The following is a 44,502-nucleotide window of genomic DNA, read 5'->3' as shown; positions in this document are numbered from 1 at the left end:
CAGGAAAAGCTGAAGGTATTCGGAATGGGTGTGAATGCCTTGAGAGGAAAGAAAGGAGAAGCTGAAGGTATTCGGAATGGTTGTGAATGCCATGAGGAGAAGGCCAGGAGAAGCTCAAGGCATTCGGAATGGTTGTGAATGCCAGGAGAGAAAGGCCAGGAGAAGCTGAAGGTATTCGGAATGGGTGTGAATGCCTTGAGAGGAAAGAAAGGAGACGCTGAAGGTATTCGGAATGGGTGTGAATGCCATGAGGAGAAGGCCAGGAGAAGCTCAAGGCATTCGGAATGGTTGTGAATGCCATGAGAGAAAGGCCAGGAGAAGCTGAAGGTATTCGGAACGGGTGTGAATGCCTTGAGAGAAAGGCAAAGAGAAGCTCAAGGCATTCGGAACGGGTTTAGTCACCTTGAGAAGCAGAAAAAGAGAACGCCTAATCATTTACCCTTCTCTTAATAAGCAATCCCCACACGAAAGTGAACAAAATTTTTCTCGAACAGCTCTGCGTATGCAAATGCTGCAGTATCTCCTGTCTTAATCTCCTTGCCATCAAGCGGGAGTAAATTTTTTTCTGTTAGGTATTGGCCTTTTTCATGACCCTCAGGTAAATAAGTAGGGCACACGATTGTCCATTCAAGGTCTGATTCTTTCAAATGCTGATAGGCAGCCAAGTGATCTTCTGCAGCGGTTGTGGACCGGCGTTTGGATTCATTTGTCTGGAAACGATACTTATCCGGCTGGCTCCGGCTATCCAAAATTCCTGCAGTTCCGATTGTAACAATCCGGGAAATCTCATGCTGTTTCATTGCATCAATAATTAGCGGCATGCTTTTGGTAAGTGTATTATTTTTGTCTGTGTTTAAAGCGCTGATCACAACATCAGCATCAGCCATCGAACTAGCAATATCTCCTTCATTCAAAACATTTCCGTCTATAATATTCAAATAATCAGACTGTATCGTCAGTTTTTCAGGTGAGCGGACGAGTGCGGTGACATGATGCTGATCTGCTATCGCCTTTGCTAAAATCTTATTGCCGACTCTTCCTGTCGCACCTAATAACAAAATATTCATCAAAATCTCTCCATTCTTTATTCCGTTTCTCTTACTTCAATGTCTGTTACATCCTTTGCAGGTGCTGTCCCCATATGTTTGCAGGATAAACAAAACAGGTACCACTCTTCTTTTTCCCTTTTATAAAACTTTATCATCCTGTAAATCTGAATAACACTCAAGATACAAAAAAGTGTGAGGACAGTAAGGAGCAGCCAGGCAAAACTGTGATTTCTACTGTAGAGAAAAGCAAAAGGAATCACTAGCCATATCATCAAAACAAACTGATTAAAGCACGCGCGATGCCGTATCAGTCGAATCACCTCCGGATCATCACAACTATTACAAGCAATTTTATCTAAAGGATACTTTGACGGTATACCGAACATTTTTCTTCCTCCTCGCAAAATGAGAGCTTGTCCCGGGATATTTAAAATAATGGGATTGGCTTCATTTTGCCTTTCTCGAAATTGAATTCCATCTTGTGGACGCGAAGCCGCGGGAAGTCTTCTTCTTTAGTCTCAGGCACTGCTTCATACATCCGCTGCATTCCTGCATAGGAAATTAACCAAGTGGAGCCTGACTTCCGGACTTCTCCTTTCTCAAAATTGCCGCGATCAATTGCTTTGCGAATAATATTGCCATCTGACAGTTTCCAGATTTCAGCCGCTTCTTTAATTGATAAAACATGATCCAGTGTCATTTGATTAATTGGTGTGAAAGGGACTGGGCCGACAATCGAGCCAATCATCCCTTTTTTATAAAACATTACATCATCTATAGTAAAGTCCCCCAGAGAGCTGTATTCACATACGCCGATTTCCTCATTAGCAATTAATGTTTGTTTGATTTCTTCTAAGCTATGTAACTGTGTAAGTTCACCTGTTTGTTCCTGCTGGTAAATGGCTGCCGGCCATAATCTGCTTCCTCTTATTGTATAAATCTGAAATAGTTCCACTTCACTTCCTCCTTTAAACTTCTAAAAAAAATGATTGTATTTTTTTATCTTTCGTTATATGATAATTCAACAACGATAAATTTACATTAGTTATCGAATTTTAGCCATAATTAAAATTTAGCATAAAATAATTGCTGAATCAAGAGGAGGAGAAAAAATTTGGAAACAATCGTCATTATTATCATGCTTATTCTGGGTTTATTAGTATTTTTTACGAAAGATCACGATTTAGAAGGTTTGAAGGAGCAATTACATTCCGTAAAAGAACAACTTCAAGACAAACAAGAAAAGTTAAATGATCTGACAGTGGTACAGGAAACCATTGCCAAAAAAGGAGAAGAGCTGCAGGGTGTGCTGAAACAGTCACAAACAGAGCAAGAAAGCTGGCTTCAGTTTAAAGAACAGTTTATCCAAAAGCGAAACACCATATTACAATCCAGTCTTACAGAAGGACAGGCACTCAGTATCCTGAATACATACAATCAGACTGACCTGGATGAAATGAGCAATCTGGAATTATTCAGTACGTATGAAGAAAATATTCACAGTTATAAAGAGGTTCTTGAAGAGCGAGATAGCTTTTTTGAAAACCAGTTATCGATCGAAGATGAAATGGAGGAGGATGACCAGTTGCTGGAAGAGCAGGAACTGATCGCGGAGCAGGAATGGGAAGAAGAGCAGGAGCTGATAGAAGAACAGCAACGACAGGATGATGAGTTTCAGACACAAATGGATGAGGAACAGCGACAGTTGGATGAACAGCTGCAAATGGAAGAACAGCAGCGATTGATGGAAGAGCAGCAAAGGCAGATGGAAGAAGAGATGAACAATACCAATGGCGATATGATTCGCGCTGAAATGGAAGATGGCGAGGCAAACGGGATGGGCTTTCATTCTGATGATTACAGTAACAATGACCCTTTTGATGATTTCGACTCACAGCAAGATGATTATGATTCAATGGATGACTATAACAGTTATGATGATTTTGGCCATCATGACCCAAATGATTATTAGAGAGGATGTTGATTAATGGAGATTATTAATTTTGTCTGTTACTGGATGGGGCTTCCCTTCCTGATTGGTTGTATATTATTTTCGATTTATTCTCATTTGCTTCATGAAATGCTTGGTATAGAAGATGACAGTAAGAAAATTGATTACGATTTCGTAGATGGCATCCTTTCTGCCATCTTCATACCAGAGTCAATGATCTGGCGCTTGAGTTCAGAAAAAGACAGTAAAGAAAAAATGGACATCCTTACTTTCCTGTCTTTTCTTGCCATTGGTTTTCTTATCGTTTCCAACATTTCTGCTGGTTGGAATTGGACTCAGGCGTTGAAGGAAACGGTTATCGTTCTTCTTGCTTTTGGAATGGTAAAAAGGATGTTAGCTGTATACCAGGTCTGCCGTCTCTTAAAGGTGAAGAAAGCGGTGAGAGTAATGGAAACAGAAAGGGAGGATGTCGAAGGACAGTTTACTGACTTAACTAAGATAGTCAAAAAGGAAAAGAAGGCAGCAGCCCAATTAAAAAAAGAGATCCATTCTGTTCGTGCACGAAACAAACAAATTTATCTTTATATGGAACAATTGCATGCAGAGCTGGAGAAACACCTGGTGTCTTATAATGACATGTTAAAAATTATGAATACAAATATCAGCAGCTTGAGATATTGGGATAATAAAAATGTGAGAATTGCCATCGACACAAACATCCTGATGGAATGTGATGACTATATCATGGAAGAGCTTAAACGTCATAAACTGTTGATCAGCAAAACAGTGCAGGGGGAATGGGATTATAATATAAAAAAGGGAGACGCTGAGAAGAAATCCAAAGGCAAGCGAGCTCGTGACAGGTTGGATGAACTTGTTGAAAATGGCAAACGCACAAACAAACCGTGTGATTTTATCGTCAAAAAGTGGAATGCTCAGTTTATGCGAGCTAACAATCTGCGAATAGACGAAAATGATGAAAAAATTATTGCAGATTATCTGTATGAATACCAGAGCGAGGAAGACATTGTGATCCTGTCTGCAGACAAAATGTTCACAATAAGTGCGAGCATTCATATGCCCGTTATCCGTATGGAAAAGGTGAACCTATTTGCTGGAGAAGTGGAATTCGTATAAAAATGGGGAGAGGGTTGAGACATAAAAACATTCGAAAATTGCATAATAAATACACAAGTGTCTCATTACAAATGTACTAATTTAGTTTGTGCTAGCTCACCGCTGGGGAAAATACTCGCTTTCACCACGGGCATAAGGGCGACATCTACTCAAGCAAAATGCGCTTGAGCAGTGTCTTCTTTACCGTGGGCACGGCTTCAACTAACTTGGTAAAGAAAGTCACTTTACCAAGTGGATTTTCAGCTCGCGCTGAACAACTGGAGTCTCGCATTTTCCCCAGCTTTTTGTGATCTTCTAGACTAATAAGTGGAACGAATACCATCATGAAAAGAGGGGCACTTGAGGGAAGATCAGGCACGTTCATTTATTCCAATGAAAGTCTCGCTCCAAAAGAAGGACCAGTTATTGAGTATAGGATGATAGATTCTGTTTTCAAAAAGCAAATAATCCAGACGATTCAATTAATTTGTCCGGATTGCATAGGGACTACTTTCATACATACATTTTTACTGAGTCTGGATATCCTTTTTTTCTTCCCGCAACAATTGTGACAACAATACTGCAAATACTAATAATAATACCTGCAACAGCGACGATAATCACCCCGAAGTCAGGTGCAAGAAAGCCTACTGGAATAAGGATTAAAAAACTAAGAACGAAAAATCCTTGATAAATGGCAGAAACGATTCTTGCAACTAGATGTTGAAAAAAAGCTAAAATAAGAGGTGGCAAAAATAATACTACTACCATCCCGGCAGACAGCAAAAGCCCAATTGGTTCATCAAAAGAAACGGTATTAGGTCCTGTCGGATTTTTTGCAGCTAATAACAGGATAATAATAGCGAATGTCAGGGTTAAAAAAATCATAGCAACTCTCTTCCACATATCGAATGCTCCTTTATCGAGATTATTATTACAGACGTTAAGCTCTTGATAAGTTTCGCTAAAACGGAGGAAAAATATCCCGCTTATCAAAGTCACTCTTTATTATACTAGGTTAAACCTATGAGGGAAATAAGGCTCGAGGCGTAGCAAATGGAAGGTTGGTGAACGTGTAATCCTGTGTCCACCGTCAAGATAATTGTGATACACTTAAACTATCTTATACCACTGCTTCCATATGCAGGAATACAGGAGGTGCAGATATTGTTGCAAGTTGTTGGAATTATTTTATTTGCTATTCTTCTCTTAACTGTTATAGGTTTTTTCTTTTTTTATGCTGTTGGTTTTATTAGACCTGCCGCGGTACAAATACAACTTTTTGGTATTCATCTCACTCTTTTTGGGGGAATCTTGCTAATGATAGGGTCGACTGGCACTGGCTTTTTCATTATGTTATTAGGTTTAGCTCTTGGTGTTTTTGGCAGTTTTAAGAGTGAAGATTCTACTAATCCAGAAGCAGAAAGTAAAAAGGCAGATTAATTTTTGAAGAGGGAAGCAGGTCGAAACGGTTATAAATTGTTCTCTCTTTGCTTATTGGAGGAAGCGGAAGGTTTCGGAACTTACGCACATAATGACAGTAATTGCAGCTATTCAATATACTAAGGGTAATATAATGCAACCCTAGGATTCCTTTCAACTTGATGGGAATCATTTTTTTTACTTTCTCAAGAGTCGAATCTTGTAATTAATACAAAAAAGATGTATCAAAACGTAATAATACTTTTCGCCAATCAAATGTAAATGATCTAAAAAAGTGGAAAAATCAATTAAATCAAGCTAATAGAAATAATATCCCTGACTTAGATAACTATAATATTTAATTTGTTACCCGTTATGATATAAATGTCGAAAGAAAGATATAAATAAATTAACCAAAAAGGTGCAATAAGTGTTGACATCTATAAAATGTAAGCGTATTCTATACCTAAGTTACAGAAAAAGTGTAATTAAACATTTTATTTGTAACTAATATAATATTCAAAGATAAAGGGAGGAGCCAGCATGAAAAAGGGGTTTAGTACACTTATTGTTGTCGTTTTCGCTGCGTTGTTATTGACCGCATGTTCCAATTCTGGGACAACAGGAAATGATGTGGAAATTCCGGAAGGGGCTACGGAAGTAGTGATGTGGAATTTGTTTAGTGGTGGAGATGCGGGGTACATGGATGAAATTGTGACGGCATTTAATGAAAGTCAAGACAAGTATTTCGTAAATAATGTGCAGCAGGAATATGAAGAATATTATACAAAGTTACTTACAAGTGTAGGATCAGGAAAGGGACCTGATCTGGCAATAGCTCACAGTCATGTTTTGCCTGAACTAGTCAGCCAGGGACTCGTAACGAATATTAATGATTATGCGGCGGATGTTGGGCTTGTTTGGGATGAGTTTAATCAAAATGTTTTAGATGTCACTATTTATGATGGCAATAACTATGCTGTGCCAATCGATACTCACCCGGAAATTATGTATATTAATAATGATCTTGTCCAAGAAGCTGGACTGCTGAACGATGATGGCACACCAAAATTTGAAGAAACTCCTGAAGGCTTTGTTTCATTTTTAACTTCTCTTAAGGAAGCGCTGCCAGAAGATAAAATAGCTTTCGCTTTCCCTAGTGCTGGGGAGGACCCGTACCGAATCTGGTGGGCGCTATATAACCAGTTGGGAGGAGAGAATATCGTTTCCGGTGATCTGGAGAATCCAACTTATGCCTTGGACCACGAGAAAGCAATTACAGCAGCAAACTATATTTATGACTTTTACCATACACATGAAGTTACGCCTATAAATTTAGCTGATTTCTACAGCGACTTTCAATCAGGGAATGCAGCAGTAATGTCAACAGGTGTTTGGGCGACTGGAACGTGGGAAACGACAGAAGGTCTTAATTTTACCCCAATGCCTTTCCCGAATATGTTCGGCCAAGAAGCTGCATGGGCAAGCTCCCACACTTTTGTACTGCCATATTATAACGAGCCCGATCAAGATGTACAAAAAGGTGCCGTTGAATTTATGAAATTTGCTACAGATAATGGCACAATGTGGGCGAAAGCTGGCCATATTCCGGCTAAAGATACTGTTGTTGAATCGGAAGAATTTAAAGAAATGCCATATCGCAGTGAGTACGCGGAAGTCGCTGATTATGTAAAATATGCAGACCGTACTGTTCATGCGCGTGGTATCCAGGATATTGTTGTACGTAATCTGGATTTATTATGGGCAGGAGATGCTGCGGCAGAAGAAGTGTTTTCGACAATTGAGAAGGAAGTAACCGAATTGATAGCGGAATAAGTGATTAGATAAGATCTGGTCCTGACATTCCTGTCAATATATCTGTCACCATACGGTTGGAATACCTGGACCAGACCTGATTTCATTCATCCTTACAAAAGGAGGTTAATTGATGATAAAGAAACAGTGGAATCAAGATTTAAAAGCAATCCCGTTTTTATTGCCATTCTTTATTGCTTATGTGATCTTTACGATTTTTCCCATTTTCAAAGGGTTGGAGATGAGTCTCTATGAATGGACTCTGGTTCGTAAAATAGAATTTGTCGGACTCGAAAATTATGTGAAAATGTTTTCGGATGTACACTTTTGGCGAACGTTATGGAATACGACTTTCTTTGTAATATTGACAACACCTGCGATGGTTTTGCTGGCATTAGGGTTGGCATTATTGGCGAACTTAAATACGAAATTAAGGACATTTTTCCGTGGTTCCTTTTTCATTCCGAGTATCCTGTCGGTTTCCGTTATTTCTTTTCTGATGATTTTTATGCTTCAGCCATATAACGGATTCGTCAACAATATCATTCAGATGTTCGGGATTAACTGGGAGCCGATGTGGATGGCAGATAGAGGATTAGCATGGGTGACCATTGTTGTCGTTACTTTATGGTGGACGGTAGGTTTCAATATGATCTTATTCTTAGCGGCTTTACAGGATATTCCTGCTTCCTTGTATGAAGCGAGTGAAATTGACGGGGCTTCCCGCTGGGATATGTTCAGGTATATCACCTTGCCGCAGCTTATTCCTATCGGACGAGTGGTGCTTTTGTTACAGATACTTGCATCCTATAAAGTATTTGCCCAGATTCTGTTAATTACTGGTGGTGGACCAGGCGGGGCAACAAGGCCGTTAATTCAATACATTTACGAGGTTGGCTTTAAACAAAACAATTTAGGATATGCTGCGACAATGTCGTACGCTCTATTCTTTATCTTGTTAATTCTCTCTATTGTCCAATTAAAGAATCAAAGATCGGGGGAGAACTAAATGAGTGATCCGCAAACAGGACATGAAACACTTGGCCGAACGAAAAGAAGCAAAAGTACGGTCTTACAGCGAAACAGAGATCCGAAACTAGGTTTGAAGGTGACGCTGGGGTTTATTATAGCGGTGATTTTTATCCTGCCGATCATCTGGATGTTATTTGTTTCCATTAAGCCAAATGGATTTTCTACAACGGAGCCTTTGGAATGGTTCTTACCGCCATATACCTTTCAGAATTATACGGACATAATGTTTGGCAGTTTAATCTTTCGCTGGTTGTTGAATAGTGTAGTGGTAGCACTTATTACAACCGTTTTAACTTTACTGATAACATCACTCGCGGCATTTGCTATTTCGCAGATGAAATTTCGCTACAAAAATTTTATTTTTATCTTCTTTTTGCTGGGATTAATGATTCCTGGTGAAGCAACCATAATCCCTCTTTATGAGGTAGCAAAAAGCTTAGGGCTGATCGATACGTATGCAGGCTTAATTTTGCCGATGATTGCCTCACCAATGGGAGTGATTATATTAAAAAGCTTTTTTGATAATGTCCCGAAAGAAGTGGTTGAAAGCGCGATTATCGATGGGTGTTCCTATTTTAAACTGTTTTACAAGATTGTTCTGCCATTAGCAAAACCAGCGTTATCAGCTATCGGTATCTTTACATTTATCGGTTCATGGAACAACTTCCTATGGCCATATTTATCGATAATGTCTGAGACGCTTTACACGTTACCAGTTGGGCTGCCGGTGTTTAATGCCACCTACTCACAGGCATATGTGCAGCCGATGACAGCGAATGCGATTGCCTCCATCCCTGTCATCATCGCATTTTTAATTTTTGAAAAACAAATTGTAAAAGGAATCAGCTTTACAGGAATAAAAGGATAATAAAGGAGAATTCACATGACAGAAAAAACAATGACCTATCAAAGAACAGAATACCCAAGACCGCAATTTCAACGGAAAAATTGGATCAATCTTAATGGAACATGGAAGTTTGCGTTTGATGATGAAAATATGGGAGAAAGCAGTCAATGGCACCAGGACTTGACAGATTCAAGAGATATCCAGGTTCCGTTTACGTATGAAACAAAAGCAAGCGGCATCGGTGAGGAGAAATTTCATCCTTATGTATGGTATCAGAGATCATTTGACATACCAGTTGAGCAGATTGGCAAGAAGGTGATGCTGCGTTTCCAGGCATCTGATTATATAACAAAAGTATGGGTGAATGGTGTATATATTGGCAGTCATGTTGGTGGTAATGCTGCTTTTAGTTTCGATATTTCCCAGGCAATTACAACGAGTGAGAAAAATAATCTGATTGTGAAGGTGGAAGACAGTGACAGCTGTTATCAGCCAAGAGGAAAACAAAGGTGGAAAAAGGATAACTTCGGTTGCTGGTATGTGCAGACAACAGGGATTTGGCAAACCGTTTGGCTGGAATTTCTTGAAAACAGAAATATTGAGCATGTAAAAATGACACCAAATATTGATACAAACACTGTAGCTTTTGACTATTCCTTGGCAGGAAACATCGATGAGCAACTGAGAGTAGATACATTGATCAACTTTAATGGAGAAAAAGTAAAACAATTTTCTTTCTCTCCAAACCGTTCCACAATAAGGTTTGAAGTAGATCTGTTCGCTGAATTTAATGAATGGAAAGTCATGTACTGGTCACCAGAACATCCTCATTTATATGATGTGACATTCTCTTTATACGAAGCAGACCGCCTGCTTGATGAAGTACATTCTTATTTTGGTATGCGTAAAATATCTATCAAAGATGGACAGGTGCTTTTAAATAACCGTCCTGTTTATCAGAAACTTTTACTAGACCAGGGTTACTGGCAGGATTCAATGCTGACACCGCCATCAGATGAGGCGATGATAGAAGATATCGAAAAAACCCTGGCAATGGGCTTTAATGGGGTGCGTAAACACCAAAAGCTGGAGGATGAACGTTTTTTATACTGGTGTGATAAGAAAGGACTGCTGGTTTGGTCTGAGATGGCGGCAACATATGAATATTCCGATCAGGCAGTGGATAATTTCACCAAAGAGTGGTTGGAAATTATTCATCAGCATTATAATCATCCCTCCATCATCACATGGGTGCCATTCAATGAATCATGGGGAGTACCGAATATTGCGACAAATAAGAGAGAACAAGCTTTCACAGAGTCCATCTACCATTTAACAAAATCACTAGACCCGGAAAGACCGGTTATCGTGAATGATGGCTGGGAACATACTATCTCAGACATTATTACTCTTCATGATTATGAAGAGTTTGGCGAAAAGTTTTTTGATCGATACAAGGATAAAGAGGCGATTGTAAATAATGAGTTATCCCATAACAATCACAAGTATCCATTTGCGAATGGATATGAGTACAAAGGACAGCCAATCATAATTTCCGAATATGGCGGGATCGCATTTAATGAAGGAAGCGGCTGGGGTTATGGCAATCAAGTGGAATCAGAAGAGCAATTCTTAAGACGCTACCGTAGCATCACCAATGCGATTAAAGAGATTCCATATATAACTGGTTATTGTTATACCCAAATCACTGATGTTCAGCAGGAAATTAACGGGTTATTGAAAGAAGATCGAACACCAAAAATAGCGCTGGAAAAAATAAAAGAAATTAATGATTAACACATCTCATGGGATTGTTCGCAATATAAGAACAATCCCTGTTTTACTCTTTGGAGCTGACTTTTATTCTGAAAAAGGAGTGCATTCTATGAAAAAATTAATGGTGTTTTTGTTTGTTGCTGGTTTAGCTTTGTCATTTGTTCTATTAAATAATCATTCCAGTATACGAGCTGCTTCCAGTCCGATCCAGCTTGATAAGAATGATCCGTTCCCAGCTGAATTAAAGGAATTAAAACAATATAAGGTAGAACTAGATGGTCACACACCAGAAAGCGGATTTTACCATAACGAAAATATTCAAATCAACTTTCATGACAGCAAAACATTTGACTGGAAATCAACTGTTGGCATGAAATATGTTTTTGTGAAGGGTGGTAATTCTGGTAATCTCTATACTTATGATCAGGAGGAAACGATGGGGGAAGAGTTAAAAGCACCAAAAAATAACGGTGGACAACAACCGGATATAGGCTATATTACATTTTATTATGAGGAAGATGCGGTAGCGCTGTTTGAAAATCCTGTGATAGGAAATGGGGCAGACCCTTGGATTGTCAGACATACAGATGGCTATTATTATTATACCAATACAACTGGTAACAATATTACAATATGGAAATCTAAAACTATTTCAGGCTTGCAGGAAGCGGAAAGTAAAGTTGTCTGGACACCAGAGCCGGGAGCGCCGAACAGTGCCCATATCTGGGCGCCGGAAATCCATTTTATTAATGGCAAATGGTATATTTATTTTGCTGCATCTGGTGGTGACATGGAAAAACAACGCATGCATATCCTGGAATCGGAAACATCTGATCCATTCAGTGACTATTCTTATCCGGAAGGAACCACTTATGGAAAGATAACAACACCTTCTGACAAATGGGCAATTGATGGGACGATTTTAGAATTAGAAGGACAATATTATTTTGCCTGGTCTGGTTGGGAAGGTGATGTGAATGTGCGTCAGGATATCTACATTGCACCAATGTCCAATCCGTGGACGATAAGCGGGGAAAGGATAGAATTAACAAGACCAGAATATGACTGGGAAAAGATAGGCGAACCACATGTGAATGAAGGGCCGCAATTTTTGCGGAATAAGGATGGTCAGCTGTTTCTGATTTATTCTGCCAGTGGAAGCTGGACAGACGATTATAAATTAGGAATGTTGACATTTACTGGTGCAGATCCGCTTGATCCAAACGCATGGGAAAAGAGCCCGGAACCTGTATTTGAAAAGGATCCAGAAGTTGGTGTGTACGGACCTGGACATAATGGTTTCTTTAAGTCCCCAGATGGAACAGAGGATTGGATTATTTACCATGCAGCCAAGTTTCAGGGATCAGGCTGGGACCGGAATATTCGTATGCAGCAAATTACCTGGAAGGAAGATGGTACACCAAACTTTGGCAAACCCGCAGCAACTGGTGCTCTGTTAAAAGTGCCTTCAGGGGAACAGAGTGGAACACTTACGCCGAAACTTCCTCTCGGTCATAAATTTGAGGCAGAGGAGGCAAGGATAAATCGTGCCCAAATTGTAGCCAATACATCTGCTTCCAATCAGGCAAAGGTCGGTTACATTGATTTTGAGGACAGCTTTATCGAATTTGATGTCGAGCTGCCGCCAGGAGATTATACATTGAAAGTGAGATATGCGAATGGAATGGGTGAACCATCCTCCCACTATGTATCTGTTAACGGGGATTCAGCCGGGGAAGTTACCTATCAAAATCATGGCTGGGACAGCTGGTATTTTGCTGAAAAGGAGATCAGCTTAGATAGCGAAGAAAATAAAATCAGACTGACAAAAGGACAGTCATTTGCCGAAATCGATTTTATTGAAATAGTACCAAATACACCAGAATATAAATATGAAGCAGAACACGCAAACGTGAGAAACACAACTGTCCTTCATACGCTTGCCGCATCCAATAAGCAAAAAGTGAACTTTACTAGTGAGGATAGCGAGCTGGAGTACCGGGTAAAAGTAGAGGAAAATGGTACCTATCAATTAAACTTCGTGTACAGTAATAACACGAATGATACTGGTTCACAGAAGGTGATTATCAACAATCAGGAAATTGCTGAATTAGCGTTTCCGTCAACAGCCGGGATGCTGGAGAGTGCTTCTGTCCTGGTAGAGTTAGCGGCAGGAGTACAAACTATTAATTTATCACACAATGCTGGTGAATTTGCTTTAGATTATATGCAAGTAACCTGTCAGAAGGATTCATCGGATCAATAGTGAAACAAGAAGGGCTTATTCGGATAATGGATAAGTCCCTTTTCCTTCTTTTAGACTACCTTTTATCCAAAAAAATTGGAATATTATAGGGTTTTCATTTATAATATAAGAATGAAAGTTAGGAGGTAGCTTATTTTGCTAGAGTTATCACTGGAAGATCAGAAAAAACTAAGAAAAGTTGCGCGTGCGCTATCTTCAGAAGTCAGGTTGCAAATTATCAGTCTTCTAAGCAGTAACAATATGAACATAAATCAACTGGCTGAGAGTATTGATATTCCGATGTCAACTGCTGCCTCTCATATTAAAGTATTAGAAGAAGCAGGCCTGATTTTGACAGAGCTCCGCCCGGCTAGCAGGGGAGCAATGAAAGTTTGCACAAGAAACTTTGACGATATACATATTAAATTAAATACTTCGAAGATTTACACAGGTGAGTATGAGACCTATGAAATAGAAATGCCGATTGGCCAATATACAGACTTCAGTGTTTCGCCAACATGCGGTATGGCCGACCACGAAGGTTTTATCATTCAGGAAGATGATCCAGTTAATTTCTATAATCCTGCGAGGTCAAAGGCACAACTTATTTGGACGCGAAAAGGTTATTTAGAATATAAATTTCCGCTTGCTATTCCGCCGAATGCAAAAGTTAAAGAAGTACTGGTATCATTCGAAGTGTGTTCAGAAGCGCCAAACCATGACCACCAGTGGCCGTCTGACATTACAGTCTGGCTAAATGGAATAGGTATTGGAACATGGACCAGTCCAGGTGATTTCGGTGACAGGCCTGGCAAGTTAAATCCTAAATATTGGGCGGAAAGTACAAGTACACAATATGGTACATTGAAAACGTGGAAAGTGACAGAAGACAATGCCATGATTGATGATATTCCATTTAGTGATTTGACAATTGATGCTTTGAATTTACATGCGAACAACTTTTTGACATTCCGGGTGGGGATTAAAGAAAATGCGCTTCACAAAGGTGGATTCAACATATTTGGAAAAGAGTTCGGGGACTATCCGCAAGACATTAAGTTGAAAGTTGTTTATCAGTAGTACGTTGGAAATAACAAAAATAGTTAATCTAAAATCCAAACAAAAATTACCCAAGTGTATTACTCATTAATGTACTAATATAGATAGTGCTAGTTCACCGCTGGGGAAAATACTCGCTTTCCATGGGCACGGCTTCAACTAACTTGGTAAAGAAACCCGCTTTACCAAGTGGATTTTCAGCTCGCGCTGTTCCCATTGGAGTCTCGCATTTTCCCCAGCTTTGAAGGGTTTCCTAAACTAATAAGTAGAATGAATATCAACATGTAAGACAGCTTCACTTAAAGTAAGTTTAGGCACGGTCATCTACTCTACCTGAAAGTCTCTCTTTCAAGGAGGAAGCTGAGATTAAGTAGAGAATGAAAGATCCTGTTTTCAGAGAAACAAGTAATCCGAACAATTCACATGATGTTCGGATTACAGTATGGACAAACTACTTTTGGTTCATCCTCTTTATCATTATTTTAAGTTAATCTTTGTCAACAAATTATGAATTGCCGTAACTGCCTGAGCTCTTGTTGTCTGTTCTTCTGCAGCAAAGCTGTTATTCGGAAAACCTTGCATAATATCATGCTGAATAACGGTCTGGATATCTGCAATTGCCCACTGCGGAATTTGTGCTGCATCAGTAAATTGATCCACTGTTTTCTTATTTTCTACTGCATTTACTTCCGCATAATCCACTGCACGGCCTAATATTGCAGCTAATTCAGCACGTGTAACCTTAGACGTTGGACGGAAGGTTCCGTCAGTAAATCCGGCAATTATATCTGTTTCTGCTAAAGCATACAAGCTGTTGGCAAACCATTCTTCACCTGTTATATCAGTAAAACTGGTTGCAGTTGCCTCTGTTTCTAATCCTAATGAGTTTGCCACTATTTGGGTAATTTCAGCTCTGGTGATGGAAGTAACTGGACGAAATGTTCCATCAGGATAACCGTGTATGAACTGTTTATTTGCTATTTGTTGAATAAAATCTTCTGCCCAATGCCCGGAGATGTCTGAAAATTGGACAATAGGTGCAGTTTTCACAGTTTCCCCGGATTTTTCTATCACATATTCTACCTTTTTCCCGCTCCAGAAGTAAAAAGTCAACAATACTCTTCCATCGTTTGTTTCATTAAAAAAGTTTTGCTTTAATTCGATATATCCATCTTCATAATTGGGTGAAAAAGTATAGCCATATTCCTTAAATGGTGTCCAATTCTGTGGACCGGCAATAGTACCATCTTCATAATAGGCCTCCATTGTTGCCAATTGATCACCATGAAAGTCAGTTGGTATCTTGAAGCTGGTGGTTGTACCTTCCGCATCTGCTAGAACTGGCTTGGCATATTGACGTACATCTATTTCCCAATCCACACCACCAGAGAATGTGACAGTGATCGTTGCAAGAGATCCAGTCTTTTCAGATGTAATCAGGGACTGAAGCATAGCTTTTGAGAAAATAACAGTATCTCCGTTAATGGTATAATCAGTACCTTCCTGAAGTAATTGATCCTCAAGGTAAATGTGTTCAAACTGATGCCCATGCATTTTGAAAATTATCTCTTTTTCTGTTACCTGCTCGCCTTTTTCAAGATAAATAAAGTTATCATTTGGTACAGCAGATCGTGTATCCCAGCTTGTTTTCAGCATATTGAAAAATTCCGGATCCGACCATGTGAGCGTATTTCGATTTAGGTGCTGGCCATTATCCCAAAGCATATGCACTAAATTTTTCTCCTCGGCGTAATGGATCATAAACTCAAAAAACTTTAATTTCTCTCCTTGCTGAATTGCTCCGATATCTGTGTCAAAACCTAGTAAACCATATTCCCCGATCACTACCGGAATATTTTTGGCAGTAAAAGTATCATGCACTCGATCAAAAATTTGGATAATATCGTTCTTCACATCATCATTAAATCTAGTATATCCATCAATGTTCACACTAAATGGCCAGAAACCATAAAAATGAACTGTCGCAATAATATGAGGATCATCCAGTTCGACAATATAATCATATAAATTTTCTACATATTGAGGTTCTGACCCTGTATGCAATGTTGGCAAAACTAACGGGCGGACGTCATTGTTCCCACCGGACTCTCTGACAATCTGATGAAAATGTGTATTGAGTACCTCCAGATATTGCAGACTCTCTTCCTCTGTGCCACTGAATCTAGGCTCATTAATGCTTTCAAACATTAATTTGGTTGAGTGATCTTTGAAATGATCGGCTAATTGTGTCCAGATCGCGTCAAAACGAGCGACTGTCTGATCATAATTTTCCTGCATGCCTTTTTCTATCCATATCATTAATCATGATGAACATTGATCATAACATATAAATCTTCCTCTAAGGCCCATTGAACAGTCTGGTCAATTCGCTCTAAATAATCTTGATCAATTTGATAATCACCGCTTGATTCCATACGCTGATCAAATGTAATAGGGATGCGGATACTTTTAAAGCCATCTGCAGCTATCTTCTCAATCAGCTCTTTTGTGACATAAGGGTTTCCCCATGCTGTTTCATCTTCACCAACTGCGTCATACGTATTACCAAGATTCCAGCCGGGCTGCATACTTTCTGCATATTTTTCCATGTCGATTTCTTCTGTTGTATTCTCCTCAGCAAATATTGTTAACGAATGAATGCTGAGGAATAGAATAGCTAAACTAAAGACTTTTACAAAAAAATACTGTTTCAATAGCTAAACCTCCTTATTGTAGTAAGCGCTTACTTTAATAAGATATCATATATATTTTTTGATAAATACCTAAAAATGTAGTGTTGTTTTCATGTTATTTTGAGAGGTACACTACATATTCCTCTTTTTATACCTTATTAAGTCACCACGATGATATTTATATGTTAACCGTAATAATTCTATAGGAAAAGGCTTTCAATAAATTGTATTTATATGTAAAATAGTGTTGAGAATTGACTTAAACACTATACAGCATTTCACAAGGATATTTCCTTTGAAGTGAACAAGGGTGAGATTATGGCAATCCTTAGTCCGAATGGAGGCACAAGGAGAAAAAGTAAAACTTAAGGGGATTTTTTAACTTAAGTAATAGACCAGATTCCCAGTTGGTGTTTTAAGCAATATATCGTTAAGCTTCAAGCTTAAAAGGAAATCCAAAGAGAGCAAGGAATATATTTCCTGTTAATAGTAAAGTAAAGCGGAAAACGAAGGGGAGTAGAGGCAAGTTTTCCTGTTAAAAGTAAAATAAAGCGGAAAACGAAGGGGAGTAGAGGCAAGTTTTCCTGTTAAAAGTAAAATAAAGCGGAAAACGAAGAGGAGTAGAGGCAAGTTTTCCTGTTAAAAGTAAAATAAAGTGGAAAGCGAAGAGCTGAAGAGTGAATATTTCCTGTTAAAAGTGAATTAAAGCAGTTTTTAATAATAGGTATTGGTATAAAGTCTATATCCCCTCGCTCATGCTTATTAAGAATTCAAATACAGGCAAAATGGAGGCTTTTATGAACTCTTCTCAAAAGATAAAAAGAAAATTCAGACCAGAAATTGAAGGATTACGCTCAGTAGCTGCCATACTGGTTGCTGTTTACCATATCTGGTTTGGGAATATTTCTGGTGGAGTCGATGTATTCTTTGTTGTTTCCGGATTTTTAATCACCACATCTCTTTTAAACATGTATGAAAGAAAGGGGAACGTCGATGGCATAGAATTTCTTCTCAGGTTAGGGAAGAGATTGTTTCCCCTAGCTTTTTCAGTATTGATCTTTGTTGTCATCTCTGGTTTTTATTTTTTACCCCAAACACAGTGGGATGTGATTATAGAGGAAGTATGGGCTTCCATGCTATATCTTGAGAATTGGCAACTAGCCAGTAATTCTGTCGATTATTTAGCACAGAATAATGTCGCCAGTCCTGTACAGCACTTTTGGGCAATGGGAACACAATTCCAGTTCTATATTATTTGGACCATTGTATTAATAGCTTTATCAGTACTTGCTAAAAAATCAGGAATTGCAATAAGAAAATTATTGTTTCCTACAATAATTGCTATGTTTCTATTATCTTTAATCTATTCCATTTATATAACATCTATCAATCAGCCTTGGGCTTACTTTGATACATTTGCAAGGGTTTGGGAGTTTGCAACTGGAAGTATTCTTTCTCTAATCATAGTGAAAATTTCTTTTAATAAAGTTACGAATTGGGTTATTGGCTGGCTGGGTTTGTTTGGATTAATCAGTTGTGGTCTGATCCTGCAGGTTGGAGCCATGTTTCCTGGGTATGCTGCTCTGTGGCCTGTTATGGCAGCTGTTATGATATTGGTAGCCGGTGAGAGTGGCGGGAGATTCGGAGTGCATCGGTTACTGAGTGCAAAGCCTCTAGTGAAATTTGGTAGTATATCTTACGGCTTTTATTTATGGCATTGGCCTCTCTTAGTTATCTATTACAATATCTTTGAGAGTGAGAGTGTCCCGGTTTTTCATGGATTATTAATTATGGTATTGGCAGCAATCAGTTCATTTTTAACTACGATTTTATTTGAAAAACCAATTAGAAAGAAGAAAATTAAACCCAAAACAAAACTGGCATTAATATTATTTGGGAGTGCATTTCCCGTCATCATACTTACAGGATCTTGGACATGGCACTTGAAAGATATTCAATCTGAAGCTGTAAAAGTGGAGATAAATAACACCGATCATCCGGGAGCATTTGTGATGGCAACAGATGTAGAGTTTCATTCAGATGAACCTTTTATACCAATAACTGCGAATGCAAAGTATGATTTTCCGGAGAGTTATAAAGACGGATGCCATCAGGAAATGGAAAAGTCAGAAGTCATCATGTGCGAATATGGTGAAGTGGATAACCCTGATTATACAGTTGCCTTAGTTGGCGGTTCTCATAGTGCTCATTGGTTAGCTCCCCTTGAAAATTATGCTCATGAGAATAATATAAAGATACTAAACTATACGAGAAGCGCGTGCAGGTTCTCGAGTGAATCTTATTTATTGACAACTAAACTCGATCAACAGACATGCGCAGAGTGGAATGATGGAGTAATGAAAGAATTAATCGCGAAAGAGCCGGACATGGTTTTTACCACTGCGGATGCTACGGAGTGGAAGGGAATACCAAAAGGTTATGTCGATCAATGGGAAACGTTAGATGACAATGATATCAATATTTTTGCTGTTAAAGATAATCCTAGAGCGGATTTTAACGTTCCGACATGTGTCGAAAAAAATGGTGTGGCTGCGAATGAGTGTGAATTAAAAAATGACCTGGAGGATTTAACTAGGGACATCAAAGAACTTGAAATAAATAATGTTTATTATGCTGATTTAACGGATAAATTTTGCGGGAAAGAAGTCTGCAAACCAGTTATAGGCAATGTACTTGTATACCAGGACGATTCTCATTTAACAAAAACGTATGCTGAAACTTTAACACCATTTTTAGGAGAAGAACTTACAAGAGCACTGAACCATTTTTACAGGTAATCTTTTCAGCTTCTGTCCCAGTAAAAAGAGAGGAGTTTTCCAGTAAAATGGGGGACATGGAGACAGGAGCTTAGTTCTCTTCTTCTTCCACGGAACAAAAAGCCTGTCCCCTGTGTACAAATTAATGTGGAACAGACTCAATCTCAATCGTCTCGGTATATTCTTTTTCTTTGATCTTTTCTCCGTTAACTATTTCCAATAATCTTCGAACTAGAAGGTCTCCCCATTTGTTTTGATTTTGAGAGATGGTGCTGGTAATTTGTCCATTTTCGATTCCTTCCATAACAATTGGTAAATTATCAAACGTAACGGCAGTTTTATCTAGGCCATGTGCTTTCCATACCGTAACAGCTGCAGGGCCGGCCAGTGAATCAATGCCGACAAAACCTTTGAAATCAGGGTAATTATCCACCAATTGCTCAATATTTTTTAATGTATCAGGGTCTGTTCCATTACTATACGCTATTTCTGCTAGCCTTAAATCAGGATATTGTGCTATAGCAGCTTTTAAACCTTCAATTCGCAGCCGTAAGTTTTCCATTGTTGGTAAACCGCTGCTAACAATGATCTTTCCCTTATAATTCATATGCTTTGCCACAGCCTCACCTAAATGCAGGCCAGCCAAATAATTATCTGTACCTATATAGGCATGGCGCATACTGTTAGGGGCATCCGTATCAAAACAAACAACAGGGATATCTTGATCAATTGCTTCATTAATGATAGGAGTGATCATTTCCGGGTCGGTAGCTCCAATTGCAATTCCGTCTACTTGCTGTTTTATATAGGATTCCAGAATCATGGCCTGATCTGCTGCGGAAGCAATTTTCGGTGCATCGATAATGATGTTAATTCCCAGTTCTGCTGCTTGTTCACGAGCGGTTTTCGTTACCTTTTCGAAAAAAGGATGGGCAACAGGATAAATAATAACAAATGTATAATCTGAAGATAACGGTTTTTCCTCCACTTGCCTGTCTTCTTGCAGTAATGGTTGATTGAATTGTGAAAAAATGATAAAAATACTTATACAAATACAAAATCCGAGTAGTAGAAAAATCCATTTTTTTTGCATTTCGATCCCTCATTTTCAGGTGAAGCTAGTCTCCGAAAGCGTTTCAGCTACATGATTTTTATATTCCTTTGTTGTCATTCCTGTCATTTTTTTAAATGTATGACAAAAATAATGAGAATCATTGAAGCCTACTTTATAGGCAATTTCATATGTTTTGTCATTGGTTGTTTGTAATAACACTTTTGCTTGTTCCATTCTTGTATTAGTTAAATATTCTGAAATAGTCTGGCCCATTTCCTTGCTGTAAATATTGCTAAGATAAGATGCACTAATATTTACCTCGTTAGCTATTTCCTTAAGGGACAAACTCGAATCATGATATCTGGCGGCAATTACTTGTTTTACTTGTTGGATCAATTTACCGTACTTGCTGAATTGCTGCTCATGGTGAATTAATAAAGGCTGAAGCATTTTTTTCATAAAATCGATCATTTCACTTTTTGTCCGCACTTGGTGGAGCGAATTTTCTAATGGTTCAATTATGTCCTTGCATTTTTTGTCATAATCGGATTCCTCTAAATAATGACGAAGTGTGATCGTGAAATCTAGTAAGAAATAATAGAGAAATATATTGGAAAGGTCTCTTTTTTGATAAATAAAACTAGCATATGATCGAATAAATGTATCCAATTGACTTTGCTGTCCAAATTTCAGAAAATGAATCAGTTTTCTTCGATCAAAGGATTGCATTAATTCACGATGCACGTCCTGGTGGTCTTGCAAAAAGGGATAAGACTGGATTGCCCGACTGTAACTGTAAGCTTCTAATGCATTTTCATATGATATCGTAATATGTTCATTTCTTGTTTCGATTGAGCCTAACCCAAATAAAAGTGGTGGGTGGTGTGATGTTAATAATTGTTTCATTGCAGCTATTTCCTCGAGTAATTTCTGCTCAATGTCATGTTTTAAAATAAGTACCCATTTCGTTTCTTTTGAAAAGCGTAACGGCTGGTAGCTTGCTATCTTTTGTTCCAGCAGTTCGAGATTTTTTTCGACGACAAGAACAGAGTAATAACTTGCCATTAAATCTACATGAAGGTTTTTGGCCTGGTGGATGATTTCTTCTGTTGACAGGGAACCTTTGCAAAGCTGCTCATAAAGTTCTTCTTTTGTTTCAATTTTTTTAAAAACATTTCTTGTTGTTTCCATTTCCATTCTCACTTTTCTCAAAATAGATACTAAGTCCTTACTGCTGACAGGTTTTAAACAATACTCTTCTACTTGTATTCGAATAGCCTGTCTTGCATATTCAAATTCATCATGTCCACTTAAAATGATTATTTTGACATGTGGCAGTGTTTCTTTTAAAATTCTTGCTAATGTTAGCCCATCCATGAATGGCATTTTAATATCGGTGATCACAATATCTGGTTGATGTCTTTCAATTAATGGTAAGGCCATTTCTCCATCAGATGCATCTCCACAATAGATAAATCCTTCTTTTTCCCAATCAATTTTTTGTGCGATTCCCCGTCGGATCACCGCTTCATCGTCAACTAGAAATACTTTTTTCAATTTCTCCGCCCCTTTTAGGAATGGTTATTACGACTCTCGTGCCAGACCCATTCCAGCTATTTATCTTTAATCCATATTCCTTCCCGTAATATAACTGAATTCGCTGTTGCACATTTATCAGTCCAAAACCGTTTTTTGAGTTCGGCACTACTTCGCCTGAGATTAAATGTTCATTTAATTTGCGCAGTCGTGCTTCATTCATTCCGATACCATTATCAATCACTTCCAACCGAATCTGATCATCGGCTGCTAATGTACCATTTATTCGCAAATATCCTTTGCCGCGTTTATTTTTAATCCCGTGGTAAATGGCATTTTCTACAACAGGTTGTAATAACAGCTTTAAAATGTGGTATTGGTAAAGATTACGGTCTACATCAACTTGTACATCTAAAATGTCTTCGTATCTAGTTTGTTGGATATATAAATAACTATCAATATGAGACATTTCATCTGCAATCGTTATCCAGTCTTTTCCCTTATTAAGTGATATTCTGCTATATTGTGATAAAGCTTTGGTCAGTTCAATAACCGATTCATGCTGTTTTGCTTCTGCTAACCAGACGATAGTATCAAGTGTGTTATATAGAAAATGCGGGTTAATTTGGGCCTGCATTGTACGAAATTCAGCTGCCTTCAATTTCTTCTCCTCTTCAATACTCTGATTTAAAAGCGATTTAATTTTCGAGATCATCTGATTAAAGCTATAACCTAATGTTGCAATCTCATCCTCTCCAACTGGATAGACCTTTGCATTGAGATTCCCTTCGGCTGCCTGAGTCATTTTGTTTTTTAATATACGGATCGGTAAAATCAATTTATTAGAAATAAACATATAAAGTCCAATAACGAAAATAATACTGCTAATAACGGTTAAAAAAATTAATGTTCGGATTTCATTGCTATCTTTCATAATTTCATGAACAGGAGCCAGCCCGATTACTTTCCATTCGGTCATTTCTGCTGTTTCATAAACGTAAAACATAGCATTATCTGTATAGTAGCCATGTTCATTTGCTGAGATATTATCCCAGTCCAAGTTGGTGATAGATGTTCCATTATCCTGTTTTTGCTGAAAGAAAATATCTCGATTATTTGATGTGATAAAAAAGGAGCTGCTTTCCGTTAACTGGACATCATCCAGAACAGAGGTTATTGCAGAAGCATCAATAGTAATTTTCAGAAAACCGATGACTGTATCAGTTATATCCCATACAATCGATTTCTTTATCTCAAGTTTTGGGAAACCATCTCGATAAATAATTTTCATCTTCGACTGGCGGGGATCTTCACTAAACCATTGCTCTGTCTCTATATCATTACGTTGATAGACACCTTTATTATTACTAATTGTTTTCCCTTCTAAGTTCATTATCTGTATGTCATAAATCTCTTCACCTGATAAATAGCTTTTTTGGTAAAAATCAAATAATCTTAAAATCTCTTTGGCCTCTTCATAAGTTTCTTCTTGATGCAGCAGGAATTGAACCGTGCTCTGCTGTTTTCCAATTTCATTAAAGCGATTAATGTCCTGAAAGAGAACATCCAGTTCTCGTGTAATTTGACTTGTTTTGATTTGAGCCAAACTGTAAGCTCGTTCTGAAACAATATTAGAAGATTTCATATAAGATATGAGTCCGATTAAAATTAAAGGAAAAACTGTTAAAAGTACGAACATAACAAGCATTTTTATCCGTAAGCTTTTGTCTAACCATGTGAACCAGTTTCTGTTCATGATACATCATCCCTTAGGTTACATTTAGATAGTAAATTGCCTTAATTGCTTCTGAAGTTGGTCTAAATAGGCAAGTTGCTTATCAGAGTTTTCGGCAATCTCCTCGATTGTAGTTAATTGTTCTTCTCCAAGTGCTCCGATCACTTCCATATTAGTGAAACAGTGAGAGATTTGAGTTTTGAATTCCTCGATATTTTTCTGTAATTGAATGATCATGTTGATGGTATTGGAAGTGTGTTCATTGACGAAAGTATTTTTCACTGGAAGTTGATTTAACTTTTGTTGAAAGCTTAGTTGCTTTTGCAATAAGTTTGCATTTTCACGTTGCAGTTGTTCTAGTTGTATATGCTGCGATTGTAAGTCGCGGGTGATGAGTTGACTGGCAGAGGCCATTTGTTCGCCAGCCGCAAGATTCTCTTCTGTGCTTTGATTGATTTGTCTGGAGGTGTGGATGATCTCCTTGCTTGTATGTTGTACTCTACTAATAATTTGTTTTAAATAATTGGTCATGGCTAGAAAACCGTTATAAAGGTCATCAATTTCATTCGTTGCTTTTACAGGGTTTATCGTGACATTTAAATTTCCTTTGGTGATTTCCCTGGCAAGGTGCTGCAAAGAGTAGATTGGTTTTAACATGTGTTTGGATGTGATCCATATAATGAAAAAAGTCACCACAACTAATAATATGTAGACTGTAATACTTATAACAATGTCTCGGTTGATTTTATCTTTCATTGTCTCCTTTTGAATTTCACTTTCCTGCAAGGTTTTTTGCAGCAATTTCTGAACATGCTCATTTATTAAACCTGAGACAATTCCAATATACTCTTGTGTAATATATTTTTCTTCAGCAGGTGCATTAGATTTTATTTGCATGCCTAGCTTATCGACATATTCCGTTGTTGTATCCAGAATTGTCCTTACCTCCACCAATTCCTTTGTAAAAGGTTGTGCCATTTCCTTTCTTGCAACAGTGTTAAGATGTTCCTTCATTTGAGATAAAATCAGATACTGTCTGCCCTCTTCAAAATATACTTTTCCATAAACAATATCTCTAATTTCTTCCTCTAATTGTTCTCTTAATTCACCATGAATGGAATTAGTTAAATGAACAGTTTCTGTTATATCGTCGTATTGCTTGATATAGTTAATAAATAAGAAGAACTGTATAAGCTGTATAAGACCAAACCAGACGAAAAGTAAAATAAATAAAATAAGAAACTTTGAGCGAATGGATAATTTGCGGAGGTTTGTAAACGCATTCATTAAAATCGCTCCTAACTAATGGTTTTATTGAAAAACTACATTTCTCCAAACATTAACTCTCCTATAGTTTAACTTATTGGAAAGACTTTCAATAGTCTATTTTACCTTTTTTATAAAATAATACACTTCTAGCAAAAAATATTGAACATTATAAAGTAAATTTGATAAATAATTAATTTTTTTCAAAAGAATTTCTATTACAAATTATATGTAAGCGTTTTACAATAATGTGGAACCATTAATTACTGGAGAAGAAAAGGGGAGGTTATCCGAATGAAAAGATTTTTAAAAGTTAAAGGATTAATTGTGTTGTTATTCTTTCTAGTATTATTGTTAGCAGCTTGTGGCTCTACTGATGAAAGCAGTGGAAACGGTGAAAATACAGATAATGGTACAGAACAGACAGCGGAAGATACTAAGCCGGAAGAAACAAATAGTGATACAGAGGAAAAAGAAAGTGATGATCAATCTGCTGAAAAATTAGTAATAGGTTTTTCTCAAGTAGGTGCTGAGAGTGAATGGCGTACAGCTAATACAAAATCGATTCAAAATGCAATTAAAGATGCTGGTCATGAGTTGAAATTCTCAGATGCGCAGCAAAAACAAGAAAATCAGATTAAAGCTATACGTTCCTTTATTACCCAGAAGGTAGATGCAATTGTCTTTTCGCCAGTAGTAGAAACTGGATTTGAAACAGTATTAAGAGAGGCGAAGGATGCTGGTATACCAGTGTTTCTTGTCGATCGTGCCGTAGATGTTGATGACGATTCTTTATGGGTTACGTTCCTGGGTTCTGATTTCGTAGAAGAAGGCCGTAAAGCAGGAAATTGGTTAGTGGAAGAAATGGCAGATCAGGAAGGACCTGTGAATATTGTAGAATTGCAAGGTACAGTTGGTTCTGCACCAGCGATTGACCGTAAACAAGGCTTTGAAGAGATTGTTAGTAAAGAAGATAAGTTTGAAATCATAAAATCGCAAACAGGTGATTTTACTAGAGCAAAAGGTAAAGAAGTAATGGAGGCCTTCCTGAAATCAGATGGCGAAAATATTGATGTATTATATTCTCACAATTATGATATGGCGATTGGTGCGATTCAGGCAATTGAAGAATACGGATTAAAGCCAGGTGAAGACATTAAGATAATTGGTGTGGATGCTGTAAGAGGAGCATTCGAAGCGATGGCAGATGGAAAAATGAATGTAACCATTGAATGTAATCCATTGTTCGGCCCGCAATTAGTAGAGTTAATCGAAAAGCATGCTGCTGGAGGAGAAATTGAAAAACGTATTGCAGTAGAAGAAAGCATGTACACAATGGATCAAGCAGAAGAGCTTCTGCCAACACGTAAATATTAAAAAATAACCATAATGCAATGAAGTAGCCTACAGCAATGCTGATTTGCTTTAGGCTTACTGATTTGAGAGGGAGGCAGACAAATTGGCTCAGCAGCTAGCGAAATTAGAAATGAAAAATATCGTAAAAGAATTTCCAGGTGTGAAAGCTCTTTCTGATGTGCAATTATCACTCTATCCTGGTGAAGTTCATGCACTAATGGGGGAAAACGGTGCAGGTAAATCAACGTTAATTAAAGTATTAACAGGTGTGTACTCGATTGATCAAGGAACCGTTACCCTTGAAGGGAAGCAGGTTTCGATTAATAGCCCGTTAAAGGCACAGGAGCTTGGAATAAGCACAGTGTATCAGGAAGTGAATCTTTGCAGCAACCTTTCTGTAACGGAAAATATTTTTATTGGAAGGGAAATAAAGAAATACGGCAGACTGGCATGGAAAGAGATGAACCAGCATGCAGAGAAATTATTAGAAAGATTACAGCTTAATATTGACGTGACAAAGCTGTTATCTTCCTATTCAGTAGCAATTCAACAGATGGTTGCAATTGCACGTGCGCTTAATGTATCTGCTAAAATTCTAATCTTAGATGAGCCAACATCCAGTTTGGACCGTGATGAAGTTCAGCAGCTTTTTGCTGTGATGAGACAATTGAAAAAAGACGGACTTGCCATTGTCTTTGTTAGCCACTTTTTAGATCAAATCTATGAAATTACGGATCGCTTAACTGTATTACGGAATGGTGAGTGGATCGGTGAATATAAAACAGAAGCAATCGACCGGATGGAGCTTGTTTCCAAAATGATAGGCAAAGATTTAGCTGAATTGGAAGCCATCTCTTCTAAAACTACAGATATAAGTCAGTCAGATACTTTAGAATCCATGCTCCAAGCTAACGAGGTTGGGTTAAATGGGAAGATTAGTCCATTTGATCTGGAATTGCGCAAAGGAGAAATCTATGGTCTGGCAGGATTATTAGGTTCTGGCCGAACAGAGATGGCACGTGTTTTGTTTGGTGCAGATAAAGCAGATAAAGGAAAAATGACAATAAACGGGAAGGATGTTCACTTTACCACACCAAGAAGTGCGATTCTCAATAAGATAGGTTTTTGTTCGGAAAATCGAAAAACAGAAGGGATCATTCCAGAATTAACGGTTAGAGAGAATATGATTCTGGCGATCCAAAGTGTTTATGGCTGGTTTCGTTATCTATCAAGAGCAAAGCAAATGAAGATTGCAGAAGAATATATTCAATTGTTAAATATCAGACCAGCTAATCCAGAACAATTAATTAAGAATCTTAGTGGCGGCAATCAGCAAAAAGTAATGCTTGCAAGATGGCTTGTCACTAATCCTGATTTGTTGATTTTGGATGAACCAACTCGCGGAATTGATATTGGGGCAAAAACAGAAATTATGAAATTAATGACACATTTGAGTAAAGAAAATAAGTCAATTTTATTCATTTCATCTGAGATTGAGGAGATATTGAGAACATGTGACAGAATAGCAGTACTTCGGGATCGAAAGAAAGTGCAGGAGTTTGATAATGATCGTGAATTAACGCAACAGGACTTAATGAAAGAGATGGCAGGAGGGATGTGAAATGTTGAAAGGAATGATGAAAACAAAACTATTTTGGCCAATTATTGTATTAATACTTATTCTTGTCATTAATTTATTTTTTGACCGTAGTTTCTTTTCGATAGAATTGCGCAATGGTCATTTAACAGGAAGTTTGATTGATATTTTAAATCGCGGGGCACCATTAATCTTGATATCAATTGGAATGACTTTAGTTATAGCAACAAAAGGAATTGATTTAAGTGTAGGTTCGATCATTGCTATGTCTGGGGCAATAGGTGCGATGACAGTAGCTGATACTGCTAGTGAAGGATCAGGGCCATTATGGATGGCGATTGGTCTTTCGCTAATAATTTGTTTAGTAGTGGGAGGCTGGAATGGTCTGCTTGTGTCAAGAGTTGGTGTCCAGCCGATTGTGGCAACTTTAATATTAATGGTGGCTGGAAGAGGAATTGCCCAGTTGATTACAGGTGGGCAAATTACAACAGTATATTATGAGCCGTATTCTTTTATTGGTGGTGGTTATTTATTGACATTGCCTTTCTCTGTTTTTATTGTAGCATTTGTTTTTCTTATGGCTGTTTTGTTAACGAGGAAAACAGCACTTGGGCTTTTTATCGAATCGGTTGGATCAAATGCTGATGCAAGCCGGTTAGCAGGGATCAATTCGAAAAATATTATGTTAATGGTCTATATGTTTTCCGGATTATGCGCAGGAGTTGCCGGCTTGATTTTATCATCCAATGTTATGAGTGCTGACGGTAATAATGCTGGGTTATGGTTTGAACTTGATGCCATTCTAGCTGTAGTTATTGGCGGTACTTCATTAATGGGTGGCCGATTCTATCTTATGGGTACGGTTATTGGTGCACTGATTATCCAAAGCTTAACAACGACAATTTATTCAATCGGTGTTCCTGCAGAAACCAATCTGGTTGTAAAAGCGCTAGTAGTGCTGGTTGTTTGTTTATTGCAATCTGCAGAGTTTCGCCGAAAAGTATTTGGCATTGGTAAAGTTAAGCCAACAGGAGAACAAAAAGGCAGAGAGGGTGTGACATTATCATGATTAATCGATTATCATTAGATTATAAACAGCTTCCGTTAGTTGCAACCATTTCCCTGTTTGTTCTCATGTTCAGCTTTGGTTCTTTGCGCTATACAGGCTTCTTTTCCACACAGGTTTTTCTCAACTTATTTATTAATAATGCTTTTCTTATTGTGATAGCAGTAGGGATGACGTTCGTTATAGTATCTGGGGGGATTGACCTGTCAGTTGGATCAGTGATCGCGTTAACAAGTATGGTAACGGCAAGTTTAACAATGGAGGCACAATTATCCCCATTTATCGTCGTACCAATCAGTTTGTTGGTAGGTACTGTTCTGGGTGTTATTCAGGGTGCTTTAATTCATTTTTACAATTTACAGCCATTCATTGTCACATTAGCAGGTATGTTTTTAGCCCGTGGACTTAGTTATATGATTAGTGTGGAAACAATTGCTATTGATCATCCATTCTTTAACTTTATGGCAAACTCCCAGATTCCTGTTCCAGGTGGAAACTTTATTTCGATTAGTGTGGTAATTGCTCTTATTGTTGTTTTTATTGCCATGTTCGTAGCTCATTTTACTAAATTTGGCAGGAATGTTTATGCTATTGGGGGAAGTGAACAATCAGCAATGTTGATGGGTCTACCTGTTGCACGAACGAAAATACTGATTTATACCCTGAGCGGATTCTGTGCCTCCTTAGCAGGTTTAATTTTTACCTTCTATATGCTTTCAGGTTATGGTTTGCATGCAAATGGGATGGAACTGGATACGATCGCAGCAGTTGTCATCGGAGGTACCCTTTTAACTGGAGGCGCGGGTTATGTAGCGGGAAGTGTAGTAGGCGTGCTTATTCTTGGCATAATCCAAACAATTATTGTATTTGAAGGCACCCTTAGCTCTTGGTGGACAAAAATTGCCATTGGCGCATTATTATTATTATTTATTGTTTTACAACGGGTGATTGTATGGAGAAGTGAGAAAAAGCATGCTAACGGATGACGAGGAGATTGTGGGAATAGAGGTTAAAATAACTGTGAATTTTAGGAGAACCTGTGTAGTGAAGGATTAGTAAGTGGATCTGTCAAATAATATAAGACAATGGGAACAAGCAAAGTAAATGTTTGTTCCCATCCCAATCTTATGCAGGTGAATATCTTATCACTAAATCAAAACCTGCCTCAAACTCTGTCCATTCATTCACCATCTATCAATATCATCTAAATATGTGGTCTTTGCTTACTATGTCATTCTTATTATGAACATAAAAACCCTTATACCAGGGTAAAAAAGAAGAGGAATCAATAAAATGATTCCCCGGTAATTACTCTCTAGTTTGCGCTGTATCGCTCATAAGCTGCCTGCTGAATTTCCATATATTCTTTCAAGTTCATTTGTTCGATATTTTGTACATATTCTTCCCACTCGGAGAATGAAGCGGCGCCTGTGATAAATTTGTCTCTCATTTCATTAACATATTTCTCGATATCTGCTCCGAATGAAGCGATTTTCTGATTTTCTTCTCTCGTGTAAGTAAATAGTGGCCACACTTCATCGATCATATATGGTTCGATTTTCTTCGTTGCTTCTAAGGAAGATGGCAATGTTTCTGCACCCTGGAAGTATTTTTCTTTCACAACTCCAGGATATCCACCGCCTAACCATGTTACATAATCGCCCAGTGCCTGCTCGAAAGTGATCCCTTCTTCAGGGTTTTTAATCTTATCTACATATTCCACAGATCCATCCTCATTCTCTGTGTAAGTCTCTCCTTCAATTCCCATAAAGAACATTTTTGTTCCTTCATCACCGTAGAAATGGTCCATCCATCTGACTGTTGCTTCAGGGTGCTGATTTTTATTTGTTATAACAAAGTTCCCCATTTGGCCTAGAGGTGAGCGCATATTATGATAAGATCTTAAACCAGCTGGTCCTTCTAGAGGAGTCATCCCGACATAATTTTTGCCTGCTTCTCCCCATAGTGTTTCAGGGCTTGTTGTCACAGTACTTCCATACAAGCCTTCTGCACCTGTTGCCTGAACCTGATTCCCTTCGATTGTAAAAATATTTTCCTGAATGAGTCCTTCATCAAATAATCGGTGCATATACTTGAGCATTTCCAGGTATTCATCTGTAGTAGGATAAAAACGTAATTCATTGGTATCTGGATCCATATCGATAAATGGATGATTTCCACCTCTGTTTCCGACACCATATGCACCTTTTAACCATGCCATAAGCCCGGAAACTTGTGTAGCACCATATGGAACTTCATCCTGCTTGCCGTTCCCGTTCAAATCTGTTTCTTTCACTGCTTTTAAATATTGATAAAATTCTTCTGTTGTCTGTGGTTGTTCCATATTCAACTTTTCTAGCCAGTCTTGTCTTACCCATAGCTTATGACCAACAATAACGGAAGTGAATTCAGGGTCATAAATCATTGGAAGAGAGTAGATGTTTCCATCAGGGAAAGTGATACCCTTCTTAATCTCAGGATACTCGTTTAACAGATTGCTTAAATTCGGCATATGCTCATCAATCAAATCATTTAATGGTAAAAAAACGCCTTGCTTGCCGTATTTTAATAAATCTGTGTTTGGCATATGTGCTTGGTAGAACACATCGGGAATATCCCCACTGGCAAGGGCAAGATTTCTTTTTTCATCGATTCCGGATCTTGGAACGATTTCCCACTCTACATTGATTCCGGTCATCTTGCTGTATTCTTTCCAGATCAGAACATCTCCATTATCTTCAGCAAGTGATTTACGAGCCATAAATTGCAATGTAATTGGTTCATTCACAATCGGCATGCCTGTTTCGTTTATATTGGCTGTCGTATTGGATTCTTCTTTTTCATCTTCTTTTGCGTTCCCTTCATTACTACATGCTGCCATAAAACAAAGCGCAGCAATAACAAAAACCAGTAACCATTTTTTCACTTTCACTTAACCTCCCTTGTTATAACGCCATGGCAGATTGTCTAATGGTTTGTTCAAGATAGTTTTTTGAACCCTTCATTCGACAAATGGCGGTATCCTATTTCTATCACACGAGCATATTTCATTTCTATATGTAGTCTTTAGCCAGTATGTATTTCTTAATATGTTAATTAGATGTTAACTGGACAATGCAACAGCTGAAGGCTGGAGGAGCTTCACCTTCTATTATTTTTTCTATCTGCAAAAAAAGAAAAGAGGATGTATTTATTAATATTTTTTTACATTCTGTTAACAATTCTAATTATTGGATCAGATATAATGAAAAAATAAAGTGAGCCTTTGATCAGAGGGGGATTTTTGCTCCACTGATCATTTGCGAAACTTATCAGGGTGTTTAGCACTAAGGGAAAACAGAACGGAGGGTTTTAATGAGAATATTGTCCTTTAATATCCATCATGGAGCAGATGAGAGTGGTAGTCTGGAGCTGGAAAATATTGCTGAAGCAATCAAACGTGCTGATGCAGATATTATTGCACTTCAAGAGGTTGATTGTCATTTTGGGAACAGAAGTGAATGGCAAAATCAAATAAAGAAACTAGGGGAATTACTTCAGATGACATACCGGTTTGGAGCAAATATCGATCTTCCACCAATAGAGGGAAGAAGCGAAAATAGAAAGTTTGGTAATGCAATCTTAACTAAACATCCGATCGTTTACTATGAAAATTATCCTCTGCCTGACTTAGGAAATGAACCAAGAGGATTGTTATATGCAGAAATAAAGCTTGGAGAATCATCTGTTCATATTTTCAATACACATTTGGGGCTGGATAAGGAAGAAAGGGAATTGCAATTCGAGAAAATCTCGCAGATACTGCTTCCTATGTCTGGGCCGGTGATCTTAGCTGGTGACTTCAATGTACTGCCAACTGATGAAACATTACAAATGTATCTGAAACAGAGCAACCTGTTGGATAGTTTTCAAGATTCCAGTGCACTAACCTTTCCAACAAGTTCACCGCAAAAGCGGATTGATTATTTGTGCCATTCAACCGAGCTGGATTGTATAGGGAGAGCGGTTATCGATACAGTGTCGTCTGACCATTTGCCAATCTTGGCTGTTTATAAAATAGAACATACCAGCTGAAGAAAATTATCAGAATGCCGGCAATTCTTGGCAAAGGTAAGAATCTATCATTTTCAAATGTAAATCCATAAAATACATAGTAACAAGGCGGGAATTAACATGCGCTCACTGCTGCAAGAAAGGACACAATTGTTTTATAAGTACTTTCTATCTTATTTTATTATCTTTTTTATTCCATTTATTTTTATTAGTTATTTTGTTTCCAATGAAGCCACAACTATAATAGAAGAAGAAATTATCACATCCAATCTCAGTAAACTGGAACAAGTGAAAGATATTTCTGATACGAGAATAAAGGATATGCAAAGCATTGCGACAAATATTGCGAATGACAATAAAATGTCGGCATTCAAGCTGCAGCAGCCTTATGAAAGCAAATTAGCGATTCAGCAATTATCCAAATATGATACGAATAATTCTAATATTGATGGGTTATTTATCTATATCGACGATCATCCCTATATTTATACATCGAGAGGAACAGCTGCTTTTGACACATATGCACAAAAAACATTCGACATAAAAGAAGATGCTGTAAATCAGTTTAGAATGGCTGTACAAAAAAGTAATGTGCCAGTTTTCGAAAAATATCGGCTTTCTTCTGGTGAGCAGGTTGTTTCCTACATCTATCCTATCGCTTCAGGGGGCGGGCATTTCAATGGAAGAAAGGTAGTTTTCCTTCTTAGAGAAAAGTCTTATCATCACCTGGTAGATCAGGTGCTGGGAGATTTTGATGGGGCAAATTATATTTTTGATCATAACGGAAATTCAGTTGCATCACCAAATGATAGTTTCCCGGTTTCTCCGGCAGAAATAAGGCAATTGGCTGACAAAGAACAGGAAGTTATTCATAAAAGTATCGGTGGGGAAAATTACTCTATTATTTCTATTCGTTCCGATTTAACGGGATGGAGTTTTATTACCGCTATACCGACAAATCAGTTTTTTGAGCAGCTGAATCACTTACAGAAAACAATTGTTTACATTCTAGTAACGATTGCAATTGCAGGACTTATTATTATCACGATTGTCACAAGACATCAATATATGCCTTTGAAGAACTTGGTGAATCTATTAAAATCAAGACACCTCATCCATTCCAGTCAGCTGGGTAAACATGCAGGAGATGAACTTACCAGTTTACGTGAGTCTATTTTGTTTATGTCAGACAAAACGGAAAAGCTGCACACCAAAGTGGCATACCAGGCTCCATATGTAAAAGATCAGCTGTTGTCACAGTTGCTGACAGGCAAAATAGAAAATGAAAATAAACATGAATTAACATCAATGTTAGCTGATGTTGGTGTGGTTTTTCCAGGTAACTATATTTTTGTTGTACTGGTTTCCCAATCTGGAGAAAATGCGGATTCGATACTTTATGCGCAAGAGGAAATGGATAAAGATGTAGTCAGTTATGGCCTGGAGCTTCCTGACAATAACAGTTATTGTTATATCGTCAGTTTAGAAGATGAGAAGGATCAACAGCATTATGTTGATGCTCTCACGAAAAAAGCAGAAATTCCAAGCAACACAAGGATCTCTATTGGCGTCGGTCAACTCTACAATGGAGTGGATAAGGTAAACCGTTCCTTTGTGGAAGCAAAAGCTGCAATGGAATATGCACGGATCACGAATCAAGGCAGCTGTATTTATTTTGAAAAGATCGCCAAGCAAAACAATTCCGCAACATGGTTTCCGATGAATTTGCAAGTAAAGCTATCGCAAAGTTTGAAAGAAGGAGATTATATCGTTGCAGATGAAACAATAACGGATATTATCAAATATATTATCTCTATTCAAGCATCTATTGATATGACAAGGGCAATGGCATACGATTTAATCAATACAATGTTGAAAGTGATAGCAGAACATAATATCCTGTATGATGTTACATCTGTTAAACAGCTTTTCACATTCCAATCAATTGATGAGCTGCAACAGATGCTTGATCAAATTGCTGTCTCTGTCTGTAAAGAAATAAATCAGAAAAAACGTAACAGCCACCATATGTTAAGTCACCAGTTAATGGAGTACTTACAAAAAGAATTTAATAACCCTGATTTGAGTCTGGAAAAGCTTTCTGTCTATTTAAACTTATCTGTGCCTTATGCCAGCCGTTTCATAAAAGAACAAACAGGCTACACATTCACCCAGATTATCTGGGATATGAGAATGAAAGCATGCCAGCGGCTCTTATTAGACTCCTCTTTACCAATTAAGGAGATCGTAAAGCGAATTGGCTATCACGATGTTGCGAATTTCACGAGGAAATTTAAGAAAGAAGTTGGCATTACTCCAAGTCAATTTCGGAAAAGAAGAGTTGACACTGCTTTGTAAGGTTGCGAATGGAAGGGAATATATTTTTACAGAAAAGTGGAAGATCTCTTCAGGATTTCTGAAGGTAGAAAATATTCTATAAATTATAAAAAAATAGTTAAACTGGTAGTTATTTAGGGAAAGAAATACAGTAGTGGAAAAGGTAAGAAAGGGGTAAGGACTAGACTGAACAATATAATTACACAATAATCAGACATTTGTTGACAATATTTGCTGAAATTATAATACTAGTCTGATATAATGGAATCAAATTGAAAAAGGAGATGATTTAAAGTAATGAAGACAATGAAAAAAGGCCTAATAGTATCTCTAGCAATTCTCGTAATCTCTCTATTTACTCCACTTGCCAGTTTATCTGCTGATGAACAAGATGCGGCACAGGAACTTGTAGATGCAGTTGCAACAATGAACATTGCAGATGACCAGGAAATCAGCTATCTTTATACACACCTTCAAACAGCAGGAATTACAGATTCTGAATTGGAAAGCATCGTAGCAAATGCAGAGGAAGCACAAACTATTCTTGCGGGAGTATCATCACCTGAAGAATTATCAGATGCTGACCGTAACACTGTTGCTGCTCTATTAAATGACAGTGCACAGAAAGCGCATTTAGTAATCAATTTAGTTGACGGAAATGGAAATGTTATCGATTTTACTACAAATCTAGCAAATGTTGATACATCAAGTTTACGTTTATCAGTAACTGATCTTGATGGAAATGAACTTGTGTCATATGACCCTTCCATTGAAGATATCAGTGCAGGTAGCTTAGCCACTAAAATTAGCGCTTTGGAAGATGCAGTAGCAGCTGCAAAAGAATTACAATCATCAGAAACATTTGTACCAATGCCGGAATCACAATTACCTAATACGGCTACAGATATGCCTATGGCTATTGCTATTGGCGGTGTATTATTAGCATTAGGTTTAGTAGCATTATTCCCTGCTGTCAGATTAGCTCGCAAATTTTCATAATTAAATCAAGATTGGGCTGTTTAAAATGGGAATGAAAAGAAGAGAATCAGGCAAGTCAAAAAAACGCAAATTGATAAAATGGGTATTAATTGGTATACCCATTTTATTTATCGTATCAGGTATCTCTGTAGTTGCTATTTTTGGCTGGGAGATGACGAAATCAACTGTCCATCTTTCAAAAACGGTAGTGATGCCTTATAAGCCGGAAAATAAACAAAAAGTGTTTAAAACGGACTATTGGGACACCATACCGAAGCCGGGTGAAAGCCTTGGCGCTTTAAATATTGAGTCTCTAGACTTAAGCTATCCTGTCGTGCAAGGTACGCGGGAAGAAGAATTAAAGGAAGGTATTGGCCATATGATGGGGACAATGCTTCCGGGGCAAGGTGGACATGTTATTTTAAGTGGTCATCGTGACACTGTCTTTCGCGAATTAGAGCATCTGGAAGTTGGTGATGAAATTACTTTTTCAACAAAATATGGTGATTTCATTTATGAAGCTGTCGGGTTTGAAATTGTAAGTGCTGACGACCGCTCAGTTGCAGTGCCAAAGGATTATGAAACTTTGACACTGACAACCTGCTACCCATTTGATTATATTGGCGATGCGCCAGATCGTTATATTGTTTATACTGAATTAAAAAGCAGTCCGTAAAGAAAGCTTATCACTCTCTCATGGTAATGAAGGGTGATAAGTTTTTTTGTTGGAAAAAAATAGACGGAATAAGTAGACAAGATATGGTCAGATTTAGTAAATTAGAAATGATTGGAATATCCTATTGCTCCCCTTAAAGAGTAACAGGATAGCGGGAATGGCATAAAATCACTACAGTTCAAAGTTGGAGTATCTATCACATCGCCCGGAATGAGGAGAATTCATTGTATAAATATTTATCATGGATAGCGGTTATTGTATGTATGGGATTCATCTTTTATCTGTCACATCAACCAGCCACAACTTCGAATCAGCTTAGTACAGGGGTAACACACTTTATCATAAATCTGGCAGAGAATATCTTTCCTGATGTGTCAAACGCGCAAGATGTAAGACTTAACAGTAAAATTCGCAAGTTTGCCCATTTTTTTATTTATTTTATTTTCAGTTTGCTGGTGATGTACGCGCTGCAAAAAAGCCGGAAAGGTTCTCACCTCATACAGCATGTATTTCTCACTATAACCATTTGCATCTCGTATGCTGTACTGGATGAAATGCATCAGTTATTTATAATTGGGCGCGGTGCCCAGATTACGGATGTTTTTATCGATAGTTTAGGGGTGTTTTCAGGAATTTTTGTCTATCTGTTAACAAGTCGCCGGACTATTTCAAATGAGAGATGAACTTTCTTCATTTTTTTACAAAAATTACATAAATTCATTTAATTTCGTCAGCATAATATAGTACAATATCTTTATAAACAACTATATTATGCTATTTTTTTATCACAGCGCTAACCATATGTAATACCCCTAATCGAAAAGTATCGAATAACAAGAAGATGGTAAGTGGGGGATATAAAAACCCATTGATATAATAGATGGTTGAGCTGGTAATAAACTTGAAATTAATTAAAAGGCTGTCTCTCTGATGGATTCTATAATAGAGTGGCGGTGATTCAGGGAGTGATGAATGTGTGGAAAAAGATTCTGTTTTCTTTATTGGGATTAGTGATTGTAGGAGTAGGGCTGCTTTGTTATTTTCTTTTCATCAAAGAGTATGACATTGAAGATGAGCAAGTAGATAACATTATTGATAATGAATATGAGATAACATTACCTGAGTCGGCAACACCTCCACATTCAACAAATGATCCAGCCAATCTGGAAAATAATGAAGGGTCAACAAAACAACCTGATCAAAAATCAGAAGCGAATATGCAGGAAACCTACGCTGCAGAAATTCCAAGTGATACGAATCAAAATGAAAACGAATCTTCATCAGGGGAATCTGTGACAAGTGAAGAAGGGGACAATTCAGCACAAAAAGGGAATCAGGACAGTACACCGGCGGCTGGAATGCAACCAACAGCGGAGAGGATTGTGGCTAAATACGAGCCTGCTTTTACATCACTGCAGAGTCAGGCTGAGGTCAGACTGAATGAGTTAGTTTCCTATGCTTATTCGGAATACAGTAACAAGAAGCAATCAGGTGATAATGTCTCTTATACATATTTATTTCAGAAATATCAGTCTGCTGCGGCTCGTTTAGAAGCAAATACAGATGCTGTCTTTAATCAAATATATAATCAATTAGTGAGTGAATTGGAAAGCAATGGGTACACAGAGAGTGAAGCACAAACAGTTTATGACACGTATCAATCACTTAAAAAGGCACGAGAGAATCAGCTTATGCAACAAGCCTTAGATCAGATCAGTTAAAACAACTATTTCTCCAAATAATATGCCCGGTTTTTTTTACTTGTGCTATAATATAAGTATCAAAAATTTCCATATTAAGGAGAAACCAGTGTGAACAACCAACGTAAAAGGAAGAAGTCCACTTTTTGGTTATGGGTTGTAATAGGGATTGTTTTGATAACAGTTCTGGCAGGCGGCAGTTATGTTTATTCTATTTATCACAATGCGAAAAGTACGGTAAATGAAAAGATACATAAAGAAGTTGTGGCTATTGATAAAACACTGACAAATAAGAAAATCGACGCAAGAGAATCTTTGAATATTCTTTTGTTAGGAGTAGACGAAAGGACAGATGATAGAGGGCGGTCTGATGCAGTAATGGTGCTGACTTTAGATCCGCAGCATAATCAGATGCAATTAATCAGTATTCCAAGGGATACTAGAACAGAGATTTCCGGAAAAGGAATTCAGGATAAAATTAATCATGCCTATGCTTTTGGCGGGGTGGATATGTCGATTGATACAGTCGAAGAATTTCTTGGTATAAAATTAGATTTCTATATAAAAATGAACATGGACGGTTTGTCAGGTCTAGTTGACGCACTTGGTGGAATCACTGTGAACAATGACCTTGACTGGCATGGAAGTGACGGATTTCATTATCATCAAGGTGAGTTGCACTTGGATGGAATGCATACATTAGGCTACGTCAGAATGAGGAAAGAAGACACATCTGGGGACTTTGGCAGAACAGAACGGCAGCGTCAAGTAATCAGAGCAATAGTGGAAAAAGGGATAAGTCTTCAATCAATTACGAAGATAAATGATGTAATTAATGTACTTGGTGATAATGTGACAACAAATATGAAATTTCATCATATGCTTGATTTAATGGCTGATTACCGTGACACTAGAAATAATTTTACTAGCTATATGTTGCAGGGAAGCGGATCAATCATTGATGATACCTATTATTTCATTTTCAATGAGGAGGAAATCCAGAAGGTCTACAAAATGATCACAGAGAAAAATTAGCAGAGAACCACAGCTAATGAAACATGTTAGCTGTGGTCAATAAAGAAGGCACGATTGATGGTAAAAACATATAACCTGTCTGTGAGGTCCTGTCATTCTAATTTAAGGCTAGACTTTCGCTTCAAATGTATGGCAATCTGTCTCCTGCACATCTGAAGCGCTTTTACCTGTGTGGCTGACAACATAAATCATATTGGCTCGACATCTGTTTCCATTCATCCAATATTTACAATTATTCACTTCACATTTCACATCTTTCGCCATCATTCACACCTCCTATGTTAACAGTATCAAACAACCCGGTAATTATATGTGTGGAGATAACTGGCAACATGGCTATACTTCATACTTTTCCGTTAATTCTGCCAGTTGAAAACCATTCACAACATTAAATAAATGGGAGTTAGCTCTTTTATAATGATTCATTTTGTGATAAATGATCGACAGTAATAAGTGACATTCATTTATTTGAGGCTGGTCGCCTGTATTCGTAAAGTATGGAAGCATATTTTTATGGATGTATAAGCTCGTTTCTTCTGTACACAGTTTATTTGACATAATCTTTTTTAAAATATAGAGCCAATACTGGTATTTTCTGTTTGATTTCAGCCCGATTCCAATTTGGATATAATCAAGGGATTCATTTTTTTGGCCATTATAAGCATACGCTATAGCAAGGAAGTAGATATATTTTACTTTAAAAAGTGGATTTTTTTCTTTAGTTATGGCTTTTCTCAATATTGAAATCGCTTTATTAAATTGCTTTTCTTCAATATAAATATAACCTAATGTGAAATAGATTAATTCATATTTTATTTGGAAGGAATGATAAACAGAGTGCGACAGAATCTTTTCTAATGAACTAACGACTTTGTCATGTTTATGGCGCAGGATGTCAGGAAAAGTAAGTAAATATTTAAATAGAAGATGATTGATCGGATCCACTTGAGTTTCATAATAAGTTTTTGCTTCCATCAGTTCATTCTCTGCATGAGCAGGCTCATTTAAGTAAATATGTATAATGGCAAAGTATATATGAATTTCAGGTTCATTTATTGAAACATCTTCCGTATTTCGTGCCAGCTGCAAATAATGTAAAGCCTTTTTGATATCATTATCAAGAAGAAAATAATATCCGAGGGATTTATAACAAATATATAATTCCTGTTTGTATAGAGTTTTCGTGTAGTCAAGGATTCTAGGTAATAAGAGTTTAGCTTGGGCATGGTCAAAACGAAGTAAGAAATGGCGGAAAAGGTTAATATAGTAATGTGTGTTTAAATTGATATGATGTAAAGGGAAATGAGGTTTCAGTTCTTTAAACAGCTTGTCCGCATTAAAGATTCTGTGTTCATTGATGGTATGATGCCATTCTATTAGCTTGTCCGCCAATTGAGGAGAGGTCGTGTAGTTATCTTGTAATTCTTTAATTTCCAGTATTTCTGATATTTTTACAATCAGATCCTTTGGTGGCTCGATTTTACCTGATTCAATTTTGCTGATATAGGAATAGGAACAGTTGCTTGCGATAGCCAGTTCTTTCTGTGTCATATGCTTTCTCTTACGGTAATCTCTAATTAATTTACCATAATGAAACACGTCATCAACCTCTTTTCTTTAATTTATAAATTCACTATATACTTTTTTCGACATAATAGTTCTTTTTCCTTCTTTTTTTATAAAAAATTTACTTTTTGTCATAAAAAAGACTTAAATAATTCCAAACTGAATCCTATTATGAATAAAATAATGATAACAAGGAAGACCTTTATACCTATAAATGGGACGATGAAAAGCAATGTTGGTATAAAGATTAAAAATCCTAAAAACATAATAGTAAAAAAAGAAAAAAATGTGCGCATACCCATACCTCCTCGCTATAATGTATGAAATCTGCCGCAATAGGTGATTCGGTCCAATCTTTTGAACTTGATCAATTCATCTCCTATAATAAAGAAAGCAGAGGAGGAATAGTTATGGATAAATTGAATGTGAATGATTTTCGTAAAGCAGATTATTTAATCGATGAAATGTTTATAAATCGCTGGTCACCTAGAGCTTTTTCCGGGAAAGAAGTGGAAGAAGCTGTATTAATGAGTATTTTTGAAGCAGCACGCTGGGCCCCTTCAGCTAGTAATAAACAGCCTTGGCGTTTTGTGATCGCGAGTACGAAAGAAGAGAAGGATCTATTTAACCAGTTTATAATGGAAGGTAATTTAAAATGGTGCAAGGCTGCACCAGTATACGCTCTCTTACTTTCCGATACAGAAGCAGGGGGTGCTCATGCTTTTGATGCTGGTACTGCATGGGGCTATTTATCACTGCAAGCATGGAAAAACGGACTTATCACACACGCGATGGGTGGGATATACAAAGATAAGGCTCGCGAACTTTTGAATATTCCAGACCAGTATGATGTTCATGCCCTTATCGCGATAGGCTACCAGGATGATATAAGTATTCTGGAAGAGGCTTATCAGGAACGAGAAAAGCCATCAAATCGCCGGTCACTGAAAGAAACGATCATTAAAGGAAGTTTCTAATATATTGATTATCATTGGGCAACGGTATTGGCCGTTCGGTAATATTAAGCATTCGCTGGAGTGAGAAGCGAATGCTATTTTTTTAACAATAAATTCACTGTAAATTATTATATTTATCATAATTTCTTGATAAAATCTATATGATGATACAAAATCACCATTATGGAGGATAATTTATAATGAAAAAAGTAAGAAAAGCGATCATACCTGCAGCAGGGCTTGGAACCAGATTTTTGCCGGCTACAAAAGCAATGCCAAAGGAAATGCTCCCAATTGTCGATAAACCAACAATTCAATATATAATAGAAGAAGCAGTAGCATCTGGCATAGAGGATATTATTATTGTGACAGGGAAAGGGAAACGTGCCATTGAAGATCACTTTGATAACAATTTTGAGCTGGAAGACAATTTGTTGAAAAAAGGAAAGCTGGAATTATTAGAAAAAGTGAAACAGCCAGCATCTGTCGAAATCCACTATATACGTCAAAAAGAGCCGCTCGGATTAGGACATGCAGTTTGGTGTGCCCGGAAATTTATTGGTGATGAACCTTTTGCGGTCTTATTAGGCGATGATATTGTACAAGCAGAAACCCCGTGCCTCAAACAATTGATTGATCAATATCAAGACTTGGGCAACTCTGTTATTGGAGTGCAGCAAGTGCCGGAGAATGTCACGCATCGTTACGGTATTGTTGATCCTGCAGCACAGCATGGAAAATGTTATTCTGTACATCAATTTGTTGAAAAGCCGGAGAAAGGAACAGCTCCTTCCAATTTAGCGATTATGGGTCGTTATGTTTTGACTCCTGAAATAATGAAATATCTTGATCGAAAACAATTAGGTGCAGGTGGAGAAATCCAATTGACAGATGCGATTCAACAATTAAATGAATCTCAAAGTGTATTTGCCTATGACTTTGAAGGAAAAAGATATGATGTAGGAGAGAAGCTGGGATTTGTGCGAACAACCTTGGAATTCGCTCTTCAAAATGAAGAAATAGGAGAAGAAGTTCAGAAAATGCTGGAAGACCTAGTCAGTCAAACAGTGAAATAAATATAGAAGAATCATGAGAAATTATAGAATCCGGACGATTTTCACACGAAAAATCAGTGCGGATTCTTTTTGTGATTACCTTACGGGATTAAGCACGTAAAAACACTTTCTTTCTATAATAGTACTAAACAAAGAAGCTGGTTTTATATTATTAAAATTTGGTCTGGCTCATGGAGTTATGATGATAAGAAGGCGTCATGGCATCAAAACGCTGGCAGGATTAGTGAGTTTTGAAGTTAAGAAAGCATCATGGCATCAAAACATTGGCTCGATCAGGGAGGTATGTAATAAATAAAGAGAATAAAACTGAATAAGAGGGAAAATATTATATAGGAAGAATTAATACGATATTGTAGTTTAGAAAAAGACTTCTGAGGTTAAAAGAAGAGAAAGAAACAATCTGATCATCTCTAAATTGCAAAAGTGTCTGGTTGCTATCTAAAGAGTTAGCTGCAATTCAAAAGTAAGAAATTTTACTCTGTTGCACTCTTTTATAGTATAAAGTCTATTCAATCATAATATACAATTTCGTTACATTAATTACCAGTTGTCTAACCGCGATATCCGTGTTATTCTATTCAAGTCGCATTAATAAGTGATGACTTCTAAAACGAATAGAAATTATTTTTATAAAAAAGTGTTGACTTACTTTTATGAAAATGTTATATTTAGGAGGTCGCTTTTGAGAGACGGCGATAAACATTGATCATTGAAAACTGAACAAAACAACCAG

At 37.5% G+C, this 44,502-nt stretch carries 36 protein-coding genes; 23 read left to right on the top strand and 13 right to left on the bottom strand.

The genetic code is table 11. The features are described from left to right. Window positions 1-446: 446 nt before the first annotated feature. From F9U64_RS20090 to F9U64_RS20080, 3 genes are read right to left on the bottom strand one after another with little or no spacing between them, the layout of a single operon-like run. Window positions 447-1,067 carry an NAD(P)-dependent oxidoreductase gene (locus F9U64_RS20090; protein ID WP_153406681.1) on the bottom strand — a complete coding sequence of 207 codons (621 nt, stop codon included), beginning with the start codon at window positions 1,065-1,067 and terminating at the stop codon, window positions 447-449. Between the two features lie 17 nt (window positions 1,068-1,084). Beyond that, on the bottom strand, window positions 1,085-1,435 hold the full coding sequence (locus tag F9U64_RS20085; RefSeq protein ID WP_153406680.1) for a hypothetical protein: 351 nt from the start codon (window positions 1,433-1,435) through the stop codon (window positions 1,085-1,087). 41 nt (window positions 1,436-1,476) lie between these two features. Further along, window positions 1,477-2,004, bottom strand: coding sequence for a helix-turn-helix domain-containing protein (locus F9U64_RS20080; RefSeq protein ID WP_153406679.1), 528 nt, complete (start codon window positions 2,002-2,004; stop codon window positions 1,477-1,479). A 159-nt stretch (window positions 2,005-2,163) separates the two neighbouring features. On the opposite strand from F9U64_RS20080, the gene F9U64_RS20075 reads away from it, so the two are divergent. Next, the gene (locus F9U64_RS20075; RefSeq protein ID WP_153406678.1) at window positions 2,164-3,021 is read left to right on the top strand and encodes a hypothetical protein; all 858 of its coding nucleotides are present in this window, start codon (window positions 2,164-2,166) and stop codon (window positions 3,019-3,021) included. A gap of 15 nt (window positions 3,022-3,036) precedes the next feature. Beyond that, window positions 3,037-4,137, top strand: coding sequence for a PIN domain-containing protein (locus tag F9U64_RS20070; RefSeq protein WP_153406677.1), 1,101 nt, complete (start codon window positions 3,037-3,039; stop codon window positions 4,135-4,137). A 492-nt stretch (window positions 4,138-4,629) separates the two neighbouring features. Here the strand turns inward: F9U64_RS20070 and F9U64_RS20065 are convergent, their stop codons facing one another. Beyond that, window positions 4,630-5,022: a hypothetical protein gene (locus F9U64_RS20065; protein WP_153406676.1), complete on the bottom strand. Its 393-nt coding sequence runs from the start codon at window positions 5,020-5,022 to the stop codon at window positions 4,630-4,632. A 261-nt stretch (window positions 5,023-5,283) separates the two neighbouring features. On the opposite strand from F9U64_RS20065, the gene F9U64_RS20060 reads away from it, so the two are divergent. From F9U64_RS20060 to F9U64_RS20030, 7 genes are all read left to right on the top strand, one after another. Beyond that, complete coding sequence (locus F9U64_RS20060) at window positions 5,284-5,559, top strand: hypothetical protein (protein ID WP_153406675.1); 276 nt, start codon at window positions 5,284-5,286, stop codon at window positions 5,557-5,559. Between the two features lie 522 nt (window positions 5,560-6,081). After that, entirely contained in the window at window positions 6,082-7,374 is a 1,293-nt protein-coding gene (locus tag F9U64_RS20055; RefSeq protein WP_153406674.1) for an extracellular solute-binding protein, read from the top strand. A gap of 112 nt (window positions 7,375-7,486) precedes the next feature. Beyond that, entirely contained in the window at window positions 7,487-8,362 is an 876-nt protein-coding gene (locus tag F9U64_RS20050; protein WP_153406673.1) for a carbohydrate ABC transporter permease, read from the top strand. Then, on the top strand, window positions 8,363-9,253 hold the full coding sequence (locus F9U64_RS20045; RefSeq protein ID WP_153406672.1) for a carbohydrate ABC transporter permease: 891 nt from the start codon (window positions 8,363-8,365) through the stop codon (window positions 9,251-9,253). It begins immediately after the preceding gene. Window positions 9,254-9,268: 15 nt separating this feature from the next. Next, window positions 9,269-11,029 (top strand): glycoside hydrolase family 2 protein, encoded by a 1,761-nt coding sequence (locus tag F9U64_RS20040; protein ID WP_153406671.1) that lies wholly within the window; start codon window positions 9,269-9,271, stop codon window positions 11,027-11,029. A gap of 88 nt (window positions 11,030-11,117) precedes the next feature. Then, window positions 11,118-13,274, top strand: coding sequence for a family 43 glycosylhydrolase (locus F9U64_RS20035; protein ID WP_194287451.1), 2,157 nt, complete (start codon window positions 11,118-11,120; stop codon window positions 13,272-13,274). A 135-nt stretch (window positions 13,275-13,409) separates the two neighbouring features. Further along, window positions 13,410-14,333 carry an ArsR/SmtB family transcription factor gene (locus F9U64_RS20030; RefSeq protein WP_153406669.1) on the top strand — a complete coding sequence of 308 codons (924 nt, stop codon included), beginning with the start codon at window positions 13,410-13,412 and terminating at the stop codon, window positions 14,331-14,333. Window positions 14,334-14,789: 456 nt separating this feature from the next. Here F9U64_RS20030 and F9U64_RS23430 read toward each other — a convergent pair whose 3' ends face one another. Both F9U64_RS23430 and F9U64_RS23425 read right to left on the bottom strand, forming a co-directional pair. Next, window positions 14,790-16,610 carry an S-layer homology domain-containing protein gene (locus tag F9U64_RS23430; protein ID WP_266095264.1) on the bottom strand — a complete coding sequence of 607 codons (1,821 nt, stop codon included), beginning with the start codon at window positions 16,608-16,610 and terminating at the stop codon, window positions 14,790-14,792. Window positions 16,611-16,630: 20 nt separating this feature from the next. Beyond that, window positions 16,631-17,026: a glycoside hydrolase family 5 protein gene (locus tag F9U64_RS23425; RefSeq protein WP_266095263.1), complete on the bottom strand. Its 396-nt coding sequence runs from the start codon at window positions 17,024-17,026 to the stop codon at window positions 16,631-16,633. 776 nt (window positions 17,027-17,802) lie between these two features. Between F9U64_RS23425 and F9U64_RS20015 the strand changes: the two genes are divergently transcribed. Then, complete coding sequence (locus F9U64_RS20015) at window positions 17,803-19,803, top strand: acyltransferase family protein (RefSeq protein WP_153406668.1); 2,001 nt, start codon at window positions 17,803-17,805, stop codon at window positions 19,801-19,803. Between the two features lie 121 nt (window positions 19,804-19,924). Here the strand turns inward: F9U64_RS20015 and F9U64_RS20010 are convergent, their stop codons facing one another. The 4 genes from F9U64_RS20010 to F9U64_RS19995 are packed head-to-tail and all read right to left on the bottom strand — an operon-like array spanning window position 19,925 to window position 25,394. Continuing rightward, window positions 19,925-20,875 (bottom strand): substrate-binding domain-containing protein, encoded by a 951-nt coding sequence (locus F9U64_RS20010; protein ID WP_153406667.1) that lies wholly within the window; start codon window positions 20,873-20,875, stop codon window positions 19,925-19,927. Window positions 20,876-20,890: 15 nt separating this feature from the next. Further along, window positions 20,891-22,393 carry a response regulator gene (locus tag F9U64_RS20005; RefSeq protein ID WP_153406666.1) on the bottom strand — a complete coding sequence of 501 codons (1,503 nt, stop codon included), beginning with the start codon at window positions 22,391-22,393 and terminating at the stop codon, window positions 20,891-20,893. After that, window positions 22,371-24,128 carry a sensor histidine kinase gene (locus tag F9U64_RS20000; RefSeq protein WP_153406665.1) on the bottom strand — a complete coding sequence of 586 codons (1,758 nt, stop codon included), beginning with the start codon at window positions 24,126-24,128 and terminating at the stop codon, window positions 22,371-22,373. Before F9U64_RS20000 ends, F9U64_RS20005 begins: the two co-directional genes overlap by 23 nt. 24 nt (window positions 24,129-24,152) lie before the next feature. Next, window positions 24,153-25,394 carry a HAMP domain-containing protein gene (locus F9U64_RS19995; protein WP_153406664.1) on the bottom strand — a complete coding sequence of 414 codons (1,242 nt, stop codon included), beginning with the start codon at window positions 25,392-25,394 and terminating at the stop codon, window positions 24,153-24,155. Between the two features lie 273 nt (window positions 25,395-25,667). Between F9U64_RS19995 and F9U64_RS19990 the strand changes: the two genes are divergently transcribed. The 4 genes from F9U64_RS19990 (at window position 25,668) to yjfF (ending at window position 30,378) form a co-directional block, all read left to right on the top strand. Beyond that, window positions 25,668-26,750: an ABC transporter substrate-binding protein gene (locus tag F9U64_RS19990; RefSeq protein ID WP_153406663.1), complete on the top strand. Its 1,083-nt coding sequence runs from the start codon at window positions 25,668-25,670 to the stop codon at window positions 26,748-26,750. A gap of 82 nt (window positions 26,751-26,832) precedes the next feature. After that, window positions 26,833-28,350 (top strand): sugar ABC transporter ATP-binding protein, encoded by a 1,518-nt coding sequence (locus F9U64_RS19985; RefSeq protein WP_153406662.1) that lies wholly within the window; start codon window positions 26,833-26,835, stop codon window positions 28,348-28,350. 1 nt (window position 28,351) lies between these two features. Beyond that, window positions 28,352-29,395: an ABC transporter permease gene (locus tag F9U64_RS19980; RefSeq protein ID WP_228275814.1), complete on the top strand. Its 1,044-nt coding sequence runs from the start codon at window positions 28,352-28,354 to the stop codon at window positions 29,393-29,395. Further along, window positions 29,392-30,378, top strand: coding sequence for a galactofuranose ABC transporter, permease protein YjfF (yjfF, locus tag F9U64_RS19975; protein WP_194287450.1), 987 nt, complete (start codon window positions 29,392-29,394; stop codon window positions 30,376-30,378). The genes F9U64_RS19980 and yjfF overlap by 4 nt, the downstream gene beginning before the upstream one ends. Before the next feature lie 329 nt (window positions 30,379-30,707). On the opposite strand, the gene F9U64_RS19970 is transcribed toward yjfF, so the two are convergent. Beyond that, the gene (locus F9U64_RS19970; protein ID WP_228275813.1) at window positions 30,708-32,318 is read right to left on the bottom strand and encodes an extracellular solute-binding protein; all 1,611 of its coding nucleotides are present in this window, start codon (window positions 32,316-32,318) and stop codon (window positions 30,708-30,710) included. 428 nt (window positions 32,319-32,746) lie between these two features. Here F9U64_RS19970 and F9U64_RS19965 point away from each other — a divergent pair, with 428 nt between their 5' ends. From F9U64_RS19965 to F9U64_RS19935, 7 genes are all read left to right on the top strand, one after another. Next, entirely contained in the window at window positions 32,747-33,466 is a 720-nt protein-coding gene (locus tag F9U64_RS19965) for an endonuclease/exonuclease/phosphatase family protein (protein WP_153406660.1), read from the top strand. Window positions 33,467-33,565: 99 nt separating this feature from the next. After that, complete coding sequence (locus tag F9U64_RS19960; protein ID WP_153406659.1) at window positions 33,566-35,803, top strand: helix-turn-helix domain-containing protein; 2,238 nt, start codon at window positions 33,566-33,568, stop codon at window positions 35,801-35,803. Between the two features lie 276 nt (window positions 35,804-36,079). Continuing rightward, window positions 36,080-36,781, top strand: a complete 702-nt coding sequence (locus F9U64_RS19955; protein ID WP_153406658.1) for a hypothetical protein — start codon at window positions 36,080-36,082, stop codon at window positions 36,779-36,781. Between the two features lie 31 nt (window positions 36,782-36,812). Continuing rightward, window positions 36,813-37,436 (top strand): class D sortase, encoded by a 624-nt coding sequence (locus F9U64_RS19950; protein ID WP_153406689.1) that lies wholly within the window; start codon window positions 36,813-36,815, stop codon window positions 37,434-37,436. A gap of 224 nt (window positions 37,437-37,660) precedes the next feature. Then, complete coding sequence (locus tag F9U64_RS19945; RefSeq protein ID WP_153406657.1) at window positions 37,661-38,119, top strand: VanZ family protein; 459 nt, start codon at window positions 37,661-37,663, stop codon at window positions 38,117-38,119. 291 nt (window positions 38,120-38,410) lie between these two features. Next, a complete protein-coding gene (locus F9U64_RS19940; RefSeq protein ID WP_153406656.1) occupies window positions 38,411-39,157 on the top strand; it encodes a hypothetical protein in 747 nt (248 codons plus the stop codon). 90 nt (window positions 39,158-39,247) lie between these two features. Next, complete coding sequence (locus F9U64_RS19935; RefSeq protein ID WP_153406655.1) at window positions 39,248-40,171, top strand: LCP family glycopolymer transferase; 924 nt, start codon at window positions 39,248-39,250, stop codon at window positions 40,169-40,171. Between the two features lie 108 nt (window positions 40,172-40,279). Here F9U64_RS19935 and F9U64_RS19930 read toward each other — a convergent pair whose 3' ends face one another. Both F9U64_RS19930 and F9U64_RS19925 read right to left on the bottom strand, forming a co-directional pair. Next, window positions 40,280-40,435, bottom strand: coding sequence for a DUF1540 domain-containing protein (locus F9U64_RS19930; RefSeq protein WP_153406654.1), 156 nt, complete (start codon window positions 40,433-40,435; stop codon window positions 40,280-40,282). Window positions 40,436-40,507: 72 nt separating this feature from the next. Continuing rightward, window positions 40,508-41,770 (bottom strand): helix-turn-helix domain-containing protein, encoded by a 1,263-nt coding sequence (locus F9U64_RS19925; protein ID WP_153406653.1) that lies wholly within the window; start codon window positions 41,768-41,770, stop codon window positions 40,508-40,510. Between the two features lie 377 nt (window positions 41,771-42,147). Between F9U64_RS19925 and F9U64_RS19920 the strand changes: the two genes are divergently transcribed. Beyond that, on the top strand, window positions 42,148-42,714 hold the full coding sequence (locus F9U64_RS19920; RefSeq protein ID WP_153406652.1) for a nitroreductase family protein: 567 nt from the start codon (window positions 42,148-42,150) through the stop codon (window positions 42,712-42,714). 179 nt (window positions 42,715-42,893) lie between these two features. Further along, window positions 42,894-43,769 carry a UTP--glucose-1-phosphate uridylyltransferase GalU gene (gene galU, locus F9U64_RS19915; RefSeq protein ID WP_153406651.1) on the top strand — a complete coding sequence of 292 codons (876 nt, stop codon included), beginning with the start codon at window positions 42,894-42,896 and terminating at the stop codon, window positions 43,767-43,769. Window positions 43,770-44,502 lie beyond the last annotated feature (733 nt).

The sequence above is a fragment of the Gracilibacillus oryzae genome (genome assembly GCF_009498735.1).
GTDB lineage: Bacteria > Bacillota > Bacilli > Bacillales > Amphibacillaceae > Gracilibacillus > Gracilibacillus oryzae.
The sequence above is the reverse complement of the archived record's forward strand: the minus strand, read 5'-3'. Positions and strand labels throughout refer to the sequence as shown.

Bases quoted from the DNA above. Each gene is read 5' to 3' on its own strand.
- F9U64_RS20040 (WP_153406671.1), top strand. From the start codon at position 9,269: ATGACAGAAAAAACAATGACCTATCAAAGAACAGAATACCCAAGACCG.
- F9U64_RS20045 (WP_153406672.1), top strand. From the start codon at position 8,363: ATGAGTGATCCGCAAACAGGACATGAAACACTTGGCCGAACGAAAAGA.
- F9U64_RS20035 (WP_194287451.1), top strand. From the start codon at position 11,118: ATGAAAAAATTAATGGTGTTTTTGTTTGTTGCTGGTTTAGCTTTGTCA.
- F9U64_RS19930 (WP_153406654.1), bottom strand. From the start codon at position 40,435: ATGGCGAAAGATGTGAAATGTGAAGTGAATAATTGTAAATATTGGATG.
- F9U64_RS20000 (WP_153406665.1), bottom strand. From the start codon at position 24,128: ATGAACAGAAACTGGTTCACATGGTTAGACAAAAGCTTACGGATAAAA.
- F9U64_RS23430 (WP_266095264.1), bottom strand. From the start codon at position 16,610: ATGCAGGAAAATTATGATCAGACAGTCGCTCGTTTTGACGCGATCTGG.
- F9U64_RS19965 (WP_153406660.1), top strand. From the start codon at position 32,747: ATGAGAATATTGTCCTTTAATATCCATCATGGAGCAGATGAGAGTGGT.
- yjfF (WP_194287450.1), top strand. From the start codon at position 29,392: ATGATTAATCGATTATCATTAGATTATAAACAGCTTCCGTTAGTTGCA.
- F9U64_RS19950 (WP_153406689.1), top strand. From the start codon at position 36,813: ATGAAAAGAAGAGAATCAGGCAAGTCAAAAAAACGCAAATTGATAAAA.
- F9U64_RS20085 (WP_153406680.1), bottom strand. From the start codon at position 1,435: ATGTTCGGTATACCGTCAAAGTATCCTTTAGATAAAATTGCTTGTAAT.
- F9U64_RS19955 (WP_153406658.1), top strand. From the start codon at position 36,080: ATGAAGACAATGAAAAAAGGCCTAATAGTATCTCTAGCAATTCTCGTA.
- F9U64_RS20010 (WP_153406667.1), bottom strand. From the start codon at position 20,875: ATGCAAAAAAAATGGATTTTTCTACTACTCGGATTTTGTATTTGTATA.
- F9U64_RS19995 (WP_153406664.1), bottom strand. From the start codon at position 25,394: ATGAATGCGTTTACAAACCTCCGCAAATTATCCATTCGCTCAAAGTTT.
- galU (WP_153406651.1), top strand. From the start codon at position 42,894: ATGAAAAAAGTAAGAAAAGCGATCATACCTGCAGCAGGGCTTGGAACC.
- F9U64_RS19920 (WP_153406652.1), top strand. From the start codon at position 42,148: ATGGATAAATTGAATGTGAATGATTTTCGTAAAGCAGATTATTTAATC.
- F9U64_RS20090 (WP_153406681.1), bottom strand. From the start codon at position 1,067: ATGAATATTTTGTTATTAGGTGCGACAGGAAGAGTCGGCAATAAGATT.
- F9U64_RS20070 (WP_153406677.1), top strand. From the start codon at position 3,037: ATGGAGATTATTAATTTTGTCTGTTACTGGATGGGGCTTCCCTTCCTG.
- F9U64_RS19980 (WP_228275814.1), top strand. From the start codon at position 28,352: ATGTTGAAAGGAATGATGAAAACAAAACTATTTTGGCCAATTATTGTA.
- F9U64_RS20055 (WP_153406674.1), top strand. From the start codon at position 6,082: ATGAAAAAGGGGTTTAGTACACTTATTGTTGTCGTTTTCGCTGCGTTG.
- F9U64_RS19990 (WP_153406663.1), top strand. From the start codon at position 25,668: ATGAAAAGATTTTTAAAAGTTAAAGGATTAATTGTGTTGTTATTCTTT.
- F9U64_RS20050 (WP_153406673.1), top strand. From the start codon at position 7,487: ATGATAAAGAAACAGTGGAATCAAGATTTAAAAGCAATCCCGTTTTTA.
- F9U64_RS19960 (WP_153406659.1), top strand. From the start codon at position 33,566: ATGCGCTCACTGCTGCAAGAAAGGACACAATTGTTTTATAAGTACTTT.
- F9U64_RS20065 (WP_153406676.1), bottom strand. From the start codon at position 5,022: ATGTGGAAGAGAGTTGCTATGATTTTTTTAACCCTGACATTCGCTATT.
- F9U64_RS20015 (WP_153406668.1), top strand. From the start codon at position 17,803: ATGAACTCTTCTCAAAAGATAAAAAGAAAATTCAGACCAGAAATTGAA.